Consider the following 47,489-nt stretch of genomic DNA (forward strand, 5'->3'; position numbering starts at 1 on the left):
GAGCCCCTCGCGCACCTTGGGCAGCATGGCCGCGCCCTGAGGCGTGAGCGCCAGCGCGCGTGTCAAGCGGTCACACAGGGGCCAGCCCAGCGACGTCTCCAGCAGCGTGATCTGGTGGCTGACCGCGGTCGGCGTGACCGACAACTCCAGCGCTGCATTTTTGAAACTGAGGTGGCGCGCCGCTGCTTCAAAGGCACGCAGCGCATTCAAAGGGGGCAAGCGGTAAGGCATGGATGAGTTTATGTCATGTGTTGCATGAGAATTGATCGTTTGCTGCATTGCAACACCAAAGCTATCGTAGCACCGTGTCCTCAAGAGGGGCATTTATTTAGCCAAAGGATCCCACATCATGGAATACAGTTACATCGACATCGAAGCCAACATTCGTCTCGCAAAGGAATTGCGTGCCCAGGCTATGGCTGACTTTCTTGCAGCCGTCTACAAAAAAAGTGCGCAGTGGCTCAAGGGCCTGACCCAGCACAAACTGGACAAACACAGCGCGCCAGTCAGCGCTCGCACCAAGGCCGTTTATTAAGTTCAGCTTCACTGTGGGGGCGCTTGCATGAAAACCTTTTTTAGCCTGGTGAATTTTGTGGTCGGCATCCTGTCACTGCTGATCGGGTTGGGTAACTTCCTGTTCCTGAGCAACAACCCGTCAGGTATCGTGGCAGGCGGGGTGGCCGTGGTGGTTGGCGCAAGCTTTCTCTGGTTGGCCACGACGGCCTTGTTCAGCAGTCCCCGAAAAAGCTGATCGCCCCGGGTTCACCGCAATGCGGCGGCAGCCAGCCATGCCAAAGGGCAACATCCGACCAACCACAAGGTCGGCTACCGTTTCGTTTGCAGATTTGAGAAAATTCCCCGCCGATCAATGCGCTTTGCCAAATCAACTTCGGACTGGGGTGACTCCAGCGCCAGTTCCAGACATCAGGCCTGAGACAATACACGCAGGGGGGAACCATCCGCCGCCAGCGTCTCTCCCTTGCGCTCGGTGATCAGGCCGTAGGCGTGCGGCTGGCGGTGCAGGTCGAAGTCGAAGGTGGTGCGCTTGTACACGGAACAAAAGTCCAGGTCGCAACGGGCAATGGCCATCTCGTCGCCCTTGGTCAGGCAGCGCGCCACCACTTCGCCGGACGGGGCCACGATGCAACTGCCGCCGATGCTGTCCACGCCCTCTTCCATCCCGGCCTTGGCCACGCCCACCACCCAGGTGCCGTTCTGATAAGCACCGGCCTGCATGGACAACTGGTTATGGAACAGCGACAGGTCGTCATGCGCCGGCGCGGGTGCGTTGTGCACCGGGGTGTTGTAGCCGATCAGCACCATCTCGACACCTTGCAGGCCCATCACGCGGTAAGTCTCGGCCCAGCGCCGGTCGTTGCATAGGGCCATGCCCATCACCCCGCCAAAAGCCTGCGTCACACCCCAGCCGGAGCCGGGGGTGAAGTAGCGTTTCTCCAGATGCTGGAAGCGCCGCCAGGGTTCATGCTCCCGGTGGCCGGGCAGGTGCACCTTGCGGTATTTGGCCACGATCTGGCCGCTGCGGTCCACCATGATGGAGGTGTTGTAGCGCACCTCGGCACCGGCCTCTTGCGCCAGTTCGGCGTAGCCCAGGTAAAAGCCCACGCCCAGCTTGCGCCCCAGGTCGAACAGCGGCTGTGTGGCGGTGTTGGGCATGGAGCGCTCAAAAAAACTGTTGACCTCGGCCTCGTCCTCGATGTACCAGCGCGGGAAGAAGGTAGTCAGCGCCAGTTCGGGAAAGACAATGAGCTGCGCGCCCACGGCGTGGGCCTGGTGCATGAGGTCGCACAGGCGCGCCACCACCTGGGTGCGGGAGTCTGCGCGTTGGATGGGGCCGAGTTGGCCGAGGGCGACGTTGAGGTAGCGTGGCATAGAAGTGAAAATTAGAAGTTAAGGGTAAAAGTCAGGAAGGGCGGTTGGCCAGCGCCAGCACCACTTGCAGCAGCACCTGCGCGCCGCGCAGCAGGTCGGCAGGTTCGGTGTGTTCGCGCACGTTGTGGCTGAGGCCGCCAACGCTGGGCACAAAGATCATGGCGCTGGGGCAGACACGGGCCAGCATTTGCGCGTCGTGCCCGGCGCCGCTGGGCATGCGCTGGTGGCTGCAGCCCAGGGCCTGCGCGTGTTGCTCCACCAGGTTCACCACCTTGGGGTCAAAGGCGACCGGCTCAAAGCGGGCCAGTGCGCGGGAACTGATGCGCACGCCCTCGGCCTGCGCTGCTTGCTGCGCATAGGCGTGCAGATCACTTTCGGCCTGCACCAGTGCGGCGCTGTCGGTGTTGCGCAGATCCACGGTGAACACGGCTTTTTGAGCGATGACGTTAACCAGATTCGGGCTGAGCCGCACGGCACCCACAGTGGCCAGTTGCCGTCCGCCCATGCGCTTGCTGAGGTCGCGCACAAACACCGCAACCTGGGCGGCCACCAGTGCAGCGTCGTGGCGCAGGGCCATGGGCGTGGTACCGGCGTGATTGGACTGGCCTTCCACGGTGAACTCGGTCCACGAGATGCCTTGCACGCCTTCGACCACGCCAATCTGCAAGTCCATTTGCTCCAGCACCGGGCCCTGTTCGATGTGCAGTTCCACATAGCTGTCCACCACCGGCGCGCCCACGGCAGCGGTGCCCCGGTAGCCGATGCGCTCCAGTTCGGCCTGCACCGATGCGCCATCCACATCACAGGTGGCCAGTGCATCCTGCAGCGGCAGGCCGCCCACATAGACCAGGCTGCCCATCATGTCGGGCTGGAAACGCGCGCCTTCTTCGTTGGTGAACACGGCCACGGCCAAGGGGCGGCGGGTCTTGAGTCCGGCCTCGCGCAACGTGGCCACCACTTCCAAGCCGGCCAGCACGCCGTAATTGCCGTCGTACAGGCCGCCGGTGCGCACGGTGTCGATGTGCGAGCCCATCATCACCGGGGGCAGGTCTTCGGTGCCGGGGAAGGTGCCGATGATGTTGCCAATGGCATCCACTTCCACGTGCATACCCAGTTCGCGCATGCGTGCCACCGTCCAGTCGCGGCCTTGGGCGTCGGCATCGGTCAGGGCCAGGCGGTTGACGCCACCACCGGGCAGCGCGCCGATCCGGCCCAACGCCTGCAGGCTGGCCAGCAGGCGCTGGCCGTTGATTTGCGGGGCGCTCATGCCGGCGCTCCATCCTGTAGCACCTGGGCGGCGCTGCGGCCCACCAGTTGCTGGTACAGCGCGGGGTCGGTATCGCCCTCGCTACCGAACAGCAGCGCGCGGCTGTCCGGGCCCAGACCTAACGATGCACGTGCGGTGCTGTCTTGCGCGATGAGCAGGGCCGCCGCCAGGCCCGCCACGGCGGACTCGCCCGCCACAATGACCGGATCACCACCCTGCGGGCTGGCCAGCAGGCGCATGGCATCGACAGCAGCCGCATCGGGGATGGTGCAAAAGGCGTTGGCGCCGGTGGCAAGAACGTCCCAGGCCAGTAGCGACACCTCACCGCACGCCAGGCCGGCCATTAGCGTGTCCAGATCACCCTTGACCGCCACCACCGCACCGGCGCGCGCACTTTGCAGCAGGCAGTCGGCGCGCTCGGGCTCCACCACCACAAACACCGGGCGCTGCTCGGCATTACGTTCCCAGAAATAAGCGCACACCGCCGCCGCAAAGCCGCCCACCCCGGCTTGCACAAACACATGCGTGGGCCACTGCGGCAGGGCGCTGACGGCCTCATGCACCATGAGCTGGTAGCCCTGCATCACGTCGCGCGGAATGTCCATGTAGCCGGGGTAAGAGGTGTCGGAGATCACAAACCAGCCATTGGCGTTTGCATCGCGGTCGGCCTGCTGCACCGCGTCGTCGTAATTGCCGTCGGTGCGCACCACCTGCGCGCCGTAGCGGGCAATGGCTTCCTTGCGCCCCTCGCTGACGCTGGCATGGATGTAGATGACGCAGCGGCAGCCCAGCATCTGCGCGCCCCAGGCCACCGAGCGGCCATGGTTGCCGTCGGTGGCGCAGGTGACCGTGATGTCGGCACAGGCCTGGCGCAGTGCGGGATCGTTCTGCAGGTCGGTGTGACTCACGTTGCGGTCCAGGCGCTGCCCCAGTTCGCGGCACAGCAGGCGCGCCACGGCATAGGCGCCGCCCAGCGCCTTGAAGCTGCCCAGGCCGAAACGCGAGCCTTCGTCCTTGTAGTGGATGCTGGCCACGCCTGCAGCGCGGGCCAGCCCGGGCAAGGCACACAAGGGCGTCACGGCATAACCGGGCCAGGAGGTAATGACGGCCCGGGCCTGCGCCAGCGCGGCATCACTGAGCAGGGTGCCGCGGTGCACGCCGTAGGGCTCGGCGGCCTGGAAGCGGAGATTGGTCAGCAGCGTGAACGGGTATTGGGGTAAATGTTTCATGGGAGTGCCTGGTTCAAGGAGAAGATTCAAGGTCGGCCAGTTGGGCATGGACCTGCTCGATGGCAGCCATGCGGGCGCGGGCTTTTTTGGGTAGATGGGCCAATGTGGCGGTGGCCAGGTAGTTGATGAGGCTGATGGCGCTCACGTAGGAGTCAAAAATCGGCTCGTCCTGCGGCGGGCAGATGAACAGGGCCTGGGCCCGCGCCGCCAGCGCCGACACACGGGCGTCGCTCAGCAGCACCAGCTCGGCACCAGCATCGCAGGCAATACCCACCACTTGGGACAGGCGGCGGGTGCGACGGCGAAAGTCCATCGCCAGCAGCACGTCATGCGGCTTGATTTCAGCCAGCAGCTCGGCATCTTCACCCGCACCTTCGTTCAGCAAGTGGACCTCGGCCCGCACCTGGGACAGCAAGGCCCGCGCATAAGACGCGGCCATGTAACCATTGCGATAGCCCACCACCCAGACACGCCGCGCACCTGCCAGCAGCCTGGCCGCCTGCTGCACGCCCTGGTCGGTCACGCTGTCGGCCAGCGCCTGCAACTGCTGCGCGTCTTGCGCAATATGCTGTTGCAGCGGACTGCCACGCGTGCCCTGCTGCGCCATGCGGTACAACGGCGAGGGCGCGGGCACGCCCTTGCGCTGGTGCTGGCGAAAGGCCTGAAAGTCGGCAAACCCGACCCGCTTGAAAAAGCGTGCCGTGCTGGCCTTGGAGACACCGGCCAGCGCTGCCAGCTCGGTGGCGCTGTAGGCCAGCAGGTCTTGTTCATGAGCCAGCACCACGTCGGCCAACTTGCGGTCAGCCAGCGACAGGGCCTCGTATTGGGCCTGAATGCGCTCGCGCAGGGAGATGGTCGTGGTCATGGTCATGGTCATGGCAGGGTGGCTGACAGGTTTTGGTGCCGGCATCCCCAAAACAGGGCACATGCACCATTGAGAAACATATGTTTCATATATTTAATGCGAAGAAACGAATATTTCATATTGTCCACCATCTGCTTGCAAGGGCAATGCCAGGCGGAATAGGTGGCACACATCTTGCGCAAGGTTTGGCGTGTCCCATTCTTTTTTACAGGAACCCTCCATGAAATTCAAATCGCTCTCCACCCTGGCTGGTTTGCTTGCCAGCGCCGTTTTGACCCTGGCAACGCCGGCCCACGCGGCGGATGAATCACTTTCCGCCGTGCTGGCCAAGAAGTCGATTGCCCTGGGCGTGGCCTCCGACTTTCCGCCCTATGGCTACATGGGCCCCGATTTCAAACTCACCGGCGTGGATGTGGCCACGGCGCAGTTGATCGCCGACAAGCTGGGCGTGAAAGCCGAACTGGTGCCGGTGAGCACGCCCAACCGCATTCCCTACCTGCAGACCAAGAAGATTGACCTGATCGTCTCGGCGCTGGGCAAGAACCCCGAGCGCGAAAAGGTGATTGACTTCACCGTGGCCTACGCACCGTTCTTCCAGGCCGTGTTCGGTCCCAAGGCACTCAATATCAAGAGCTTTGACGACCTGGCGGGCAAGAGCATTGCCGTGACCCGCGGCACCATTCAGGACGATGTGCTGCAAAAGGTGGCCCCGCCGACGCTGAAGATCCAGCGCTTTGAAGACGACTCCACCACCGTGGCCGCCTTCATCTCGCAACAGACCCAACTGCTGGCCACCGGCGCTGCCGTGGCGGCAGCTGCCGTGCAAAAGAACCCCCAGGTGCAGGCCGAATACAAGCTGCTGCTGAAAGACTCACCCAACTTCATCGGCGTACGCAAGGGTGAAACCGCGCTGCTGACCAGGGTAAACGAGATTCTGCGCGCCGCCAAGGCCGACGGCACGCTGGAGCAGTACGCGCAAAAATGGCTGGGCCGCGGCACCGGCGTGCTGCCGGACTAAGCACGCATCCCCTTCCTCACCCCATCGCTCGTACCGCCCACCTGAATTGCCATGATTGAATTTGACTTTGCCGTGGTGCTGGCCCAGTGGCCCATGCTTTTGCGTGGGCTGGGCCTGACGGTGGCGCTCACTGTTGTTTCGGCCGTGCTGGGGGCCTTGTTGGGTACCGCGTGTGCCTGGGCGCGGCTGCATGGCAGCCCGATCTTGAAACATGTGGTGGGCGGTTATGTGGAACTGATGCGCAACACACCCTTCATCATCCAACTGTTCTTCATTTTCTTTGGCCTGCCGTCGCTGGGTCTGCGCTTGTCGGTGGAGGTGGCGAGCGTACTGGCCATGGTGTTTAACCTGGGGGCCTATGCCTGTGAGATCGTACGCGCCGGCTTGCAATCCACACCCAGGGGCCAGCTCGAAGCGGCCATGAGCCTGGCGCTGACACCGTGGCAAATTTTCTCGCGCGTGGTGCTGCCACCGGCACTGGCACGCATCTGGCCGGCGCTCGTGAGCCAGATCATCATCGTCATGCTGGGCTCGGCGGTCTGTGGCCAGATCTCGGCGGAAGAATTGTCACAGGCGGCCAATTTGATTTCGAGCCGCACCTTCCGCAGTTTTGAGTCCTACATCATCGTGACCGTCATCTACCTGCTGTTGGCGATTGCGCTGCGGCAGTTGTTGTACTGGGTCGGACCGCGCTTCATTTTTGTCAGCCGCTAACGGGCACCGCCATGGTTCAATTTTCACTCTGGGACATTTTCACCTTCTTGCTGGGCGCCCTGCGCTGGACGGCGGCACTGTCACTGATTGCTTTCATCGGCGGTGGCCTGGTGGGCATGGGCCTGCTCATGCTGCGTTTTACCAAGCTGCGCGGCGCGGCCACGGCGGTGGCCTGGTACGTGCAGATCTTTCAGGGCACACCGCTGCTGATGCAGCTCTTTCTGGTGTACTTCGGCCTGGCGCTGCTGGGCATGGACACCTCACCGCTGGTGTCGGCCGCCATCTGCCTCACGCTCTATGCCAGCGCCTACCTGACCGAAATCTGGCGCGGCTGTGTGAACGCCATCCCCAAAGGCCAGTGGGAAGCCTCAACCAGCCTGGCAATGAACTTCACACAACAGATGCGTCATGTGATCCTGCCCCAGGCCTTGCGCTTGGGCGTTGCGCCCACGGTGGGTTTTCTGGTGCAGATCATCAAGGGCACGGCGCTGGCCTCGGTCATTGGTTTTGTCGAATTGACCAAAGCCGGGCAAATGATCTCCAACGCCACCTACCAACCGTTTCTGGCCTATACCTTCGTTGGCCTTTTGTACTTTGTGCTGTGCTACCCGCTGTCGTGGTGGAGCCAGCGACTTGAAAACCGCCGTCTGGCCTGATTTATGACCCCATCCTCTACCCCCCCGTTTGCGCTGGTTGACATTCGCGGCCTGCACAAGAGTTTTGGCCCCACCGAAGTGCTCAAGGGCATAGACCTGCAGGTCGGACGCAAGGAAGTGGTTTGCATCATCGGCAAAAGCGGCTCGGGCAAGAGCACGCTGCTGCGCTGCATCAACGGGCTGGAAACCTTTGAGCGCGGCAGTCTGGCCGTGGACGGCCAGGCCCTGCAACACACCGATGCCAATGCCATGCGCGAGTTGCGCCAGCAAGTGGGCATGATTTTTCAAAGTTTCAACCTGTTTCCGCACCTGAGTGCAGGGCGCAACGTGATGCTGGCCCCGACCCTGGTCAAGGATTTGCCCAAGGAAGACGCCCGTGCACGCGCCCAGGCACTGCTGGACCGCGTGGGATTGGGCAGCCTGTTTGACCGCATGCCCGAACAGCTATCGGGCGGGCAGCAGCAGCGTGTGGCCATTGCCCGCGCGCTGGCCATGGCACCGACCGTGCTGTTGTGCGATGAGATCACCTCGGCCCTGGACCCGGAACTGGTGGGTGAAGTATTGCAGGTGGTGGAGATGCTGGCCAATGAGGGCATGACGCTGATTCTGGTCACGCATGAGATGGCCTTTGCCCGCAAGGTGAGTGACCGCGTGGTCTTCATGCACCAGGGTCTGATCCACGAAGCGGGTACGCCCGATGAAATATTCAACCGTCCCCAAACGCCTGAACTGCAGCAGTTCCTGTCGGCTTTGCGCGAGTGATTCTGTACCGTGCATCCCAAAAATTATTGGGGCCAACAAAAAAGCGCCCGGTTGGGCGCTTTTTTGGTTTGAAACCGCTTGGGCTTACTTGGCGACCACGCGCACCATTTCCAGGCACTTGTTGGAGTAACCCCACTCGTTGTCGTACCAGCTCACCAATTTGACGAAGGTGCCGTCCAGGGCAATGGACGCATCGGCATCAAACACGGAAGTGCGGGTCTCGCCGCGGAAGTCGGTGGCCACCACTTTCTCGTCGGTGTAGCCCAGCACGCCTTTCATGGCACCTTCGGACTGGGCCTTGATCTCGGCGCAGATTTCAGCCATGGTGGCGCTGGTGTTGAGTTCCACCGTCAGGTCAACCACTGACACGTCAGAGGTCGGCACGCGGAACGACATGCCGGTGAGTTTCTTGTTGAGCTCAGGAATCACCACGCCCACGGCCTTGGCGGCGCCGGTACTGGAGGGGATGATGTTTTCCAGAATACCGCGACCACCGCGCCAGTCTTTGTTGGACGGGCCGTCGACGGTTTTTTGCGTGGCGGTGGCGGCATGCACGGTGGTCATCAAACCGCGTTTGATGCCGAACTTGTCATGAATCACCTTGGCCAGCGGCGCCAGGCAGTTGGTGGTGCAGCTGGCATTGCTGATGATGGCCTGGCCGGCGTAGGTCTTGTCGTTCACGCCAAAGACAAACATCGGGGTGTCGTCTTTGGAAGGTGCCGAGAAAATGACTTTCTTGGCGCCAGCAGCCAGGTGCTTTTCGCCACCGGCCTTGTCCAGGAAAATCCCGGTGGCTTCGATCACGATGTCGGCACCGACTTCGTTCCATTTCAGGTTGACGGGGTCTTTTTCTTGCGTCAGGCGAATTTTCTTGCCGTTGACCACCAGCGTGTTGCCGTCAACCGACACGTCGCCCTTGAAGCGGCCATGCACGCTGTCGTACTGCAGCATGTAGGCCAGGTAGCTGGGTTCCAGCAGGTCGTTGATGGCAACCACTTCAATGTCGCTGAAATTTTGCAGGGCCGAGCGCAGCACATTACGGCCGATGCGGCCAAAGCCGTTGATACCAATCTTGATCGTCATAGGGTTCTCCAGAAGTTAAAAAATCGATGTCCGAAAAGCTTACTTGCGCAGCACTTTTTGCACCGTGTCTGCCACATTCTCGGGCGTGAAGCCGAAGTGCTTGAACAGCACCGGCGCCGGTGCCGACTCGCCAAAGCTGTCCATGCCAACCACGGCCGCGCAAGCGTATTGCCACCAGCCGCCGCTGACGCCCATTTCCACCGCAATGCGCGGCACGCCGGCAGGCAACAGCGCCGACTTGTAGGCCGCATCCTGCTGGTCAAACGTGGTGGTGCTCGGCATGGACACCACGCGCACGGCAATTTTCCGCTCGGCAAGCAGTTCTTGCGCCTTGAGCGCCAAAGGCACCTCGGAGCCGGTGGCGATGATGACCGCCTGCGCTTTTTTCTTCAGGCCCACCTCGGTCGGTTCAGCCAGCACGTAGGCGCCCTTGCTGATGTCGCCCAGGCTGGCCTTGGGGGCGTAGTGGATGTTCTGGCGCGAGAGCAGCAAGGCGGTCGGCTTGGTCTTGTTTTGCAGGGCCACGGCCCAGGCCACCGCAGTTTCAGCGGTGTCACCGGGACGCCAGACGTCCAGGTTCGGGATCAGGCGCAAGCTGGCCGCATGCTCGATGGACTGGTGCGTCGGGCCGTCCTCGCCCAGGCCAATGCTGTCGTGGGTGAACACATGCACCACGCGCAGCTTCATGAGCGCGGCCATGCGGATGGCGTTGCGGCTGTAGTCGCTGAAGGTCAGGAAGGTGCCGCCGTAGGGGATGAAACCGCCGTGCAGCGCGACACCGTTCATGATGGCGGCCATGCCGAATTCGCGCACGCCATAGTTGATGTGGCGGCCACCGTTGCTGGCACCGGTGAGTGCATCAAAGCGCAGGCTGGGCGTGCTTTTGGTGTTGGTCAGGTTGGAGCCGGTCAAATCGGCCGAGCCACCCAACATTTCGGGCAGCGCGGCGGTGAAGGCTTCCAGCGCGAGCTGGCTGGCCTTGCGGCTGGCCACGGTCTCGGCCTTGGTGTGGGCCGCCACCGCAGTGTCCACCGCCACCTGGGAAAAGTTCTTGGGCAGCTCGCCCTTCATGCGGCGCACCAGCTCTTTGGCCAGTGCCGGGTGGGCAGCCTTGTAGGCGGCGAACTTGTCATTCCAGGCTGATTCAAAGGCGCTGCCTGCGGCTTTGGCGTCCCAGGCGGCGTAGATGTCCTTGGGAATCACGAACGGGGCATGCGGCCAGCCGATGGCTTCGCGGGTGAGCTTGATTTCCTCCAAGCCCAGGGGTTCGCCATGCGCCTTGGAGGTGTTGGCGCGGTTCGGGCTACCCTGGCCGATGGCGGTCTTGCAGATGATCAGCGTCGGCTTGTCGGCAGATTTTTTGGCCTCGGCAATGGTGTCCGCCACCAGCTCGGCATCGTGCCCGCTGATGGGGCCGAGCACGTTCCAGCCATAAGCGGCAAAGCGTTGCGCCGTTTTGTCGATGAACCACGGCGCCACCTGGCCGTCGATCGAGATGCCGTTGTCGTCGTACAGCGCAATCAGCTTGTTGAGCTTCCAGGCGCCGGCCAGCGCGCAGGCTTCGTGGCTGATGCCTTCCATCAGGCAGCCGTCACCCATGAAGGCGTAGGTGTGGTGATTCACCACGTCCAGTCCATCGCGGTTGAATTCCTGGGCCAGCAGCTTTTCAGCCAGCGCCATGCCGACCGCGTTGGTGATGCCCTGGCCCAGCGGGCCGGTGGTGGTTTCGACACCGGGGGTCACGTCCACTTCAGGGTGGCCCGGAGTCTTGCTGTGAAGCTGGCGGAAGTTTTTCAGCTCCTTGATGGGCAGCTTGTAACCCGTGAGGTGCAGCACCGAATACAACAGCATCGAGCTGTGGCCGTTGGAAAGCACAAAACGGTCGCGGTCGAGCCACTTGGGGTTGGCCGGGTTGTGCTTGAGGTGGCTGCCCCACAAGGCCACCGCCATGTCGGCCATGCCCATGGGCGCGCCGGGGTGGCCCGAGTTGGCGGCCTGCACCGCGTCCATGCTCAGGGCACGGATGGCGTTGGCCATGTCGGCGTGGCTGGCGACAGGCGTGCTGGTGGTTGCTGGAGGGTTTTGAATGGTTTCAGCCATGGAGAAATGCCTTGAACAATTTGAACGATAAGAAGACGCCTATCTGAGCCAGGATCGTTTGCAGTTCCATGGGCGCGCGCCAGGTGGGCATTGTAGTCAACATGACCATAGCGAGAAACGCACGCCCGGACCGGCACAGGTTTGTAGCCATGCCATCAGGGCTTTGCCGGCATGGTTCAGGGCGGCGACAGCAGTCGCGCCGCCGCCTGCAGTGCAGCGACGGTGTCAATGTCGGTGACGCAGCCTATGTCGTCAATGGGCAGCTCGAACGCGCCATAAGCCGCCACCACCGAGGCGGCACCGGCAGCGCCGTGCAAGGCCTGCAGCGCCGGACCGCAGACGCCGGCAAAACCGACCGGATGGCCGCGCTGCCCCCGGTACACCGGAACCACCACAGGATGCTGACGCAAAGCCTCTGCCACCGCGCGCAGGGTGTCACTTTGAACCAGCGGCAAATCGCCCGGCAGGATCAGCCAGCCCGCGGCGGCACCGGTGGCGCGCACCGCGGCGGCGATCGAGTCGCCCACGCCGGGCTGACCGCTGTGCTCCAGATGACAGGCCAGGCCACTGGCCTGCACCGCAGCCAGCGTGTGCTGCAGCACCGTCCTGCTACCCAAGGGCGCCTGCAGTTTGTTGCCCTGACCGCCCGAGGCGGTAAAGCGGGTGCCGCGCCCGGACGCCAGCACCAGCACCAGCACGGTGGGTGCATTCACGACAATACGCCCGTTGTTGCAGAGGCAAGCGGCCACGTCAACGCATGTTTGACCTGCACCAGCTCGGCCACGATGCTCACAGCGATCTCGGCCGGCGTCCTGCCGCCCAGCGCCAGACCCACCGGCCCATGCAGCCGCGCCAGTTCCGGCCCCGTCAAGTCAAAGTGCTGGGCCAGGCGCTGCTTGCGCGTGGCCTGGTTGCGCCTGGAGCCCAGCGCCCCGACATAAAAAGCGCCGGACCTGAGCGCCTCCATCAAGGCCATGTCATCGAGTTTGGGGTCGTGCGTCAGGGCCACGATGGCGGTGTGGGCATCGGGCTGCAGCTCGCGCACCACATCGTCGGGCATGCCTTCGAGTCGCCGGATGCCCGGCATGCTGGACACGAATGTCGCGGCATATTCTTCCCGTGGATCGCAGACCAGCACCTCGAAGTCGAGCATGGCGGCCATTTGCGCGACCGCCTGCGACAACTGGCCTGCGCCAATCAGCAACAGGCGCCAGCTGGGGCCAAACACCGTGCTCAGGGTGCTGCCGTCAAACTGCATCGCCTGCCCGCGCTCGGCGCCTGAGAGCACCACGGCGCCGGTCGCCAGCGTCAGCGTGCGCATCACCAGATGGTGCTCAGCGGTGTGCGCCAGCAGCTGCGTCACCCAGCCGGTGTCGAGCAAAGGCTCCTGCACCAGACGCAGGGTACCGCCGCAGGGCAGGCCAAAACGGGCGGCCTCTTCCTGGCTGACACCATAGGCGATCATGGCGGGTTTATCCAGGGCAGTCGCAGCCCCACCGGCCGCTTTGAAGCTGGCCCTGGTGCGGGCGATCAGATCGTCTTCGACGCAGCCGCCCGACACCGAGCCGCTTACCACGCCATCGTCGCGCACCGCCAGCAGCGCGCCCGGCGGCCGCGGCGCACTGCCCCAGGTTTGAACCACGGTGAACAGCATGACCGCGTGACCACTGCGGCGCCAAGCCAGGGCGTCAGACAACACGCGGAGATCAGGACTTTCCAAAACACCACCTCTTCATGAATGAAGCCACACGAATGGTAGCGGGCCGCGCATGGTCCGTGCGCATAATAGCCGCATTGCCATTTTTTGAAGCACCTGGTCAAGCCAGAAGTCTCATTTTCCCAGTCATGCGATGAATCGAAACGTTTTTTATGCGCTAGCCGCAGCCGCCCTTTTTGGTGCCAGCACGCCCTTGGCCAAGCGCCTCACCGGAGAGCTGCCGCCGGTCATGCTGGCGGGCCTGCTGTACCTGGGGAGCGGGCTGGGTTTGGCTGTGGCTCGCCTCATCCGGGACCGTGGCTTCAATCCATCCGGACTCTCCCGGGCGGAGTGGCCATCGTTGCCGGCGGGGTGACGCTGGCATGGCCATCAGGCGCTGACTCGGCGACAGGTTTTGCCGGCCCTGTCCTTGTCGGTATCGCCTGCCTGTGCTGGGCCATCGACAACAACCTGACGCGCAAGGTATCCGCCTCCGACGCCCTCTTTATTGCCAGCGCCAAAGGCCTCATTGCCGGCACGGTCAACACCCTGCTCGCCTTCAGTCTGGGGGCAACATTACCCAAGCTCCTGACCTTGATGTCAACGCTGGGGCTGGGGCTGATCGGTTATGGCGTCAGTCTGGTGTGTTTTGTGCTGGCACTGCGCGGCTTGGGGACCGCGCGCACGGGCGCTTACTTCTCGACGGCGCCATTCATGGGTGCGGCCGTGGCCTTGTTTGTCTTTTCAGAAACGACGTCACCGGCCTTCTGGGTGGCCGCCTTGCTGATGGGACTGGGGGTCTGGCTCCATTTGACCGAACAACATGGGCACGATCATGTCCACGAACCCATGGCGCATGACCATCTGCACAGCCACGATGCGCACCACCAGCACACGCATGCATTTGAATGGCGCGGTGTCGGCCAGCACAGCCACCTGCACCAGCACCCGGTGATACGACACAGTCATCCGCATTACCCTGACATCCATCACCGGCACAGCCACTGACGCGGCGGGTTGACTCATTCTCAGCAAGGTCATCGGCGACCGTTAACAATAGCCCAATTTGGAGGACGGGCAATCTGCTTGTTAACGACATGGACAACCAACATTTTGTTGCAAAGACCCGCTGGCTGAGGCCCTTTACCCGATGGGCTGCCCGCTTTGCGCTGAATTCACCGCCATGGCTTCCTGCCGCGCTTCGCAACGCGCCCTTGAAACTATCATCGCTCGTGCTGCGTTGTTATCACCTGGCATTGCGGTGAGGGCATCCTTGGTGTTCAGTCCGGGCACTGGGGCATCAAGATGGCCAGCGTCATGGTGCGACCAGACTTGCCATGGATTAACCCAAGAAACATTCGTCCTGCTGGCGCCGCAGCGCAAGTAATGAGGAGCCAGGGTCAATCTCGATGTCGTCGAACGTGATCAGTGCGCCCGCTGCGACGTTGCGCACGAGTTGCCGACTGGCAGCAAGGTAAAACGGCACCGGATTGCCGCTGCCAAGCGGTTGGGCCGGATGCAGTTCGCCTACCGTTCCCTCCATGGTGTGATGGTGGCCGCCCATGGCCATGACGGTCCCGGCCGACAGGTTCTGCGTCGCACGGGCGACAAGATCCAAGCGCGGGAACGGTGCCTGCGCACCGCTCGAACGACCGTGAATAGCCGCATCGAGCACGCTGGTCGCCGCCTCAAGCCCGAGCAGGTGACGCGGCAAATAAACCATCGCGCGCGCGCCGTCGCGGGAAACGACATGGCCTTTGGCGGCCAGCAGATCCCAGGTCACGCGATCCTCGCAGCGGACAATAACGAACACACCGCCGGCAAAGCTCGCTTCGTCGGGTCGGCGCAGGCAGTGGAAAACGTCCAGCACCCGCCCGCCAGTCAAGAGCCCGCCCTCTGCCGTCGCCCCCAGGAAGCTCGGCACTTCGGAAACACGCGCGATCGGTGCATGCAAATCGGGGTGATCCGGCATGAATCCGGTGGCATTGGCGACGACGAGCAGTTCGCACAGATCCGGTACGCAACGTTGCGGCAACTCTGCACAGGCCTGCGCCCGCGCCTGGGCAACTTCTATTGCCGGGCGCGTACCCAAGGCCCAGTGCGGCGCAAAACCGGGAATCGAGACCGTCTTGCCATTGCTTGTCATGCTGCCCGTGGCCTGGTCATAGACAAAATCGTATTCACTGGATTTGCCGGCCGCAATGATGTCGAAGCCCAGCAGTTGCGCCCAGGTGATCAGTCCGATCAGCAGGCTCGGCTGGTCCCCGTCGACGGGGGTGACCACCTTGCCGTGCTGCCGGGCGAGGTGTGCGAGATAGGGACCGACGACACTGTCCACCTCCTTCGAGACCAGGACGAGGTGGTGCCCGGCTTCGATGGCGAGGCGGCCGTGCCGCGCGCCCGCCTCGGGGTTTCCTGTCGCTTCGACAACCACATCAATCGGCAAACCGACCACTGTGGCAAGATCATCGGCCGCAACGTACTTGCCCTGGTCCCAGGCCCGACGTGCTTCTTCCGCAGTAAAGCAAAGCGCAACGTCAGCAGCCGGCACACCCAGCGCAGCAAATGCCGCTGCGGCGATCTTGGCATCAAGATCTACCGCAATGCGGGCCCGCATCAACGGGACGCGCATGCCTTGTGCCAGAAAGCTGCGGCCAAAGCCCCCGCTGCCCAACACACAGGTTTCAACCGGCCGTTGTGCGCTGGCGTAGTAATCCAGATGGTTCATGTCGTTTCCAGTACCAAGTTAGTGTTCGTGGCGACTCAATACGTAAATTACCTGGTCACCAGCGAGGTCGTCGCGGAAGCAGTTTTTAGATTGCGGTCTTGATGCGGTCCCAGGTTCGCGCGAGGTGATTAGCCATCGCTGACGACAAACGTGGGCCGTCACGCGCCTCGAGCGCGCCGATCATGTCCTCATGGTCCGCCACCGCAGCCGCCCACTGATCTTCGGTCCTGTGACCCAGGTAGCGAATTTGCTTCATGCGCGACTGCAGCATGTCGTGCACCATGGCCAGCGATTCATTGCCCGAAAGCGAGATCAGCGCCGAGTGAATTTGCTGGTTGCGCTTGAAATACGGCAGTCGATCACGTGCCGCGTAAAACTGCAACATCTCGTCATGCAGTCGCCGAACCTCCTGGATATCAGTATCAGAGGCATTCTGGCAAGTCAATGATCCGGCCAGTTCTTCCAGAGTAGCAAGCACATCAAGCATGTCCCTGACTTCTTTGGCGGTCAGTTTGCGCACCGTCGCGCCACGGTTGGGAATCAACTCAACCAGACCTTCGTTGGCCAGCACCTTCAGCGCTTCGCGCAGTGGCGTGCGCGAGACGCCGAGTTGTTCACCAACCCGGCCTTCGTGGATACGCACGCCCGTAGGCAATTGCCCCTCAATGATCATGTCACGCAGGCGCGACACCACCACGTTATGCAAAGTCGGGCGCTCGATGCGCACCACTTCGGACGCGGGATGGGGGACAAGGTCCGTGTCGCCCAACGTATTCGGCTCAAGATTCATCGCCATCAATCCCTCTCATTCAAGCAAAACTATATATTTGAATTTTGCATTCAGTATGCAGAATACTACATTTAATTGTTGACAAGAATACTTCTTCGGTAGCATCATCAAAAAAATTACAGAGGAGACTGAAATGTCGGCCAATCCATTTGCCGCTAGCGCCACACGTCCCACCATTGCCCTCGCCATGGGCGATCCTGCGGGGGTGGGCGCGGAATTGACCGCCAAACTGCTGTGCCTAGACGAAATTCGGGCGGCAGCCAATATCGTCGTTTTCGGCGACCGGCGCATCCTTGAGGAAGGCGCGAAGATTGCCGGCGTGGCGCTTGACATCAGCTACGTGGCGCCCGATTCTGAATTTGGCGCAACAAACGGCCCGGTCTTTGTCGACCTGGGGCATCTTTCCCCGCTGGATGTCAAGCGCGGTGAAGCCACTGCCGTGGGCGGCGCCTTTGCGCTCAAGAATTTCCGGCGCGCGCTCACCATGGCGCACGACGGCAAGGCTGACGCGGTTTGTTTTACGCCGTTCAACAAGAAAGCCATGCGCTATGTCTATCCCGGCTATGACGACGAAATACGTTTCATCTCCGAGGTGATCGGGTTTTCGGGCCACGCGCGCGAGTTCAACATTCTGGAGAATCTGTGGAATGCACGGGTCACCTCCCACATCCCGCTCTCCGAAGTCGCCTCGGCAATCACTGCCGAGGGCATCCTCAGCGAGTTGGCACTGACCGACCGCACCCTGCGCAACGCGGGTTTTGACAATCCGCGCATTGCGATCGCGGCGCTCAATCCGCATGCTGGCGATGGTGGCAATTTCGGCAAGGAAGAAATTAACGTGATCGAGCCGGCCGTGCAAAAAGGTATTGAGCGCGGCTTCAATGTCTCCGGACCGTACCCGGCGGACACGGTATTTGTTCGTGCCAAAAATGGTGCTTTTGACGCGGTGCTGACCATGTACCACGATCAAGGACAAATCGCCATGAAGCTGATGGGCTTTGATCGCGGCGTGACCTTGATGGGCGGCCTGCCGTTCCCGGTCTGCACACCGGCGCATGGCACCGCGTACGACATCGCCGGGCGCGGCATCGCCAATATCGGCGCAAGCCGCGAGGCAGTTCTCCTGGCCGCGCGCATGGCCCTGAAAAAGGCAGGCTGACACGGCTGGGTCAATCAGCAACAAATTAGTGTTTAAAAGAGTTTTCTCCACCGTTCCTCAACACCACAGAAAGGCTTACACCATGTTAAATACCAAGTTAATCACCACGCTGCTGGCAAGTGCTATGTATGCAACAGCTGCCAGCGCGGCCTGGGTACCGGAAAAACCAGTTGAGTTTGTCGTCGCTTCCGGGGCTGGTGGCGGAACCGACATTTTTGCCCGAACGATCCAGTCGATCATCGTCAAGTACAAGCTGATGAACGCGCCGATTGTTGTCGTCAACAAAGGCGGTGGTGCCGGCAGCGAGGGCTTTGTTTATGGGTCGGCCAGCGCCGATGATCCGTACAAGCTGACCTTCGGCACCAACAACGAGTACCTGCTGCCGCTCGTTGCCAAGATGGGGTACACGGCCGACAGCCTGGTCCCGGTCACGGCACTGGCACTCGACGAGTTCCTGATCTGGGTCAACGCCGAGTCGCCCTACAAAGACGTCAAGAGTTTTATCGATGCGGCCAAGAAGCCCGAGGGGCTGAAAATGGGCGGCTCACAGTCCAAAGACACCGACCAGACGTTGGCCAGCATGATCAGTGAAGCGACCGGCGCCAAGTTCACCTACATCCCGTTCAAGAGCGGCGGCGAAGCGGCAGTTCAACTGGCAGGCGGGCACATTGACGCCAACCTCAACAACCCGAATGAAAACATCGGCCAGTGGAAAGCCGGCATGATCCGACCGCTCTGCGTTTTCAGTTCGCAACGCATGGCCGCCGGCCCCAAGGTCACCAAGGACATGGCCTGGTCCGACATTCCGCTGTGCAAAGACTCGGGCGTGCCGATCGCCAACTATCAGATGCCGCGCACCGTCTGGCTGGCGGCCAAGGTGTCGCCCGATGTGATGTCCTACTACACGACGATGCTCAAAAAAGTGAGCGAAACGCCTGAGTGGAAAACGTACATCGAGCGCACCTCGCAAAGCGATCGCTTCATGACCGGCGACGAATTGCGCGCCTACACCAAGCAGGACGCCGAAAAAGCGACCGAAGTCTTCAAACGCGAGAAGTGGATCGTTCAATAAAGCCGTGACCGGCGTCCCGGTGCTGTTCGGGGCAGGCCATGCCTGCCCCGTTGTTTAATGATTGTGGAGTGTGTCGTATGCGTAACCCATCCGGGACCTTGATGACTCGTTTGACGCTGGAAATTGCGGTGGCCTGTACTGCTGCCCTGGCCGGTGCCATCGTTAGCTACGGATCGCTCGAAATCGGAACCGGCTGGGGCGATGCCGGACCACAACCGGGCTACTTCCCCTTTTATATCGGCCTGCTCATTGTCCTCGCCAGTTGCGCTGTGCTGATTGAGGTCGTGATCGAGCAACGTCGCCGCAAGCAAGTTTTTCTGACACGGGAGCAAGGCCATCGGATATTGACTTTTTTTCTGCCCATGCTCGGTTTCGTCGCGGTGTCGATGGTGCTTGGACTTTATGTCGGCCTGGCCCTCTATCTGTTCGGTGTCATGACGATCCAGGGGGGTTACCGGATCGGCAAGGCGCTCGCCGTGTGTCTGAGCACGATTGTGATTTTTTACGTGGTTTTTGAAAAATGGTTTCAGGTTCCCCTGCTCAAAGGGCCGATTGAAGCCCTGCTGAACATTCACTGAACCTGGCTCGACAAAAACGATTTTTCACGACAGCGAAATTCAGGAGAAACACATTGGCGAATTTTGGCAACCTGATGGACGGCTTCGGCATCGTATTCTCCGCCTACCATCTTGGACTGATGGCGGTTGGCGTGCTGCTGGGAATTCTGGTCGGCGTCCTGCCGGGGCTGGGGGCACCGAACGGCGTATCGCTGCTGATCCCGCTCACCTTCACCATGGATCCGATATCCGCCATCATCCTGCTCACCAGCATGTACTGGGGCGCCCTGTTCGGCGGCTCGACCACGTCGATCCTGTTCAATATTCCGGGCGAGCCCTCGTCAGTCGCGACGACTTTCGACGGCTACCCGATGGCACAACAGGGGTTTGCAACCAAGGCGCTGACCCTCGCGTTCATATCCGCCGGTATCGGCGCCCTCTTTGGCGTGACCGTCATCACCATCTTGTCCGGCTGGGTCACCCAGTTCGCGCTGAAATTCAGCTCCCCCGAGTTTTTCGCGGTGTATTTGCTGACCTTCTGCAGTTTTATCGGCATGGGAGGCGGCTCGCCGTTCAAGGCGGTGGTCTCGATGATGCTCGGTTTTGCCTTTGCCACCATCGGCATGGATGGCATGTCCGGCAACATGCGGCTGACGTTCGGCATCACCGAACTGATCAAGGGAGTCAGTTTTTTGGTCGCTGTGATCGGTCTGTTTGGCCTCGGTGAACTGTTGCAGACGATGGAAGAAGGCCTGCACTTCAACGGCATCCACGCCCGCATCAAAATCCGCGATGTCTTTCAGGCGATCCTCTCGCTGCCGAAATACTGGGTCACGCTGCTGCGCAGCGCACTGATTGGCTGCTGGATGGGCATCACGCCAGGCGGGCCGACCGCCGCGTCGTTCATGAGTTATGGTCTGGCCAAACGATTCGCGCGCAACAAGAGCGGTTTCGGCAAGGGCGAACCGGCCGGCGTCATCGCGCCGGAAACGGCAGACCACTCCGCCGGCACCTGCGCCATCTTGCCGATGCTGGCGCTCGGTATTCCCGGATCGGCGACCGCAGCAGTCATGATGGGCGGCTTGATGATCTGGGGCCTGACGCCCGGACCGATGTTGTTTATCGAACGCCCGGATTTTGTCTGGAGCACCATTGCCAGCATGTATCTGGGCAATGTGATGGCCGTGATCCTGGTGCTCGCCACCGTGCCGCTGTTTGCCGCCATCCTGAGAATCCCGTTTTCGATCATCGGCCCGATGATCGTCGTCGTGTGTTTCATCGGCGCCTACCAGATCAGCGGTGCGCGCCTCGATCTCTGGCTGGCACTGGGTTTCGGCATCGTCGGCTACCTGCTCAAGAAGCTCGACTACCCCATCGCACCCATGGTTCTGGCGATGGTGCTCGGAGACAAGACCGAGGACGCCTTCCGCCAGTCGATGATTTTCTCCAAGGGGTCGCTGACGATCTTCTGGACAAACTCAACGCTGGTCGCAGTGATCATGACACTCGCCTTGCTCTTGCTGCTGTGGCCATTGATCGGCAGGCTCACCGGCAGTCTACGCAAAACGATTTGAAATTCCGGAAATCTTTCACGGACGTTAAGCAGCAGGTGGTCCAAGAAGCCCGTGGTGATTCAATCCGGTTCATTTTGGGAAGCTGGTTGGTTAACAGAACAAAGAATCGTGATGACTTTTACACAGGGGATTCGATTCGCAGCGCAGCGGCGCGCCGATGACCTTCCATACCTTCCGTCGCGCTTTGGCGGATGGCCGGTGGAGCGACCGCTTCAACGCCTTCCTGATCCATCCATTGATGTGTACACACCTTAACAAAAGATCCGACCCACAGGCCGCCGGTGTACCGACCTGCCCGCATGGTTGGTAAGGTGTGATTCGTGCCGCAACACTTGTCAGAGTACACGACGCTGGCACGCTGGCCAATGAAGATGGAACCATAGTTACGTAACTTCTTTGCTGTAGCCATGGAATCACGCGTGTGCACCTGAAGATGCTCAGCAGCAATATAGTCAGAATACGCAAGCATGCTCTCTTCGTCAGGGGCCAATGCAATTTCACCAAAATCGTTCCAGGCCAACGCTGCCACATTGGCGGTGGAGAGTGTCTTGAGTTGAGTTTCGATCTGAATGCGAGTCTCTTCAGCCACTCTGCGACTCGTGGTGATCAAACCAACGCGGGTGTGAATGTCATGCTCTGCCTGAGCAAGCATGTCGGTGGCGATCATATGTGGATCGGCTGTATCGTCTGCGACCACATAAATCTCACTCGGTCCAGCCAACTGGTCAATGCCGACCTGACCAAAAACCTGTCTCTTTGCCTCGTTCACATAGGCATTGCCAGGGCCAACAATCTTGTCGACTGCCGGAATGGTCTTGGTGCCGAAGGCCATGGCTGCGATGGCCTGGGCGCCACCGACACGAAAGATTCGATCTGCGCCTGACAGGTGGCAACCAGCAATCATCGCCTGATGCGCGTTTGGAGGCAGGCAAGCAATGACTTCCTCACAACCCGCAACTTTGGCAGGCACCAGGGTCATGACCGGTGCCGACAAAATGGGATAGCGCCCACCTGGCACATAAGCCCCAATTCGCTCAATCGGAATAATTCGATGGCCCAGATGGACGCCCTTCAATTGTTCAACGTCCAGTGGGAGCATGGTCGCCAACTGTGCCTCGGCGAACGCCTTGACATTTGCAATGGCAAATTCGGTGTCCTTGCGTGTTTGGGGGTCTAGCGACGCGACAGCGGCTTCTCGCTCCTGCATGGAAACTTCCAGCGCTTGTCCTTCGTAATGATCGAATTTTTTCGAGTATTCGCGAACGCCCTCATCACCTCGCTCGCGTACGGCGTCGATGATGCCACGCACTACAAACTCAATCTCCCCAAGTTCCTTATTCTGAATGGGGGTTGGAGCCTTGATGAATTCGAGTTTGGATATAAGTGATTTCATGGAAGTACCTACGTTGTGGCGCTTTCGCGCTGTTGATGTGAGTGATCTGTACGCCGATTGACCTCGTGGCAAGTGTATGAATGCCGATTGAACATCGCTAGTGGGTTGACGGATGCTGTTTAGAAATCTGTCCAAGATTGAACTGGCCTTGCTTCAATTTCAAGAGGTGTGCGAGTTCGGAAAATGAAGCGGAACCCTTGAAGGCTGATGTGCTGATTTCCACCCGAAGGGGCGTACTTTTTGATGCGAATGCACAAAAATTGGATGAGACGCATCAACAATAATTACCAAGGGTTAACCCAGGATAGATCTTGGTTAATATATTTACCACCCACCGCACAAGCAGTTTGGTGGTCCCACAATTTGCACCATCAAGGTCGGTGCAATTGAAGCGGGTGGTCATGCAATTAGGGTGATGCCCAAATGTTTCTTAACTCACCAACCAAATAGAGAAAAAAATGCCAAGAATCGGACCGCATTTGAAAGATCTTCGCAATCGTCGCAAACTCACCGTTCGTGAGCTTGCCGAACGTTCGGGTATTTCTCATGCCACCATATCGTTGATTGAGCGTGACAGAACGAGTCCCAGTATTGACACGCTTTCAGCTATGTTGGATGCGCTTGGTACTACTCTTGTAGGCTTTTTTAATGATATCCAGCAATCCATTCCCTATTCACCGTTTTATAACGAAGATGATTTGATTGAGATTGGTGACGTTGAATCGGTTTCGTACCGGATGATTGGGATGAACCACCCAAATCGTCAAATCCTGATGTTGCGCGAGACCTATGAGTTGGATGGTGATAGCGGCGCCCCGATTGCGCATACGGCACAAGAAGCTGGCTTTGTACTCAGTGGTCAAGTGGAACTTACCGTTGGCAAAGCCAAACAGGTGCTGGTAGCAGGGCAAGGTTATTATTTTGACAGTCAGATGCCTCATCGATTTCGCAACGTGGGCAAAACCAAAGCTGAAATCATCAGCGCAGTCACTCCGCCAACGTTTTAATGCTGCGACACAGCTCGAATCGAATTTCCTGAATACAAGTTTCACTTTTTCCATAAGCACATAAGTTTCTCAACACTGTCTGTAACCAAAAAGGAGTATTCATGAAGAAATTCACCCCAATCTTCGCAGCGATCACCACCACTATGGTGCTCTCTGTATTTCCTGTGCAAGCACAACAACAACTGACCGTCGTTGAGTTTGGTGGTGCCGTTGGAGCGGCCGAGAAAAGGGCCTTCTTCGAGCCCTTTGAAAAGAACACAGGCATCAAGATCATTCCGGTTGAATACAACGGTGAGCAGGCCAAGGTCAAGGCCATGGTCGAAGCCAAATCTGTGACTTGGGATGTGGTGGAGGTTGAGACGGCCGATGTTGCGCGGGGGTGCGATGAAGGCCTGTTTGAAAAAATTGATTGGAGCAAAATTGGTAATAAGGCGGACTTTCAACCCGCAGCAGTCTACGAATGTGGCGTGGGGGTGTTTGTATGGTCAACCATCATGGCCTACAACGCCGATAAAGTTAAAGTTGGGCCAAAAAATTGGGCAGAATTTTGGGACACCAAAAAATTCGCCGGAAAACGAGGTATGCGAAAGGGTGCACGTTACAACCTTGAATTTGCACTTATGGCAGATGGCGTTAAATCCACGGACGTCTATAAAGTTCTTTCGACCAAGGGGGGAGCTGACCGGGCATTCAAGAAGCTAACTGAGCTGCGCCCCAATATCCAGTGGTGGGAAACAGGTGCACAACCAGCGCAAATCCTGGTAGCCGGTGATGTGGTGTTGTCTGTTGCCTTTAATGGCCGAATTGATGCAGCGCAGCGTGAGGGAAAGAACTTGAAAGTTTCCTGGACCGGTGGTATCTACGATCTCGATGTCTGGACAATCACCAAGGGTACGCGCAATTTGGACAATGCTTACAAATTCATCGCCTTTGCAAGCTCGCCTGACGCACAGGCAGAATTTGCTCGACAAATTGCCTATGGACCTGTAAACAACAAAGCGCTGGCTAAACTGACGCCTAAGATCTTGGCTGATCTGCCAACATCTCCAGCAAATTCCAAGGATGCCCTGCAATTTGATACCAGATTTTGGGCAGATCAGGGCGAGGCGTTGGAAAAACGCTTTGCTGCTTGGTCAGCGCAATAATCGTTGAACTCTGGGTGCGGGCTCCAAAGAACAGGCCAGGCACGTATTCTCCGACGCTTGAGAAAAATGTTGGGGTGAGCAAAGTCTTGCCGGTCCCAGCATTTGAAATCAATGACTTACGCTGAACCGAATTCAAAGTTTTGCCGGTTTTGCAGGCAAAGTCTTGCCGAATGTTGGACTTCTGAACCCAAAGACTTGCCGTTTGGAATTCGGCAATTCTTTGGGTTGAAAAAGCATCCAAATGCTTTAGTGTTCAGGACAAAAAACGTTTAACCCAAGACAATTTGGCGTAAGTTTAGGTCTCGACGACTGATGTAATTGTAGGCAAACTTGTACTATTGTCGAGAAATTTTTTGCCGCCTTGCGTATACGGTCACATCGCCGTAACCAGTGGCCACGCTCACCCGAGCACGCAATTATTGATAGCTTTCAGCGAGCAAGCACAAGGCTTCATAAAGCAAGGTCGCACCCAAAAGCGCAGTGTTACCGCTCGGATCATAAGGCGGTGCCACTTCAACAACGTCGGCACCCCGCAGATCAAGGCCGCTGAGACCACGTATCAACTGGAGCGTCTCGCGGGTTGTAAGCCCTCCAATCTCCGGTGTACCTGTTCCGGGCGCAAAAACGGGGTCAAGTCCATCGACGTCGATCGAAAGATACGTCGGCCCCATGCCCACGACTCGCCGGGCCTCGGCGATCACAGCTTCCACACCCATGCGGTCAAATTCTTCAATGAAGATGACGCGCATGCCAGATTCATGCGAAAAACGCCAGCCAGAGTCCGAGTTTTGCGCACCACGTATGCCAATTTGGACTGTGCGCCGGGGGTCAAGCAGCCCAGCTTCAACTGCCCGCCTGAAGGGAGAGCCATGCGTGAATTTGGATCCAGCAAATGTGTCCCAAGTGTCTGTGTGAGCATCAATATGGACCATGCCCAATGGCTCTGCGGGTTGCATGGCTTGGAATATGGGGTAGGTAATGGAGTGATCTCCGCCGACCATCAGCATCTTTTTCCCATTCTGAAAAAAGGGTTGCAGAAACTGGCGAATCTCATCGTGCGCCTTTTCAAGGTCATATAAATTTGTAAATGGAACATCCCCCACATCGCCGACGCGGCAGGCTGCAAAAGGATTGAAACCAGTGACATGGTGAATGGCCCGCGTCATGGTGGACATGTTGCGAATTTCGCGTGGTCCGTAGCGCGCCCCAGATCGCGCGGTGACACCGCCGTCGAAAGGCACCCCGGCAATCCCGATGTCGAATTCACCATGCGCGGTGACTAATGGCGCACGCATGAAGGTGGGTACGCCGCAAAAGCGCGGAAGGTTTTGGGCAGATGTGTCGGTGGCGATCATGGCAGTATCAGAAGGTGGGTGGCGTATTGATCCATAACACTTTGGTGACTTCCTCCCCGGCATTTCTGTAGCTGTGAGACTGCTCGCTGGCAAAGTAAAACGAATCGCCAGGGGAGAGTTGGTAAGTGCTGTCGCCTATGGTGAGGCTCAATGAACCCTGCAGCACGTAACCGATTTCCTCACCTTGGTGCTGGATGCTATCGGTGGAGGACGTTCCCGGCTCTAGTACGTGAATGTCCCCTTGCAACAGCTGTCCTCTGAGCGGCGGCACCAGTCGTTCCAAACGGATGCTTTTGTTTTGGGATTTGCCCATATTGAAGTGCACGACAGGCCGGTCAGCGGCCCGCATGACAGGGCTTGGAAGCGTCTGAACCAATGTGGTCAATTCAGCCACATTGGTCTGTAACGCCTGAGCGATGCGGTGGAGTGTTGCCAGCGAAGGCGATGCTAAACCGCATTCAATTTTGGACAACATGCTCTCGGAGCAATCCGCCTGGCTGGCCAACTGTTTGAGTGTCAGGCCGCGCAAAGTTCTGGCGTGACGAATCCGCCCACCCAGAACAATGGCAGGATCCAGGTCAGAAGTGGCAAGCGCTTCATTCCGATTGGAATTGCCATCAGCGTTTTGATTTCTGGGTGCAGGCATGGAAGCGATGCAAGCAAGTAGCTTGGTGATTTTGTTAAAAGTACAGTGGAAAGTGTCTCACGAGCCACTCAATCGTGCACAGAAAAATGAACCGGCATGGGTTTGTTGCTGTTGATGGCCACGATATCCTGTGGGCAGGCGGACAACACCACAATACAGTCCATGTCAGCGACAAACTCAACATAGTCACCGGGTTGACTTACTGTGGGCAGCCATTGAATCGCACCGTCCTTATCAAATGGAATATTCATCCACAGATTGAGTGAACCCGGTACTTCACGCGTCTGCAGGCCGATGGCTTTAAGGGCAAGGCGCAAATTGTCGGCGCAGCTATCGTGATAGCCCTCCACGCCCAAATTGCGATAACGGTGGATGTCGCATGCGGCAATCAGTGTGTCGTGCACGCCCACCGACGTGTCAGTCTTGAATTTCAGAATGGAACGACGTCGGTTGGTCACCATCGCGTCGCCTGGCCGGGGGTTAATTCGGTCGATCCATGCGTGCAGGTGTTCCATGGACAAGAACTCGTTCATCTGGCCAGTCTTGAACGCCCACATGTCACACACCTGGGTACCGTGGGTATTGATAATGCGGATGGTCTGACCTGCCGCCACGCGCACGGCGCGACCTTTTCGGGCCGGCACCTCATAAACTTTATTCAGCTCTGGCGTGCCATCGGCAGAAATGGGCTGACGCAGTGTGTCGTTGTTGCCAGCGGGCTCGCTGTTGTCAACAATAGTGTTGATGGTGGTTTCGATGGTCATGAAGAGCTCCTTGTTTGCAGTGTGATGAAAATGGGGGGTCAAGTAATAGCCAGGGTTACAAGCGCGAAGGCCAATGCCTTTGCGCCAGCGACCAAATCGGCTGTGTGGGTGTTTTCAGCAGCGTTGTGACTGATGCCTTCGATGCTGGGTACAAATAACATGGCTGCTGGACAACAGTCCGCAAGGTACATGGCGTCATGAAACGCCCCGGATCCCAAGCTACAGTGTGGGACTCCAGTGGCCACCACGGCAGCACTCAAAACGGACAGAACGTGGTCGTCAAACAAGGTGGGAGATCGTTGCATCAGCAAGCGAACTTCGTGAGTACACGTACCCACGTTTCGCTCCAGCACGCTGCCAAGCAGATCTTGCATCGCGATCAATTCAGATTCTTGCGGGTGACGTATATCCACGCTGAAGGTCACGCGATCGGCAACGGTGTTGATGGAGCCTGGAGACACCTCAAACCGCCCCACGGTCAAGCGCAAAGCATGGTCATTGCGGGCGGCAGCTTCCGCTCCTAGTTGACTGACCATGGTTGCTGCGGTCAGCAAGGCATCCTGGCGTGCCATCAGCGGTGTTGTACCTGCATGCGCGCTGTTGCCATGCACCGTCACTTCGTACCAGCGCACCCCCTGGATGGAGCTGACGACGCCCAAGCTGTAGCCACCGAGTTCCATGACGGGGCCCTGCTCTATGTGTGCTTCGATATATGCATGCACCGGATGACCCAGTGCGGCTTTTTTTGCGGCTGGGGTCACCTGAAGGGCAGCATCGCGTGCGCTCTCAAACCGATGCCCATCGTTATCCTGTGCCTCCAGAAAGCCAATCAAACGATCAGGCTGGCTGAACGCGCTGGATCCCATGGCGCCAGGGCTGAATCGCGAGCCCTCTTCGTTTGTCCAGGCCACAACTTCGATGGCACGCCGGGTCTGAATGCCTGCGTCGTCCAGTGCATGAAGTACCTCCAGGCCGGCCATCACCCCATAGGCACCATCCAGCCAGCCACCCACTGGCTGAGTGTCGATATGGCTACCTGTCATTACGGGAGCGAGTTCTGGGCAAGTCCCCTCGCGGCGCAACAGCAGGTTGGCTGCGTCGTCGATCACCCACTGGTACTGGGAACCGGTAAACAGACTACAAAGCCATTGGCGAGCCTCCAGCTCCGTCGGGGTAAGCGCCTCGCGGGAAACACCGCTGTCGTTTCGCATGCCAAAACTAGCCAGTTGGCGCAACATTTGCATCAAACGGTCACCGTTGATATGGTCCATGACACCTTGCGCCTGCGACGCCGGGACTTGGATTTCGTGGAGACTATTCACGCGTCCACCTCGCCTTCAGCGATCTCTTTGATGTCCACGGTACTGTTGCGGTTGCGACTGAACCAAGTTCGTAAAAAGGTTCGCAAGCGATCTGTCTTTGGCGCGGTAAAGAGTTCCTTGGGGGCTCCACATTCAATGATCTGACCGGCCTCCATGAAGACCACCCGGCTGGAGACCTTGGCAGCAAAACCCATCTCATGGGTCACGATGACCATGGTCATGCCCTCGCTCGCCAGTGATTGAATGACCTCCAGAACTTCATCGACCAGTTCTGGATCGAGTGCAGAGGTAGGCTCGTCCAACAACATCACCTCCGGCTCAACCACCAGGGCACGGGCGATGCCCACGCGCTGTTGCTGCCCACCGCTGAGTTGTGCGGGGTAGGCATCCGCTTTGCTGGATAAGCCCACACGCTGCAAGGCATTCATGGCGTGCACACGGGCCAGTTCCAGCGGGACGCCTTTGCCAAGGGTAAGTGGCGTGATGACGTTGTCAATGACCCGCATATGAGGCCACAAGTTGAACTGCTGAAACACCATGGCCACTGGCGCCCGAACGTCTGCAATGTTGCGTTCACTCTCGCGGCAGCGCTGACCGTCTGCTTTTATTTCATAACCTAGCAGGGCGCCGCGGATGCGGATTTCCCCCTCGTCATACTCCTCAAGAAAGTTCATGCAACGCAGTGCAGTAGTTTTCCCAGAACCCGAGGGACCAATCAAGGTAATGACTTCTCCGCGCTGAACTTCAAGATTGAAATTACGTAATACCTGGGTGCCAGCATAAGACTTGCCTACGCCTTGCAAGCTGACCATGGGGACGGTGACGGGATGCATCTCAGGCTACTTTCTGATAAGGAGGGGTGGAGAGGCGCTCGGCGGTGTGACCAAGCCAAGTCATGGCGACGGCAAAAAGCCAGTAAATCAGGCCCAATAGCAAGTAGGGTTCGATGTAGGAAAAGGTTTCTGCCACGATGGTTCCGGCAGTCATGGTGAGCTCTGGCACGGTGATGATGGAGGCCACTGACGATTCCTTGAGAATCAGAATGGCCTGGTTTGTAAGCATTGGAATGGCCAACCGGACCGCCTGTGGCATTTCAATGTGGCGCAGGATGCGAAGGCGGCTCAGGCCAAAGATACGACCTGCCTCAATCTGCCCCTTCGGAATTGATTGCCAAGTGGCGCGGAATATTTCACCGAAATAGGCGGTGCCATAAAGACTAAGGCCGATCACGGTGGCCTGCAAGGCACTCAAGGTGATGCCAATTTGTGGCAAACCGAAGTACAAAACAAACAACTGCGCCAGAAAGGGTGTGCCCCGGATGAGCCAGACAAAAGTCTTGTAGATCACGTTCATCCGTGGGTAAAGTTGCAAAAACGCGTTTAGTGCAAAACCACCGATTGCGCCGAGGCAGATTGCCAATACGGAAATCCAGAATGTGATCCATGCAGCACGTGCAAAAGATGGCAGGATTTGGACAATTAAATCGAAATTCATGGCTGTTTATCCACTTGACGATGTCGTGTCAGTTGCAACGCGGCCCAACTCACCAGCGTTGTGAGCAGCAGGTAGGCGCAGGCAATCGACAGGTAAACCTCAAGAGGCCGGTATGACACTGCCACCAGCTGCTTTCCCACACGCATCAAATCGGCAATGGCCAACACTGAAATAACTGCGGAACCCTTGATGATGTCGATGGACTCCGACGTTAGCGACGGCAGGGTAAGGCGCACCACCTGTGGCATTTGGATGTGCCACAGAATCTGTTGTCGGTTCAATCCAAAAACACGTGCAGCTTCAATTTGAGCCGCAGGAATAGCTGCGAACCCGGCGCGCAGAATCTCACTCTGAAACGCTGCTGAGTTCAACCCCAGGACCGTCACAGCGGCTAGCCAGGGGTTGATGTCCAGGCCCAAGGCGGCGGGCACATAAAACAGGATAAGCAACTGCACCAACAGTGGCGTACCACGGAAAAAACTCACATAAACCTGAACAGGTTTTGCCCCAGCACGCGGGAATTGGGTTCGCAGAATGTACAAGCACACGGCGACCATAAAACCCAGCGCAATCGCAATGGCGGAAATTGCGGCTGTTGTGATCAGTCCTGAGACGATCGCCGGCGCATATTCGGTCAGTCGTTCGGTGAATGTCATCATGGCGGCTCCAATTTGCCTGGTGCTGGGTTGTCAGCCCTTACATTTCTGGTGCTGGCAGGCGGTCAACGGGCAGTGGCATCGTGAACCCGAACCATTTCTTTTGCAGTTCTGTCATCTTGCCGCTGGTGTTGGCGCGAGCAATGCCGTCACTGAAGAACTTCACAAGCGATGCACTGTCACCGTCCTTTCGGCCCACCCATGCGTAATAGGTCTTGGGACCAATGGCGGGTTGAACCACTGCGAAAGTGTCTGGGCGACTTTTAACCAGCGGGCCCAAGTTAGACATCGACTGCGCCACGGCATCCAGGCGACCGGCGGCTAAGTCAGCATAGGCTTCATCAAAGGACACGTATTCGCGAATGTCCTTCAAACCAGGTTTGCCCTGGGCGCGCAGCTTGCTATCGAAGTCCCGCGCCACTTTTAGCTGAGCAGAACCAGCCTGTGAACCCACGACTTTGCCGCTGAGTTGGTCGGGTGAAGTGAAATTGCCATCTTGCGTGCGACGCAAGATGGCAACGGTGGCTTCAGCAATCGGAAGCGTGAAGGCGAATTTGGCATCGCGATCCTTTGTGACTGTCACTGATGTCACCACAAAGTCAAATTTCTTGACCGAAAGGCCCGGCAGAATCGCTTGAAATGGCACATCCTGGCGGTTTGCCTGCACACCTGGCAAGTCGGCCATAACCAAACTCAGCAAATCGGCACTGTAGCCGACAATCTTGCCGTCTTTGATGAACTCGAACGGGGCAAACTGTGCCTCAGTACCGATAGTCATTTCTTTCTTTTGCTTCACATCTGTCAGCAAGTCTGCGCTGGCGGCAGATGAAAATAGACCTAGGCAGCATCCCAGAAATGCTCCTGTCGAAACGATGTGTTGAAACGCTTTTTTCATATGGGGCCTTCACGAAAGAGTGGGTTATCAATAGTTATTCAATTAATTCAAGTAACTTGAATCACAACTCATTAAGCAAAGGTCGTGCCATATTTTTCTGGGGTTTTGACATGCATTTCATGTCACTATTGGTTGTGCGCACTCTCTTTTGATGCGCCTGGCACTCTGTTGGTGCAACCACCAGTGATAAAGAGAAATTTGTCGGCGCGCGACGGGCCAATCACGAGTGTCACCCTTCGTCTGCATGATGCTCAGCCAATGCAACCAGATTCGACTTGGTGAATTTGTTGACCACAGATACGCTGAATCGCCCCGAATCCTGAGGGGGTAGCCATCGCGACCAAGTTCGCCAAAGCCATTTGTCCGGCCTCATCAACAAAGATGTAGTCCGACCGACAGCGTCTGAACCATTCTGCCAAGGAACTTTTGTCGCTAAAAGGCTTATTCAGAGCCTGGTGGGGTTTAGGGCGTTACTCACTGGAAATTGACCTCAAAATGCGAGGCGTTGATCGAGACCACCCGGTGTTTGCCAAGGATTCAGCTTTTGCAAGCTGCGATGTTCCAAGGACTCTGCTGGAAGAGCGGGCATGGCGGGATGCAGAGCAGCAGTTTAAAAGGTTGAAACTGCCCACGGCCACCGAAATAAACCACGATCTCGACTCCGGATTTAGTAAAGCCAAGATAGCAACCAAGCTTGGTATTGGGCTGTCAACGGTCTATAGAATCCTCGAAAGAGGTGAAAAGAACAGAAAACGCAACTTTCTGGGGTAAAGCTGATAACCCGAGCCGCATCAGCAGGTTTCAGATCCAGCGCGTCCGAGTGAACTGGAATGAAAACACCTCGTGCATGGACCTATCTATGCCTGGTGGCCACTCTATCCAGATGACCGCAGACCTTTTGCCGACCTTCGGGTTTCGAGCAAGAAAGGTATGGCTCCACCTTCCTGCCATACGAAGCTGGTTGTTTCCAAATTGCTGACATTGGACTCTGTTGGTAAGTTTGTCCGTTATAGGCTGGATAATGAGATCAGCATCCATAACAACCATAGCAAGGCAACACTTGTCAGCCGAAACTGTCACACTCAATCTGCTCGAATCTCACCTCTGGGAGTCCGCCAACATCCTGCGTGGCCCTGTCGATGCCGCAGATTTCAAGACATACATCTTCCCGCTGCTGTTTTTTAAGCGCATTTGTGATGTTTGGGACGAGGAATACCAGGAGATCGTTGACGAAACAGGCGATGAGCAGCTGGCCTGGTTCCCCGAGTCGCACCGCTTCCAAATCCCTGAAAACTGCCACTGGAATGACGTTCGTGCCAAAGCAACCAATGTCGGCACGGCATTACAGGTTGCCATGCGGGAGATCGAAAAAACCAATCCTGACTCGCTGTATGGCGTCTTTGGTGATGCCCAGTGGTCCAACAAAGACCGGCTGTCTGATCCCCTGCTCAAAGACCTGATCGAGCACTTTTCCAAGCTGCCGTTTGGCAATCACAACGTCAATTCAGATCTGCTGGGTGACGCCTACGAATATTTGATCAAAAAATTTGCTGACGCCACCAACAAGAAGGCTGGCGAGTTTTACACGCCACGCAGTGTGGTGCGCCTGATGATAGAAATGCTCGACCCTCGTGAAGGTGAGACCATCTACGACCCCGCCTGCGGTACCGGCGGCATGTTGCTCGCAGCCGTTCAGCACGTCAAAGACACCCATGGCGATGTCAAGCGGCTGTGGGGCAAGCTGTTTGGCCAGGAAAAAAACCTCACCACGTCGTCCATCGCCCGGATGAATCTGTTCCTGCATGGCATTGAGGACTTTCAAATCGTACGCGGCGATACCCTACGTAACCCGGCTTTTTTCGATGGTGACCGCCTGGCAAATTTCGACTGCGTTATCGCCAACCCGCCTTTTTCACTGGAAAAATGGGGTGAAGAACAGTGGTTCAATGACCCCTTTGGTCGCAACTTCGCTGGTCTGCCGCCATCCAGTTCTGGCGACTTTGCCTGGGTGCAGCATATGGTCAAGTCGATGGCCGAAGTCAAAGGGCGCATGGCCGTCGTGCTGCCGCAGGGGGCACTGTTCCGCAAAGGCGCCGAAGGCACCATTCGCCAGAAGCTTCTGGAGATGGATTTGGTCGAGGCTGTGATTGGGCTGGCACCAAATCTGTTCTATGGCACCGGTCTGGCAGCTTGCATCCTGGTGCTGCGCAAGAAAAAGCCAGCCAATCGGCGCAAAAAAATCATGATTGCCGACGCATCCCGCCTGTTCCGTCGTGGCCGAGCACAGAATTATCTGGAGCCAGAGCAGGCCCTGGAAATTCAGCGCTGGTTCGAAAAATTCGAAGACGTGCCAGATTCCGTGCGCATCGTCAGCCTTGACGACGTCAAATCTGAGGACTGGACGCTCAACATTTCGCGCTACGTGTTGCCGCCACTGCAAGAAGACATCCCACCTCTGCCAGAAGCCATTGCCGCGTTCAAGGATGCACTCACCCGCTGTCGTGAAGCCGAATCCCGATTGGCCTCGGTTATGACTGAAGGAGGGTGGCTGCAATGAGCACACGCATCACCCAACAAGAGCTCGAAAGCTACCTTTGGGGTGCCGCCGTGCTGCTGCGTGGCCTGATCGACGCTGGTGACTACAAGCAGTTCATCTTTCCGCTGCTGTTTTACAAGCGTGTTGCCGACGTCTGGGAAGAAGAATACCAAGCTGCTGTGGCTGACACGAACGGCGACCTGTCGTATGCCAAGTTCTCAGAAAACCACCGTTTCCAAATCCCGGATGGTGCCCACTGGAACGATGTGCGCCAAACACCGAAAAACTTGGGCGCAACCATTCAACGCGCCATGCGTGCCATCGAATCCGCCAATCCCGACATGCTGGATGGCATCTTTGGTGATGCGCCTTGGACCAACCGTGAACGCCTGCCCGACGAAACGCTGAAAAACCTGATTGAGCATTTCTCGACCCAGACGCTGTCCGTTGTCAGCGTGCCCGAGGATGAACTGGGCAACGCCTACGAATATCTGATCAAGAAGTTTGCAGACGACTCCGGCCACACGGCAGCAGAGTTTTACACCAACCGCACCGTTGTCCACTTGATGACGCAACTGCTGAGCCCCCAGCCTGGTGAATCGATTTACGACCCCACTTGCGGCACTGGCGGCATGTTGATTTCTGCGCTGGACGAGGTCAAACGCTCTGGCGGTGAGTACCGTACGCTCAAACTTTATGGCCAGGAGCGCAACCTGATCACCTCCAGCATCGCACGCATGAACCTGTTCCTGCATGGGGTGGAAGACTTCGCCATCATCCGTGGCGACACGTTGGCTGACCCCCGGCACATTGAAGGTGACCGCCTGCGCCAGTTCGATGTCATCCTGGCCAATCCGCCCTATTCCATCAAGCAGTGGGATCGCGAGGCCTGGACGCAAGACAAATGGGGCCGCAACTTCTTCGGCACCCCGCCACAAGGCCGGGCGGACTATGCATTTCAGCAGCACATTCTGGCCAGCCTGACCGCCAGGGGGCGCTGCGCAGTGCTCTGGCCACATGGTGTGTTGTTCCGTAACGAAGAACAGGCCATGCGCACCAAGATGATTGAGCAGGACTGGGTCGAGGCCGTGATTGGCTTGGGGCCCAACCTGTTTTACAACTCCCCGATGGAGTCCTGCGTAGTTGTCTGCAACCGCAAAAAGCCCACCAATCGCAAAGGCAAGGTCATCTTCATCGATGCGGTGAATGACGTCACACGCGAGCGGGCGCAGAGCTTTTTGAAGCCGGAGCACCAGCAGCACATTCTGGATATCTTCAAGGCCTTTGCGGATGTGCCCGGTTTCGCCAAGGTGGCAAGCCTGGCCGAGATCACGGCAAATGCTGGCAATCTATCGATTCCGATGTACGTCAAGCGTCTTGCTGCTGTCGCTGCAACCGACAACAACGGCGATGCGGTGACGCTGCGCTCGGCCTGGGATCAATGGCAAACCGAAGGCCGCGCCTTCTGGCTGCAGATGGACGCGCTGGTGGAAACTCTGGATGGGCTGGTCGAGCAGGAGGCAAGTGATGCGTAGTGCCGGTGAACTCTTCGAGGAACTCAATGCAGTGGACGAATCCACCGGCATTGAGGCCAAGCGAGCCAGTGAGCTGGGCAAGTCAGTGATGCAAACCGTCATCGCCTTCGCTAACGAGCCTGGGCTGGATGGAGGTTATTTGCTGCTGGGGGCCGATTGGTTCGTCAACGACAAGGGCGATACCGTGTACCGCGCTGCTGGCCTGCCTGACCCCGACAAAGTGCAACGCGATCTGGCCAGCCAGTGCGCGTCCATGCTCAACATCGCCTTGAGACCGGAGATGCAGCTGGAAACGGTGGATGGCAAAACCGTTTTGGTGGTGTATGTACCTGAAGTCGATGTCACGCAGAAGCCGGTTTATATCAAGGCGACAGGCCTGCCACGTGGTGCATACCGCCGCATTGGCTCAACCGACCAGCATTGCGTGGATGAAGACTTGTGGGTCTTGCGCGGCGAAAGTCAGCCTCTGCATGGTCCGGATTTGAGCATCCTGCCCGATGCCCGAATGGATGACTTCGACCCAGCTGCAGTTGCCACTTACCGACGGGAGCGCGCCCGCATCAATCCTCAGGCGGAAGAACTCGCCTATGGTGACGAAGACATGTTCGAGGCCCTTGGCATGCTGCGCCGGGTGGATGGTCGCCTGCAACCCACGCTGGCTGGCATCGTTCTTTTTGGCAAGCCCATCGCCTTGCGCCGTCTGCTGCCAATGGTGCGCATCGACTACATCCGAGTACCGGGTAACGAATGGGTGCAAGACCCTGATAACCGTTTTCAGTCCATCGATATCCGCAAACCCTTGCTGCTCGCGCTGCCGCAAGCGGAAGCCAGCATCATCGATGAACTGCCCAAAGGGTTTCGCTTGCCTGAGGGGCAGCTGCAGAGCGTGCAAGAACCCATCCTGCCGCGCAAGGTCATTCGTGAGGCGCTGGCCAATGCTGCCATGCACCGCAACTACACCCTGCACAGCCCCATTCAGATCATCCGCTACAGCAACCGTATCGAAATCCGCAATGTCGGCTATTCGGTCAAGGAACCGGCTCAGTTGGGTACGCCCGGCTCCCGCCTGCGCAACCCGACCATTGCGGCCGTTTTGCAAGACCTGCACCTGGCCGAGGCCAAGGGCACCGGGATTCGTGCCATGCGTCGGCTGGCTGCAGAGGCCGGTTTGCCAATGCCTGAGTTTCATTCAGATCGCTATGCCAATGAATTCAAGCTCACACTTTTCCTGCACAACCTGCTGACCGAGGATGATCATGCTTGGCTGCGCAGCTTTGCAGGCTCGACCATCGGTGCCGACGAAGCCAAGGTATTGATATACGCCCGTGCCACTGGCGCCGTGGACAACACGGCTTGTCGCGACTTCTGTGGGCTCGACACCCTGGCGGCCAGCTTGGTGCTGCGCCGCCTGCGCGACCGGGGACTGCTGGCAAAGCAGGGGGCTGGCAGCCGCACTTACTACACACTCGCCAGTGCCGAACCTCTAGAAATCTTGGACACCAGACAGCCAGAGCTGCCGCTGGGAATCCCGTTAAGTGCCAATGGAAACGGCATGCATGCGCCTGAGACCGATCCTGCAGCTTGCAACCCAGAGCTTGCAACCTTGCCGCCCGAGCTTGCAACCTTACTTGCAACCTTGACGGGCCGCGTCGGTGCCGAAGCCCTGCGCGAGGGCATCCGCCGACTGTGTGCCTGGGCACCCCTGACCGTTGACCAGCTTGCAACCTTTCTGGACAAGGACCGCCATTACCTGCGCAACAAACACCTGATCCCCATGGTGCGTGAAGGCCAACTGCGCTTCCGCTACCCGGAAACTGCCAAACACCCGCACCAGGCTTATGTCGCATCCGGGGACGAGAGCACGAGTCATGACTGAGAAGAAATTGAAACCCGGCTGGCGTCGCGTGAAGTTTGGCGACGTGGTGCAGTTGTCCAAGGCCCGTTGCGCTGACCCTCTGGCCGAAGGCGTGGAGCGATACGTTGGTCTGGAGCACTTGGAGCCAGGTGATTTGCGGATTCGCAATTGGGGCAATGTGGCCGATGGCGTCACCTTCACCAGCGTTTTCCGCCCCGGGCAGGTGTTATTCGGCAAGCGTCGCGCTTACCAGCGCAAGGTTGCTGTGGCGGACTTTTCTGGCGTGTGTTCAGGCGACATCTATGTGATGGAAACTAAGGATGCCACGGTCCTGATGCTTGAGTTGCTGCCGTTCATTTGCCAAACCGATGCATTCTTTGATCACGCAGTTGGGACCTCAGCCGGCTCACTTAGCCCACGCACGAATTGGACAAGCCTGTCTGATTTTGAGTTTGAGCTGCCACCGTTGGAGAAGCAGCATAAAGCTGTGGAGTTATTGCAAGCAGCATCTCATGCTGCAAATGCACAGGATGAAGCGCTGTCTCATTTGCAAGCCATGCGCAAGTCGGCAATTGATTATTTGCTCGCTTTTCCCGAAGATGGCCAAGTGGCTCGCCTCGAAACTGTTGGGAGCATGCAAAACGGCCGCCCATTTCCTGCCGATCAATATGCTGATCATGGTTTGAAGCTCTTGAGACCAGGAAACCTCGGTTCGTCTGGCTACCTTCAATGGGCCGAGGGAAAAACTGTGTGCTTGGATCCGGCGTGGGAAAAGACTGCGGAGGACTTCGTCATACAGCCGGGCGATGTTGTCATAAATCTAACCGCGCAGTCTCTCGATGACGGGTTCATGGGGCGGGTCTGCCTCGCCAAAGAAAACGACAAGAGTCTGCTCAATCAGCGAATCGGGAGATTCCGGTGCAACGAAGAATTACTGTTGCCAGAATTCCTCTTTCGATGTTTGCAAACTACGCGTTTTCGCCAGCATGCGCACGCGAATTGCGAGGGAAGCAAGGTCAAGCATATGTTCTGGCAGCACCTTGCTAAATATGAAATCGCAGTTCCAAAACTTTCTATTCAGCGCGATGTAATTGATCAGTGTGCAGATGTTGATCAAGCAATTGATGGACTCACAAGGCGACTGAAATCGTCAAGAGATATGAGCACAATGCTCGTAAACAGATTGGCAGGGGTGCGTTGACCATGGCATTTACAGAATCAAACACCGTCGAAGCCTACGTCCGCGACCTTCTCGCTGGCCCCGTAAAGGCAGTTCCTGTCAATGTTGCGCAAGAGCCTCAGGCCAGTTATGGCACAAGTCCCAAGGGTATCGGCTGGGGTTACAAGGCACCGGCGGAGGTGCCACGCCAGATTCAGGAGGTGTTGGTCGAATCCTGGCTGCGTGAAGCGCTGATCCGTCTAAACCCTGAAATCGCGGCCCAACCTGACCGTGCGGATGAGGTGCTCTACAAGCTGCGGGCCATCGTGTTGTCGGTGCGTTCTGACGGGTTGATACGCGCCAATGAAGAGATGACTGCCTGGATGCGTGGTGAACGCTCCATGCCTTTTGGCGACAACAACCAGCATGTGCCGGTGCACCTGATTGACCTGGACGACTTGTCGCAAAACCAGTACATCGTCACCCAGCAGTACACCTACCGGGCCGGGCCCAATGAGCGTCGTGCCGATTTGGTGCTGCTGGTGAACGGCATGCCACTTGTGCTGATTGAGGCCAAAACACCGGTCAAAAAGTGCATCAGCTGGGTAGATGGTGCGGTGCAGGTAAACGCGGACTACGAGAAGTTTGTGCCCGAGCTGTTCGTTTGCAACGTGTTCTCAGTTGCCACCGAGGGCAAGGAATACCACTACGGATCCATTGGACTGCCAGTCAAGGACTGGGGCCCATGGCACCTTGACGAGGGCAAAGAGTCGGATGGTTCCCATCACCACCCGCTGAAAACGCTCAAGCTGTCAGCCGAAAGCATGTTGCGGCCCAACGTGGTGCTGGACATTTTGGGTAGTTTCACCCTGTTTGCCACAGACAAGAAAAAACGCCGCATCAAAATTATTTGCCGCTACCAGCAATACGAAGCTGCAAACAAACTCGTCGAGCGCGTGGTGGCTGGCTATCCCAAGAAGGGGCTGATTTGGCACTTTCAGGGGTCAGGCAAATCATTGCTGATGGTGTTTGCCGCGCAAAAGCTGCGCATGCACTTGCACTTGAAGAACCCCACGGTCATCATTGTGGTGGACCGCATCGATCTGGATAGCCAGATCACCGGCACTTTCACCGGTGCCGACATCCCAAACTTGGACAAAGCGGACACCCGCGAGAAGCTCCAACAGTTGCTGGGGCAGGATGTTCGCAAGATCATCATCACCACCATCTTCAAGTTTGGTGAAGCTACCGGCTGCCTGAATGACCGTAGCAACATCATTGCGCTGGTGGATGAAGCCCACCGCACGCAAGAAGGTGACCTGGGCCGCAAAATGCGTGAGGCGCTGCCCAATGCGTTTCTGTTCGGCCTGACCGGCACGCCCATCAACCGCTCTGACCGCAATACCTTTTACGCCTTTGGTGCGGATGAGGATGCTTTGGGCTACATGAGCCGCTACGGGTTTGAGGAATCCATCCGGGATGGCGCCACCTTGAAACTGCATTTCGAGCCGCGACTGGTCAACCTGCACATCGACAAAACAGCGATCGAAGCAGCATTCAAGGACCTGACAGGTGGTTTGTCAGACCTGGATCGGGACTCTCTGGGCAAGACCGCTGCCAAGATGGCCGTGTTGGTGAAAACGCCGGAGCGCATTCGGCGCGTCTGTGAAGACATCGTGCTGCACTACCAAACCAAGGTGGAGCCCAACGGCTTTAAGGGGCAGATCGTCACCTTCGACCGGGAGTCCTGCCTGTTGTACAAAGCAGAACTGGACAAACTGCTGCCGCCCGAAGCAAGCGACATCGTCATGTCGGTACAGGCCGCTGATAAGAAGGAACACCCGGAATACGCAGCTTATGACCGCAGCCGTGACGCCGAGGAACGCTTGCTGGACCGTTTTCGTGACCCGGCTGACCCGCTCAAGCTGATCATCGTGACCGCCAAGTTGCTGACTGGCTTTGATGCGCCCATCCTGCAAGCGATGTACTTGGACAAGCCATTGCGCGACCACAGCTTGCTGCAAGCCATTTGCCGGGTCAACCGCACATATTCCGATCAGAAAACGCATGGCTTGATCGTGGACTATCTGGGCATTTTTGATGATGTGGCAGCGGCACTGGAGTTTGACGACCAAAGCGTCAAGCAGGTGGTTAGCAACATTCAAGAGCTGAAAGACAAATTGCCCGAGGCCATGCAGAAATGCCTCGTGTTCTTCTCCGGAGTGGATCGCAGCCAGACGGGTTACGAAGGATTGATTGCGGCGCAGCAATGCCTGCCCAACAACACGGTGCGCGACAACTTTGCTGCCGAATACAGCCTGCTGAGTAAGATATGGGAGGCCCTGTCGCCCGACTCGGTATTAGGTCCGTTTGAGACGGACTACAAATGGCTGTCTCAGGTGTACCAGTCGGTGCAGCCATCGAGTGGACACGGCAAGCTGATCTGGCATTCGCTGGGCGCCAAGACCATTGAATTGATTCATCAGAACGTGCATGTTGATGCGGTTCGCGACGATCTTGACACGCTGGTGTTGGACGCTGACTTGCTTGAGGCCGTGCTGTCCAATCCGGACCCAAAGAGTGCAAAAGAAATCGAGATCAAATTGGTTCGGCGCATGCGCAAGCATCTGGGCAATCCGAAATTCAAAAAGCTGTCCGAACGGTTGGATGCCCTCAAAGATAGGTTTGAATCCGGGCAGATCAACAGCGTCGAATTCTTGAAGCAGTTGCTGGAAATTGCCAAGGAAACACTGCAGGCCGAAAAGGAAGTACCACCCGAAGAAGATGAAGATCGCGGCAAGGCGGCGTTAACGGAGCTATTCAACGAGGTAAAAACCACCGAGACGCCTATCATTGTTGAACGTTTGGTGTCGGATATCGATGAAATTGTTCGCCTAGTTCGTTTTCCAGGATGGCAGGGAACGCAGGCCGGTGAGCGCGAGGTGAAGAAGGCTCTACGCAAGGCGCTCTTCAAATACAAGCTGCACGCTGATGAGGACCTATTCGTGAAGGCCTTCACCTACATCCGACAGTATTACTGAACTACCAGTCAGGCAAAAGATGCAAATTCAGTTCAGAGTTCTGGGTCTAAGTGACCAAGTCTCATCAAAGCTTCGAGAGGTTGTGCAACTCAAACCGGGAAACTGGGATGACTATTCTTTTAAGACATCTTTTGACGCAACCTACATCGACGTTCATGGCAATCGAATTGAACTTGGCACGTTGAAAATTGGGTATGTCGATCAACCAAAAGGCTGGACCCGGGAAAAGATTCCCGCAGCCTTCGAAAGCTTACCGGATGGTTGGTTTTCACTCGGTCAAGATGTGGACTATTACAAGACTGTCCGCAGCTCTTTGAAACCTGAACTTTGCGCGGCCATTCTTTTAGCTTTGAAAGACGTAGTAAACAGCGAGGAACTACTTGTAGTTGCCGCGAATGAACTGGTTTTTCGGGAATCATTGACCCGTGGTGTTGGTCTTTCCACAATCAAAGATCAGTTCAAACGTGTTCTGAATGGACAAGCCGAGCTGACCGATTTCCACTTTTCATATGCCCAAGATGGGAATGAAAAGAATGCAGCCGTGGCAATTAATTTTCGTGTGTCTGCTGGATCGACACCATCTTCAAATGTACACGTGCTGATTGGACGGAATGGTGTCGGTAAGACGACCCTTTTGAACAACATGGTGCGTACTCTAATGCAGGAGACAAAAAGGGAGAGTGAACCACTTTGCCAATTTCACCTTGAGGAAGAATTTTTAGATAGAAAGCCGCTACCCCATAGTTACTTCAGCAACGTTGTATCTGTTTCATTTAGTGCTTTTGACCCTTTCCTCCCGCCTCCTGATCAACAGGATCGTTCTCAAGGGCCAGCATTTTTTTACATTGGTATGAAGAATGCCAGATCAGGGGCCCAGAGCACTGAAGCACTCACGCCAAAAACATCTGGGGACCTTGTAAATGACTTCGTTTCAAGTTTTAAATCTTGTTTGAGCCAGCCTGCGAAGAAAGCCAGATGGTTGACTGCAATTCGGCGCTTGGCATCAGATTCAAATTTCGCCGACATGGCGCTAGAGAGACTTATTGACTTAGACGACAAAGAGGCGGCGCGAGCAGCCGGTGCAATCGCTGGGCGTATGAGCTCCGGCCATTCGATCGTTTTGCTGACAATTACCAAGCTTGTCGACACAGTGCAAGAAAAGGCACTAGTCCTGATCGACGAACCAGAAAGTCATTTACATCCGCCTCTTTTATCCGCGTTCACTAGAGCTCTTTCCGATTTGCTTCATGATCGGAATGGTGTTGCCATTGTTGCGACGCATTCACCGGTGGTCTTGCAAGAAGTACCCCGTTCTTGTGTGTGGAAGCTGACGAGGATTAGAGCTCAAGGGCGATCTGATCGTCCTGAACGAGAAACTTTCGGTGAGAACGTTGGGATACTCACCAGGGAGGTCTTCGGACTGGAGGTTTCGAAGTCAGGTTTTCATGAGATTCTTCAACACTCAGTTGACGCTGGCGGTTCCTATGAGTCTATTTGTGGCAATTACCGCGATCAACTTGGCACCGAAGCGAGGGCGATTTTGCTGACTCTCATTGCTAATCGAGACGCAAGCTCTGAATTCACTCAATGAAGAGACTTCCACGCCCAATTTTGACTGCTTCTCAGGTATACGATGCATGTATCAGTGGAGTGAAGGATGTAACAATCTTAGCCCGCTATAAGGCAGCTTCGAAAGCCTTTGAAGCTGCATCACTGGTGTATGAAGCTCACGCTTCCGCACATAGCTTATATCAATTTCCTGCATGCGCTTGGGGAAAGGGTGAGCAGGTGATTCTTGATTCTCTGACCAAAGCGGATTTGGGGGAGTTGTACGAATCCTATATGGTGAACAAGCGATACCCTGGTAGAAGTTACTATGACCAGCTGCTCGCATCGGCGCCATTAGGGAAGTGTCCGTATTGTGGGTTTGGTCAGGCGACAACAGTAGATCATTTCCTTGCCAAAGCCAGATATCCAGCGTTTTCTGTTATGCCGAATAACCTTGTGCCTGCTTGCAGTGATTGCAACAAGGGTAAGGGTAGTGTGATCGTTTTAAAGGATACTGAGGCTTCGCATCCGTACTTCGAAGACGCGCGAATTGAAAAAGATGCATGGCTTTTTGCAACAATCGCAGAATCCAAGCCTGTCACTGCAACCTATGCATTTGTTGCGCCTTTGGATTGGCCGTCTGACCTGTCATTGCGCGTTAAAAGCTACTTTGGTGAATTTGATCTAGCTGATCGGTTTGCGATTGAAGCAGCCAGTGAAATGGTGTCTGTGTCTGACTATCTCACTGCGCTACCGACGCAACGGCTCCGGACTGCGCATCTCAACCTTATCGCGCAGATGGAGCGCGGCCAACGCACAAATGGTTGGAAGGCAGCTTTGTACGAAGCGTTATCAAGGTCAGATTGGTACTGCGCAAGTGGTTACATTCACTCTTAGCTAAGACGGCACTTCATAAAGTGACAACAATTTCTGAGACCCAATCACAAACCCACACAGCAAAACAGCCGCATCAGCAGCTGTTTACGTATCAAGTAAGATTTTTCGAAGTAAGCGGCTAGGCATCCCATCTTGAATCGACTCAAATGATCAGGCATCGTCCCCACGAAGGAGAACGTGGAGACGATGAATCAATTACCAACAGTAGATCGCCCTCGGCGACGTGAGTACAGCGCGGAGTTCAAGGCTGGAGTGCTGGAGCAATGTCGCCAGCCAGGCGCGTCGCTTGCCGGCGTTGCGCTGGGTTACGGCATCAACCCGAACATGGTGCACCGCTGGATGCGGGAAGAGCGCCAACGCCGGGAACTGGTCGAACTGCAAAGGGGAGCTTCGACATTTATCCCGCTGCAATTGGCAGCGTCTCCGTGCGTAAACCCAGATTTGGCAAAGTGCGCGCAAGCCACCACCGCTCAGAGCGCTGCCACTGAAGACATCCGAGTTGAGATTCAACGTGCAGGCGGCAAGGTAACTGTGACGTGGCCTGTGCAATCTGCCAGCGAATGTGGAGCCTGGTTGCGGGAGTGGCTGCGATGATACGAATCGACGCCCTCTGGCTGGCAACAACCCCCATAGACATGCGCATGGGGACGGAGCGTTTGCTTGCACGGGTTGTGCAGGTGTTCGGATCTGCCCAGGCCCATCATGGCTACCTGTTTGCCAACGCGCGGGGCAACCGTATCAAATTACTGCTGCACGATGGCTTTGGCCTGTGGTGTGCAGCCCGGCGGCTCAATCAAGGCGGATTTGAATGGCCACGAGGCAGCTCTGATATGTCGGCCTCGATCACGTTGACACAGCGGCAATTCGATGCCCTGGTGTTGGGACTTCCATGGAGTCGACTGGAACAAACGCAGACCATTATTCGACTGTGAGAACTGTGGGCAAAGCGGTGGCGCGAGGCAATTAGCGGATGCCCTAATTCATTTTTTTGTGCATTATTTGCACAATACAAACATGCTCAACGTGCACGAACTCAGCCCTCAAGACTTTGTCGGTCTGAGTCCCTGCGCTGCGGCAGAATTGGCAGCCAAGGTGCTCCAACACATTGGTCAACAGAGCCAGCATATTGCCCAGCAAGATCAGCAGATCGAATCGCAGGCACAGGCCATTGTGTTCAAGGATGCCAAGATCGAACGCATCACGTTTGAGCTGCGCCGTCTGAAGGCCTGGCGCTTTGATGCAAAGACCGAACGCATGAATGCCGAGCAGCGCCAGTTATTTGAAGAAACGCTGGCAGCCGACCAGGCAGACCTGGAGGCACAACTCGCAGCACTGAAGGCCTCCAGTGAGATTGGCAACACGCCAGACACCAACACCCTTCGTCAGCCAAAGCGCCAAGTCCTGCCTGAGCACCTCAAACGGGTTGACCACCACCATGAGCCAGAGAACACGACGTGCAAATGCGGTCAGGCCATGGCGCGTATTGGAGAAGACGTGAGCGAGCGCCTGGACATCATTCCGGCACAGTTCTTTGTTCATCGCCACATCCGGGGCAAGTGGGCTTGCAAGTGCTGCCAGACCCTGGTGCAAGAACCGGTGGAGCCACACGTTATTGACAAGGGTATGCCCACCGCGGGTCTGGTGGCACACACCACAGTGAGCCGCTTCGTCGACCACATTCCGTATTACCGCCAGGAACAAATCAACGCCCGCTCTGGCGTTCACACACCGCGCTCAACGCTGGCGTCTTGGTCCGGCCAGGCCGGCGCTGCCCTGGTACCCCTGTATGACGTGCATCGGGAGTTTGTCCTGAGTTGCCGTGTGGTGCATGCCGATGAAACCCCGGTAGCCATGCTCGACCCCGGATCGGGTAAAACCAAACGAGCCTACATATGGGCTTATGCCCGGAGCGGTCTTGATGTCTCACCCGGCGTGGTCTACGAATTCTGCCTGGGCAGAGGGGCAAAGTACCCGCTTGAATTCCTTAAGGGATGGTCAGGCACGCTGGTCTGCGATGGCTATGGTGCGTATGACCAGGTCATGAATCAGGAGCAACGCGTTGGCGCCGGTTGCTTTGCTCACGCACGCCGGAAATTTGATGAGCTGATCAAGGACAACCTGAGTCCGGTGGGAACACTGGCGCTGCAGCGCATTGCAGCGCTCTACCAAATTGAGCGCCAGGTCAAAGGCTGCTCGGCTGAAGAGCGCTTGGTTATCAGGCAGTCGAGCTCCAAGCCGCTCTGTGAAGATCTGCATAAATGGTTGAAACTGGAAAGGCAGCGCGTGCCAGAGGGCAGCGCAACGGCCAAAGCGATTGACTACAGTCTGAACCGATGGGCTGCGCTGACTGCTTACCTGGACAACGGATCCGTTCAGATTGATAACAACCACATCGAAAATCTGGTGAGACCATGGGCTATGGGGCGAAAAGCGTGGCTCTTCGCCGGCAGCGAACTGGCCGGTCAACGCGCAGCGGTCGTTGAAGTCCGCCAAGATGCATGGCCACGACCCATGGGCCTATCTCAAGGACGTGCTGACAAGATTGCCTGGCCACATGAACAGTCGTATCGAGGAACTGCTTCCACACCGCTGGCAGTCAGGTGTTTGACGGAAAAAAAGAATGCATGAAGAACGTCGAAGCACTGATCGCTGACGGGGGTGACATTGCGATTGGCGCGGTCTTCCCGGTCGGATGCGCAGCGACTGCCGCGGACAACCACAACACCGTGGCAATGCTTGTTCGCCGGGACGGCGAAACACTGAGCGCGTTACTCAAGCGTCTCGACAAAGCTATTGGGAAGTTCTACCACGATGGTGAAATCATCGACGAAATCAATGGCGAGTGATTCCGCTCATGCCGTCAAGACGGCGTGACTGGACGCTTACTTTTCGAAAAATCACTAAGAGCTTACACCGGCAAAACTTTGCCTTCATAACGGCAAAACTTTGATCAGGTCGACACAAATCAAATGTCGATATTCCCCGCCTGCAGCGCATTGGTTTCGATGAACTCGCGGCGCGGCTCGACCTCGTCGCCCATCAGCATGGTGAAGACCTTGTCGGCTTCGATGGCGTCGTCAA

At 57.4% G+C, this 47,489-nt stretch carries 46 protein-coding genes and 1 pseudogene; 26 read left to right on the forward strand and 21 right to left on the reverse strand.

Translation table 11 applies throughout. The features are described 5' to 3' along the window. Nucleotides 1-231: LysR family transcriptional regulator (locus tag NDI87_RS01240; protein ID WP_296272979.1), on the reverse strand; the 231-nt coding region annotated here is incomplete at its 3' end. Nucleotides 232-349: 118 nt separating this feature from the next. Between NDI87_RS01240 and NDI87_RS01245 the strand changes: the two genes are divergently transcribed. Both NDI87_RS01245 and NDI87_RS01250 read left to right on the forward strand, forming a co-directional pair. Next, entirely contained in the window at nucleotides 350-535 is a 186-nt protein-coding gene (locus tag NDI87_RS01245) for a hypothetical protein (protein ID WP_296272980.1), read from the forward strand. A 27-nt stretch (nucleotides 536-562) separates the two neighbouring features. After that, nucleotides 563-751, forward strand: a complete 189-nt coding sequence (locus NDI87_RS01250; protein WP_296272981.1) for a hypothetical protein — start codon at nucleotides 563-565, stop codon at nucleotides 749-751. 173 nt (nucleotides 752-924) lie between these two features. Here the strand turns inward: NDI87_RS01250 and NDI87_RS01255 are convergent, their stop codons facing one another. Genes NDI87_RS01255 through NDI87_RS01270 form a run of 4 tightly spaced genes read right to left on the reverse strand, consistent with a single transcriptional unit; the run spans nucleotide 925 to nucleotide 5,251 of the window. After that, the gene (locus NDI87_RS01255) at nucleotides 925-1,890 is read right to left on the reverse strand and encodes an N-carbamoyl-D-amino-acid hydrolase (protein ID WP_296272982.1); all 966 of its coding nucleotides are present in this window, start codon (nucleotides 1,888-1,890) and stop codon (nucleotides 925-927) included. A gap of 31 nt (nucleotides 1,891-1,921) precedes the next feature. After that, nucleotides 1,922-3,157 (reverse strand): Zn-dependent hydrolase, encoded by a 1,236-nt coding sequence (locus tag NDI87_RS01260; RefSeq protein ID WP_296272983.1) that lies wholly within the window; start codon nucleotides 3,155-3,157, stop codon nucleotides 1,922-1,924. After that, a complete protein-coding gene (locus NDI87_RS01265; RefSeq protein WP_296272984.1) occupies nucleotides 3,154-4,386 on the reverse strand; it encodes a diaminopropionate ammonia-lyase in 1,233 nt (410 codons plus the stop codon). The genes NDI87_RS01260 and NDI87_RS01265 overlap by 4 nt, the downstream gene beginning before the upstream one ends. A gap of 13 nt (nucleotides 4,387-4,399) precedes the next feature. Beyond that, entirely contained in the window at nucleotides 4,400-5,251 is an 852-nt protein-coding gene (locus NDI87_RS01270) for a MurR/RpiR family transcriptional regulator (RefSeq protein WP_296272985.1), read from the reverse strand. A gap of 220 nt (nucleotides 5,252-5,471) precedes the next feature. Between NDI87_RS01270 and NDI87_RS01275 the strand changes: the two genes are divergently transcribed. The 4 genes from NDI87_RS01275 to NDI87_RS01290 are packed head-to-tail and all read left to right on the forward strand — an operon-like array spanning nucleotide 5,472 to nucleotide 8,401. After that, nucleotides 5,472-6,269 carry a transporter substrate-binding domain-containing protein gene (locus NDI87_RS01275; protein WP_296272986.1) on the forward strand — a complete coding sequence of 266 codons (798 nt, stop codon included), beginning with the start codon at nucleotides 5,472-5,474 and terminating at the stop codon, nucleotides 6,267-6,269. Between the two features lie 51 nt (nucleotides 6,270-6,320). Next, complete coding sequence (locus NDI87_RS01280) at nucleotides 6,321-6,983, forward strand: amino acid ABC transporter permease (RefSeq protein WP_296272987.1); 663 nt, start codon at nucleotides 6,321-6,323, stop codon at nucleotides 6,981-6,983. 11 nt (nucleotides 6,984-6,994) lie between these two features. Continuing rightward, on the forward strand, nucleotides 6,995-7,639 hold the full coding sequence (locus NDI87_RS01285) for an amino acid ABC transporter permease (protein WP_296272988.1): 645 nt from the start codon (nucleotides 6,995-6,997) through the stop codon (nucleotides 7,637-7,639). 3 nt (nucleotides 7,640-7,642) lie between these two features. Continuing rightward, entirely contained in the window at nucleotides 7,643-8,401 is a 759-nt protein-coding gene (locus tag NDI87_RS01290; protein ID WP_296272989.1) for an amino acid ABC transporter ATP-binding protein, read from the forward strand. A gap of 84 nt (nucleotides 8,402-8,485) precedes the next feature. Here NDI87_RS01290 and gap read toward each other — a convergent pair whose 3' ends face one another. From gap to NDI87_RS01310, 4 genes are all read right to left on the reverse strand, one after another. Then, nucleotides 8,486-9,484, reverse strand: a complete 999-nt coding sequence (gene gap / locus NDI87_RS01295; RefSeq protein WP_296272990.1) for a type I glyceraldehyde-3-phosphate dehydrogenase — start codon at nucleotides 9,482-9,484, stop codon at nucleotides 8,486-8,488. A gap of 39 nt (nucleotides 9,485-9,523) precedes the next feature. Continuing rightward, the gene (gene tkt / locus NDI87_RS01300) at nucleotides 9,524-11,584 is read right to left on the reverse strand and encodes a transketolase (RefSeq protein WP_296272991.1); all 2,061 of its coding nucleotides are present in this window, start codon (nucleotides 11,582-11,584) and stop codon (nucleotides 9,524-9,526) included. Nucleotides 11,585-11,760: 176 nt separating this feature from the next. Next, complete coding sequence (locus tag NDI87_RS01305) at nucleotides 11,761-12,297, reverse strand: NTP transferase domain-containing protein (RefSeq protein ID WP_296272992.1); 537 nt, start codon at nucleotides 12,295-12,297, stop codon at nucleotides 11,761-11,763. Next, nucleotides 12,294-13,304 (reverse strand): XdhC/CoxI family protein, encoded by a 1,011-nt coding sequence (locus NDI87_RS01310; RefSeq protein WP_296272993.1) that lies wholly within the window; start codon nucleotides 13,302-13,304, stop codon nucleotides 12,294-12,296. Before NDI87_RS01310 ends, NDI87_RS01305 begins: the two co-directional genes overlap by 4 nt. Nucleotides 13,305-13,434: 130 nt before the next feature. Between NDI87_RS01310 and NDI87_RS17460 the strand changes: the two genes are divergently transcribed. Then, entirely contained in the window at nucleotides 13,435-13,656 is a 222-nt protein-coding gene (locus NDI87_RS17460) for a hypothetical protein (protein ID WP_366028120.1), read from the forward strand. Next, entirely contained in the window at nucleotides 13,632-14,288 is a 657-nt protein-coding gene (locus NDI87_RS01315; RefSeq protein WP_366028122.1) for an EamA family transporter, read from the forward strand. The genes NDI87_RS17460 and NDI87_RS01315 overlap by 25 nt, the downstream gene beginning before the upstream one ends. Before the next feature lie 334 nt (nucleotides 14,289-14,622). Here the strand turns inward: NDI87_RS01315 and NDI87_RS01320 are convergent, their stop codons facing one another. Then, nucleotides 14,623-16,008 carry a homoserine dehydrogenase gene (locus NDI87_RS01320; RefSeq protein ID WP_296272994.1) on the reverse strand — a complete coding sequence of 462 codons (1,386 nt, stop codon included), beginning with the start codon at nucleotides 16,006-16,008 and terminating at the stop codon, nucleotides 14,623-14,625. Nucleotides 16,009-16,093: 85 nt separating this feature from the next. Further along, on the reverse strand, nucleotides 16,094-16,804 hold the full coding sequence (locus NDI87_RS01325) for a GntR family transcriptional regulator (protein ID WP_296272995.1): 711 nt from the start codon (nucleotides 16,802-16,804) through the stop codon (nucleotides 16,094-16,096). A 127-nt stretch (nucleotides 16,805-16,931) separates the two neighbouring features. Here NDI87_RS01325 and NDI87_RS01330 point away from each other — a divergent pair, with 127 nt between their 5' ends. From NDI87_RS01330 to NDI87_RS01345, 4 genes are all read left to right on the forward strand, one after another. Next, nucleotides 16,932-17,957, forward strand: a complete 1,026-nt coding sequence (locus tag NDI87_RS01330; protein WP_296272996.1) for a 4-hydroxythreonine-4-phosphate dehydrogenase PdxA — start codon at nucleotides 16,932-16,934, stop codon at nucleotides 17,955-17,957. 82 nt (nucleotides 17,958-18,039) lie between these two features. After that, nucleotides 18,040-19,029 (forward strand): tripartite tricarboxylate transporter substrate-binding protein, encoded by a 990-nt coding sequence (locus tag NDI87_RS01335; RefSeq protein ID WP_296272997.1) that lies wholly within the window; start codon nucleotides 18,040-18,042, stop codon nucleotides 19,027-19,029. A gap of 110 nt (nucleotides 19,030-19,139) precedes the next feature. After that, on the forward strand, nucleotides 19,140-19,607 hold the full coding sequence (locus NDI87_RS01340) for a tripartite tricarboxylate transporter TctB family protein (RefSeq protein ID WP_296272998.1): 468 nt from the start codon (nucleotides 19,140-19,142) through the stop codon (nucleotides 19,605-19,607). Between the two features lie 74 nt (nucleotides 19,608-19,681). Continuing rightward, nucleotides 19,682-21,160: a tripartite tricarboxylate transporter permease gene (locus tag NDI87_RS01345; protein WP_296273020.1), complete on the forward strand. Its 1,479-nt coding sequence runs from the start codon at nucleotides 19,682-19,684 to the stop codon at nucleotides 21,158-21,160. Between the two features lie 118 nt (nucleotides 21,161-21,278). Here NDI87_RS01345 and hisD read toward each other — a convergent pair whose 3' ends face one another. Then, the gene (gene hisD / locus NDI87_RS01350) at nucleotides 21,279-22,553 is read right to left on the reverse strand and encodes a histidinol dehydrogenase (protein ID WP_296272999.1); all 1,275 of its coding nucleotides are present in this window, start codon (nucleotides 22,551-22,553) and stop codon (nucleotides 21,279-21,281) included. A gap of 458 nt (nucleotides 22,554-23,011) precedes the next feature. Between hisD and NDI87_RS01355 the strand changes: the two genes are divergently transcribed. Then, nucleotides 23,012-23,560, forward strand: coding sequence for a helix-turn-helix domain-containing protein (locus NDI87_RS01355; RefSeq protein WP_296273000.1), 549 nt, complete (start codon nucleotides 23,012-23,014; stop codon nucleotides 23,558-23,560). A gap of 143 nt (nucleotides 23,561-23,703) precedes the next feature. Continuing rightward, complete coding sequence (locus tag NDI87_RS01360) at nucleotides 23,704-24,705, forward strand: ABC transporter substrate-binding protein (RefSeq protein WP_296273021.1); 1,002 nt, start codon at nucleotides 23,704-23,706, stop codon at nucleotides 24,703-24,705. Nucleotides 24,706-25,121: 416 nt separating this feature from the next. On the opposite strand, the gene speB is transcribed toward NDI87_RS01360, so the two are convergent. The 8 genes from speB to NDI87_RS01400 form a co-directional block, all read right to left on the reverse strand. Further along, the gene (speB, locus tag NDI87_RS01365; protein WP_296273001.1) at nucleotides 25,122-26,060 is read right to left on the reverse strand and encodes an agmatinase; all 939 of its coding nucleotides are present in this window, start codon (nucleotides 26,058-26,060) and stop codon (nucleotides 25,122-25,124) included. Between the two features lie 7 nt (nucleotides 26,061-26,067). Further along, nucleotides 26,068-26,706, reverse strand: a complete 639-nt coding sequence (locus NDI87_RS01370; protein WP_296273002.1) for a cupin domain-containing protein — start codon at nucleotides 26,704-26,706, stop codon at nucleotides 26,068-26,070. A gap of 68 nt (nucleotides 26,707-26,774) precedes the next feature. After that, on the reverse strand, nucleotides 26,775-27,470 hold the full coding sequence (locus NDI87_RS01375) for an urea carboxylase-associated family protein (protein ID WP_296273003.1): 696 nt from the start codon (nucleotides 27,468-27,470) through the stop codon (nucleotides 26,775-26,777). 38 nt (nucleotides 27,471-27,508) lie between these two features. Beyond that, nucleotides 27,509-28,741 carry a M20 family metallo-hydrolase gene (locus NDI87_RS01380; protein WP_296273004.1) on the reverse strand — a complete coding sequence of 411 codons (1,233 nt, stop codon included), beginning with the start codon at nucleotides 28,739-28,741 and terminating at the stop codon, nucleotides 27,509-27,511. Between the two features lie 47 nt (nucleotides 28,742-28,788). Further along, complete coding sequence (locus NDI87_RS01385) at nucleotides 28,789-29,625, reverse strand: amino acid ABC transporter ATP-binding protein (protein WP_296273005.1); 837 nt, start codon at nucleotides 29,623-29,625, stop codon at nucleotides 28,789-28,791. Nucleotide 29,626: 1 nt separating this feature from the next. Beyond that, complete coding sequence (locus tag NDI87_RS01390) at nucleotides 29,627-30,286, reverse strand: amino acid ABC transporter permease (protein ID WP_296273006.1); 660 nt, start codon at nucleotides 30,284-30,286, stop codon at nucleotides 29,627-29,629. Then, on the reverse strand, nucleotides 30,283-30,945 hold the full coding sequence (locus tag NDI87_RS01395; RefSeq protein WP_296273007.1) for an amino acid ABC transporter permease: 663 nt from the start codon (nucleotides 30,943-30,945) through the stop codon (nucleotides 30,283-30,285). Before NDI87_RS01395 ends, NDI87_RS01390 begins: the two co-directional genes overlap by 4 nt. Nucleotides 30,946-30,982: 37 nt before the next feature. After that, entirely contained in the window at nucleotides 30,983-31,837 is an 855-nt protein-coding gene (locus tag NDI87_RS01400; RefSeq protein ID WP_296273008.1) for a transporter substrate-binding domain-containing protein, read from the reverse strand. A 495-nt stretch (nucleotides 31,838-32,332) separates the two neighbouring features. On the opposite strand from NDI87_RS01400, the gene NDI87_RS01405 reads away from it, so the two are divergent. The 12 genes and pseudogenes from NDI87_RS01405 (at nucleotide 32,333) to NDI87_RS01460 (ending at nucleotide 47,254) form a co-directional block, all read left to right on the forward strand. Then, entirely contained in the window at nucleotides 32,333-32,608 is a 276-nt protein-coding gene (locus tag NDI87_RS01405; protein ID WP_296273009.1) for a helix-turn-helix domain-containing protein, read from the forward strand. A 250-nt stretch (nucleotides 32,609-32,858) separates the two neighbouring features. Beyond that, nucleotides 32,859-34,394, forward strand: coding sequence for a class I SAM-dependent DNA methyltransferase (locus NDI87_RS01410; RefSeq protein WP_366028129.1), 1,536 nt, complete (start codon nucleotides 32,859-32,861; stop codon nucleotides 34,392-34,394). After that, nucleotides 34,391-35,908, forward strand: a complete 1,518-nt coding sequence (locus NDI87_RS01415; RefSeq protein WP_296273011.1) for a class I SAM-dependent DNA methyltransferase — start codon at nucleotides 34,391-34,393, stop codon at nucleotides 35,906-35,908. The genes NDI87_RS01410 and NDI87_RS01415 overlap by 4 nt, the downstream gene beginning before the upstream one ends. After that, the gene (locus NDI87_RS01420; RefSeq protein ID WP_296273012.1) at nucleotides 35,901-37,784 is read left to right on the forward strand and encodes an ATP-binding protein; all 1,884 of its coding nucleotides are present in this window, start codon (nucleotides 35,901-35,903) and stop codon (nucleotides 37,782-37,784) included. Before NDI87_RS01415 ends, NDI87_RS01420 begins: the two co-directional genes overlap by 8 nt. Then, the gene (locus NDI87_RS01425) at nucleotides 37,777-38,964 is read left to right on the forward strand and encodes a restriction endonuclease subunit S (protein WP_296273013.1); all 1,188 of its coding nucleotides are present in this window, start codon (nucleotides 37,777-37,779) and stop codon (nucleotides 38,962-38,964) included. Before NDI87_RS01420 ends, NDI87_RS01425 begins: the two co-directional genes overlap by 8 nt. A 2-nt stretch (nucleotides 38,965-38,966) precedes the next feature. Then, nucleotides 38,967-41,963: a type I restriction endonuclease subunit R gene (locus NDI87_RS01430; protein WP_296273014.1), complete on the forward strand. Its 2,997-nt coding sequence runs from the start codon at nucleotides 38,967-38,969 to the stop codon at nucleotides 41,961-41,963. A 19-nt stretch (nucleotides 41,964-41,982) separates the two neighbouring features. Further along, entirely contained in the window at nucleotides 41,983-43,554 is a 1,572-nt protein-coding gene (locus NDI87_RS01435; RefSeq protein ID WP_296273015.1) for an AAA family ATPase, read from the forward strand. Beyond that, nucleotides 43,551-44,408 (forward strand): HNH endonuclease, encoded by an 858-nt coding sequence (locus NDI87_RS01440; RefSeq protein ID WP_296273016.1) that lies wholly within the window; start codon nucleotides 43,551-43,553, stop codon nucleotides 44,406-44,408. The genes NDI87_RS01435 and NDI87_RS01440 overlap by 4 nt, the downstream gene beginning before the upstream one ends. A gap of 186 nt (nucleotides 44,409-44,594) precedes the next feature. Continuing rightward, nucleotides 44,595-45,002 (forward strand): transposase, encoded by a 408-nt coding sequence (locus NDI87_RS01445; RefSeq protein ID WP_296273017.1) that lies wholly within the window; start codon nucleotides 44,595-44,597, stop codon nucleotides 45,000-45,002. Then, a complete protein-coding gene (tnpB, locus tag NDI87_RS01450) occupies nucleotides 44,999-45,340 on the forward strand; it encodes an IS66 family insertion sequence element accessory protein TnpB (protein WP_296273018.1) in 342 nt (113 codons plus the stop codon). Before NDI87_RS01445 ends, tnpB begins: the two co-directional genes overlap by 4 nt. A gap of 82 nt (nucleotides 45,341-45,422) precedes the next feature. Beyond that, nucleotides 45,423-47,016, forward strand: a pseudogene (locus tag NDI87_RS01455) (IS66 family transposase). A gap of 16 nt (nucleotides 47,017-47,032) precedes the next feature. Next, nucleotides 47,033-47,254 (forward strand): hypothetical protein, encoded by a 222-nt coding sequence (locus NDI87_RS01460; RefSeq protein WP_296273019.1) that lies wholly within the window; start codon nucleotides 47,033-47,035, stop codon nucleotides 47,252-47,254. Between the two features lie 119 nt (nucleotides 47,255-47,373). On the opposite strand, the gene NDI87_RS17465 is transcribed toward NDI87_RS01460, so the two are convergent. Beyond that, on the reverse strand, nucleotides 47,374-47,478 hold the full coding sequence (locus tag NDI87_RS17465; RefSeq protein WP_366028134.1) for a hypothetical protein: 105 nt from the start codon (nucleotides 47,476-47,478) through the stop codon (nucleotides 47,374-47,376). Between the last annotated feature and the right edge of the window lie 11 nt (nucleotides 47,479-47,489).

It is taken from the genome of Rhodoferax sp. (assembly GCF_023701345.1).
In the GTDB taxonomy this organism is placed as follows: domain Bacteria; phylum Pseudomonadota; class Gammaproteobacteria; order Burkholderiales; family Burkholderiaceae_C; genus Rhodoferax.

What these genes read in the sequence shown, in the direction of transcription:
- NDI87_RS17460 (WP_366028120.1), top strand. Translation starts at nt 13,435, where the DNA reads ATGAATCGAAACGTTTTTTATGCGCTAGCCGCAGCCGCCCTTTTTGGT.
- NDI87_RS01245 (WP_296272980.1), top strand. Translation starts at nt 350, where the DNA reads ATGGAATACAGTTACATCGACATCGAAGCCAACATTCGTCTCGCAAAG.
- NDI87_RS01370 (WP_296273002.1), bottom strand. Translation starts at nt 26,706, where the DNA reads ATGCCTGCACCCAGAAATCAAAACGCTGATGGCAATTCCAATCGGAAT.
- NDI87_RS01390 (WP_296273006.1), bottom strand. Translation starts at nt 30,286, where the DNA reads ATGAATTTCGATTTAATTGTCCAAATCCTGCCATCTTTTGCACGTGCT.
- NDI87_RS01330 (WP_296272996.1), top strand. Translation starts at nt 16,932, where the DNA reads ATGTCGGCCAATCCATTTGCCGCTAGCGCCACACGTCCCACCATTGCC.
- NDI87_RS01445 (WP_296273017.1), top strand. Translation starts at nt 44,595, where the DNA reads ATGAATCAATTACCAACAGTAGATCGCCCTCGGCGACGTGAGTACAGC.
- NDI87_RS01335 (WP_296272997.1), top strand. Translation starts at nt 18,040, where the DNA reads ATGTTAAATACCAAGTTAATCACCACGCTGCTGGCAAGTGCTATGTAT.
- hisD (WP_296272999.1), bottom strand. Translation starts at nt 22,553, where the DNA reads ATGAAATCACTTATATCCAAACTCGAATTCATCAAGGCTCCAACCCCC.
- NDI87_RS01440 (WP_296273016.1), top strand. Translation starts at nt 43,551, where the DNA reads ATGAAGAGACTTCCACGCCCAATTTTGACTGCTTCTCAGGTATACGAT.
- NDI87_RS01435 (WP_296273015.1), top strand. Translation starts at nt 41,983, where the DNA reads ATGCAAATTCAGTTCAGAGTTCTGGGTCTAAGTGACCAAGTCTCATCA.
- NDI87_RS01290 (WP_296272989.1), top strand. Translation starts at nt 7,643, where the DNA reads ATGACCCCATCCTCTACCCCCCCGTTTGCGCTGGTTGACATTCGCGGC.
- NDI87_RS01275 (WP_296272986.1), top strand. Translation starts at nt 5,472, where the DNA reads ATGAAATTCAAATCGCTCTCCACCCTGGCTGGTTTGCTTGCCAGCGCC.
- NDI87_RS01250 (WP_296272981.1), top strand. Translation starts at nt 563, where the DNA reads ATGAAAACCTTTTTTAGCCTGGTGAATTTTGTGGTCGGCATCCTGTCA.
- NDI87_RS01375 (WP_296273003.1), bottom strand. Translation starts at nt 27,470, where the DNA reads ATGACCATCGAAACCACCATCAACACTATTGTTGACAACAGCGAGCCC.
- NDI87_RS01460 (WP_296273019.1), top strand. Translation starts at nt 47,033, where the DNA reads ATGAAGAACGTCGAAGCACTGATCGCTGACGGGGGTGACATTGCGATT.
- tkt (WP_296272991.1), bottom strand. Translation starts at nt 11,584, where the DNA reads ATGGCTGAAACCATTCAAAACCCTCCAGCAACCACCAGCACGCCTGTC.
- NDI87_RS01380 (WP_296273004.1), bottom strand. Translation starts at nt 28,741, where the DNA reads ATGGACCATATCAACGGTGACCGTTTGATGCAAATGTTGCGCCAACTG.
- NDI87_RS01280 (WP_296272987.1), top strand. Translation starts at nt 6,321, where the DNA reads ATGATTGAATTTGACTTTGCCGTGGTGCTGGCCCAGTGGCCCATGCTT.
- NDI87_RS01420 (WP_296273012.1), top strand. Translation starts at nt 35,901, where the DNA reads ATGCGTAGTGCCGGTGAACTCTTCGAGGAACTCAATGCAGTGGACGAA.
- NDI87_RS01360 (WP_296273021.1), top strand. Translation starts at nt 23,704, where the DNA reads ATGGTGCTCTCTGTATTTCCTGTGCAAGCACAACAACAACTGACCGTC.
- NDI87_RS01425 (WP_296273013.1), top strand. Translation starts at nt 37,777, where the DNA reads ATGACTGAGAAGAAATTGAAACCCGGCTGGCGTCGCGTGAAGTTTGGC.
- NDI87_RS01400 (WP_296273008.1), bottom strand. Translation starts at nt 31,837, where the DNA reads ATGAAAAAAGCGTTTCAACACATCGTTTCGACAGGAGCATTTCTGGGA.
- NDI87_RS01410 (WP_366028129.1), top strand. Translation starts at nt 32,859, where the DNA reads ATGAGATCAGCATCCATAACAACCATAGCAAGGCAACACTTGTCAGCC.
- NDI87_RS01355 (WP_296273000.1), top strand. Translation starts at nt 23,012, where the DNA reads ATGCCAAGAATCGGACCGCATTTGAAAGATCTTCGCAATCGTCGCAAA.
- NDI87_RS01395 (WP_296273007.1), bottom strand. Translation starts at nt 30,945, where the DNA reads ATGATGACATTCACCGAACGACTGACCGAATATGCGCCGGCGATCGTC.
- NDI87_RS01385 (WP_296273005.1), bottom strand. Translation starts at nt 29,625, where the DNA reads ATGCATCCCGTCACCGTCCCCATGGTCAGCTTGCAAGGCGTAGGCAAG.
- NDI87_RS01260 (WP_296272983.1), bottom strand. Translation starts at nt 3,157, where the DNA reads ATGAGCGCCCCGCAAATCAACGGCCAGCGCCTGCTGGCCAGCCTGCAG.
- NDI87_RS01325 (WP_296272995.1), bottom strand. Translation starts at nt 16,804, where the DNA reads ATGGCGATGAATCTTGAGCCGAATACGTTGGGCGACACGGACCTTGTC.
- NDI87_RS01255 (WP_296272982.1), bottom strand. Translation starts at nt 1,890, where the DNA reads ATGCCACGCTACCTCAACGTCGCCCTCGGCCAACTCGGCCCCATCCAA.
- NDI87_RS01270 (WP_296272985.1), bottom strand. Translation starts at nt 5,251, where the DNA reads ATGACCACGACCATCTCCCTGCGCGAGCGCATTCAGGCCCAATACGAG.
- gap (WP_296272990.1), bottom strand. Translation starts at nt 9,484, where the DNA reads ATGACGATCAAGATTGGTATCAACGGCTTTGGCCGCATCGGCCGTAAT.
- NDI87_RS01265 (WP_296272984.1), bottom strand. Translation starts at nt 4,386, where the DNA reads ATGAAACATTTACCCCAATACCCGTTCACGCTGCTGACCAATCTCCGC.
- speB (WP_296273001.1), bottom strand. Translation starts at nt 26,060, where the DNA reads ATGATCGCCACCGACACATCTGCCCAAAACCTTCCGCGCTTTTGCGGC.
- NDI87_RS01415 (WP_296273011.1), top strand. Translation starts at nt 34,391, where the DNA reads ATGAGCACACGCATCACCCAACAAGAGCTCGAAAGCTACCTTTGGGGT.
- tnpB (WP_296273018.1), top strand. Translation starts at nt 44,999, where the DNA reads ATGATACGAATCGACGCCCTCTGGCTGGCAACAACCCCCATAGACATG.
- NDI87_RS01405 (WP_296273009.1), top strand. Translation starts at nt 32,333, where the DNA reads ATGCGAGGCGTTGATCGAGACCACCCGGTGTTTGCCAAGGATTCAGCT.
- NDI87_RS01320 (WP_296272994.1), bottom strand. Translation starts at nt 16,008, where the DNA reads ATGAACCATCTGGATTACTACGCCAGCGCACAACGGCCGGTTGAAACC.
- NDI87_RS01285 (WP_296272988.1), top strand. Translation starts at nt 6,995, where the DNA reads ATGGTTCAATTTTCACTCTGGGACATTTTCACCTTCTTGCTGGGCGCC.
- NDI87_RS01430 (WP_296273014.1), top strand. Translation starts at nt 38,967, where the DNA reads ATGGCATTTACAGAATCAAACACCGTCGAAGCCTACGTCCGCGACCTT.
- NDI87_RS01345 (WP_296273020.1), top strand. Translation starts at nt 19,682, where the DNA reads ATGGACGGCTTCGGCATCGTATTCTCCGCCTACCATCTTGGACTGATG.